The 57671-nt window shown below is 35.6% G+C and carries 47 protein-coding genes and 1 tRNA gene (1 of these 48 running past the window's edge); 7 read left to right on the top strand and 41 right to left on the bottom strand.

What is annotated here, in order from left to right; translation table 11 throughout:
* The 7 genes from DW114_RS13050 to DW114_RS13020 form a co-directional block, all read right to left on the bottom strand.
* Nucleotides 1-3327: the 5' portion of a discoidin domain-containing protein gene (locus DW114_RS13050; protein WP_117454201.1), read on the bottom strand. The gene continues 3003 nt to the left of window position 1, outside the view; only the first 3327 of its 6330 coding nucleotides appear in the window; its start codon is at nucleotides 3325-3327; its stop codon lies beyond the left edge, outside the window.
* Between the two features lie 501 nt (nucleotides 3328-3828).
* Nucleotides 3829-5289: a glutamate--tRNA ligase gene (gene gltX / locus DW114_RS13045; protein ID WP_117454200.1), complete on the bottom strand. Its 1461-nt coding sequence runs from the start codon at nucleotides 5287-5289 to the stop codon at nucleotides 3829-3831.
* A 145-nt stretch (nucleotides 5290-5434) separates the two neighbouring features.
* On the bottom strand, nucleotides 5435-7030 hold the full coding sequence (locus tag DW114_RS13040; RefSeq protein WP_117454199.1) for an ABC-F family ATP-binding cassette domain-containing protein: 1596 nt from the start codon (nucleotides 7028-7030) through the stop codon (nucleotides 5435-5437).
* Between the two features lie 126 nt (nucleotides 7031-7156).
* Complete coding sequence (locus tag DW114_RS13035) at nucleotides 7157-9049, bottom strand: HD-GYP domain-containing protein (protein WP_117454198.1); 1893 nt, start codon at nucleotides 9047-9049, stop codon at nucleotides 7157-7159.
* Nucleotides 9050-9203: 154 nt separating this feature from the next.
* A complete protein-coding gene (locus DW114_RS13030) occupies nucleotides 9204-9692 on the bottom strand; it encodes a 4Fe-4S binding protein (protein ID WP_117454197.1) in 489 nt (162 codons plus the stop codon).
* A gap of 5 nt (nucleotides 9693-9697) precedes the next feature.
* Nucleotides 9698-10348: a rubredoxin gene (locus DW114_RS22100; protein ID WP_117454196.1), complete on the bottom strand. Its 651-nt coding sequence runs from the start codon at nucleotides 10346-10348 to the stop codon at nucleotides 9698-9700.
* A 267-nt stretch (nucleotides 10349-10615) separates the two neighbouring features.
* Nucleotides 10616-10691 (bottom strand) — tRNA-Gln (locus DW114_RS13020).
* 159 nt (nucleotides 10692-10850) lie between these two features.
* On the opposite strand from DW114_RS13020, the gene DW114_RS13015 reads away from it, so the two are divergent.
* The gene (locus tag DW114_RS13015) at nucleotides 10851-14051 is read left to right on the top strand and encodes a DEAD/DEAH box helicase (protein ID WP_117454195.1); all 3201 of its coding nucleotides are present in this window, start codon (nucleotides 10851-10853) and stop codon (nucleotides 14049-14051) included.
* Nucleotides 14052-14083: 32 nt separating this feature from the next.
* Here the strand turns inward: DW114_RS13015 and DW114_RS13010 are convergent, their stop codons facing one another.
* The 16 genes from DW114_RS13010 to murI all read right to left on the bottom strand — a co-directional run bounded on the left by DW114_RS13010 (nucleotide 14084) and on the right by murI (nucleotide 29890).
* Nucleotides 14084-15427: a radical SAM protein gene (locus DW114_RS13010; protein ID WP_117454194.1), complete on the bottom strand. Its 1344-nt coding sequence runs from the start codon at nucleotides 15425-15427 to the stop codon at nucleotides 14084-14086.
* A 209-nt stretch (nucleotides 15428-15636) separates the two neighbouring features.
* The gene (locus DW114_RS13005; RefSeq protein WP_117454193.1) at nucleotides 15637-15948 is read right to left on the bottom strand and encodes a PTS lactose/cellobiose transporter subunit IIA; all 312 of its coding nucleotides are present in this window, start codon (nucleotides 15946-15948) and stop codon (nucleotides 15637-15639) included.
* Nucleotides 15949-15950: 2 nt separating this feature from the next.
* Complete coding sequence (locus tag DW114_RS13000) at nucleotides 15951-16253, bottom strand: PTS sugar transporter subunit IIB (RefSeq protein WP_117454192.1); 303 nt, start codon at nucleotides 16251-16253, stop codon at nucleotides 15951-15953.
* Between the two features lie 100 nt (nucleotides 16254-16353).
* Nucleotides 16354-16665, bottom strand: a complete 312-nt coding sequence (locus tag DW114_RS12995) for a PTS sugar transporter subunit IIB (RefSeq protein WP_117454191.1) — start codon at nucleotides 16663-16665, stop codon at nucleotides 16354-16356.
* Nucleotide 16666: 1 nt separating this feature from the next.
* On the bottom strand, nucleotides 16667-17941 hold the full coding sequence (locus tag DW114_RS12990; protein WP_117454190.1) for a DUF4038 domain-containing protein: 1275 nt from the start codon (nucleotides 17939-17941) through the stop codon (nucleotides 16667-16669).
* Between the two features lie 3 nt (nucleotides 17942-17944).
* Nucleotides 17945-19354, bottom strand: coding sequence for an L-fucose/L-arabinose isomerase family protein (locus DW114_RS12985; protein ID WP_199483611.1), 1410 nt, complete (start codon nucleotides 19352-19354; stop codon nucleotides 17945-17947).
* Entirely contained in the window at nucleotides 19345-20226 is an 882-nt protein-coding gene (locus tag DW114_RS12980) for an alpha/beta hydrolase (protein WP_117454188.1), read from the bottom strand. Before DW114_RS12980 ends, DW114_RS12985 begins: the two co-directional genes overlap by 10 nt.
* The gene (locus DW114_RS12975) at nucleotides 20223-21668 is read right to left on the bottom strand and encodes an FGGY-family carbohydrate kinase (RefSeq protein ID WP_117454187.1); all 1446 of its coding nucleotides are present in this window, start codon (nucleotides 21666-21668) and stop codon (nucleotides 20223-20225) included. The genes DW114_RS12980 and DW114_RS12975 overlap by 4 nt, the downstream gene beginning before the upstream one ends.
* Nucleotides 21665-22594, bottom strand: coding sequence for a transketolase family protein (locus DW114_RS12970; RefSeq protein ID WP_117454186.1), 930 nt, complete (start codon nucleotides 22592-22594; stop codon nucleotides 21665-21667). The genes DW114_RS12975 and DW114_RS12970 overlap by 4 nt, the downstream gene beginning before the upstream one ends.
* Nucleotides 22594-23409, bottom strand: a complete 816-nt coding sequence (locus DW114_RS12965) for a transketolase (RefSeq protein WP_117454185.1) — start codon at nucleotides 23407-23409, stop codon at nucleotides 22594-22596. Before DW114_RS12965 ends, DW114_RS12970 begins: the two co-directional genes overlap by 1 nt.
* 31 nt (nucleotides 23410-23440) lie before the next feature.
* Nucleotides 23441-24739, bottom strand: a complete 1299-nt coding sequence (locus DW114_RS12960; protein ID WP_117454184.1) for a PTS sugar transporter subunit IIC — start codon at nucleotides 24737-24739, stop codon at nucleotides 23441-23443.
* Nucleotides 24740-24977: 238 nt separating this feature from the next.
* Nucleotides 24978-25985 (bottom strand): LacI family DNA-binding transcriptional regulator, encoded by a 1008-nt coding sequence (locus tag DW114_RS12955; RefSeq protein WP_117454183.1) that lies wholly within the window; start codon nucleotides 25983-25985, stop codon nucleotides 24978-24980.
* Nucleotides 25986-26053: 68 nt separating this feature from the next.
* The gene (locus DW114_RS12950; protein ID WP_187426185.1) at nucleotides 26054-26779 is read right to left on the bottom strand and encodes an AAA family ATPase; all 726 of its coding nucleotides are present in this window, start codon (nucleotides 26777-26779) and stop codon (nucleotides 26054-26056) included.
* A gap of 2 nt (nucleotides 26780-26781) precedes the next feature.
* Nucleotides 26782-27522, bottom strand: coding sequence for an AAA family ATPase (locus DW114_RS12945; protein WP_117454181.1), 741 nt, complete (start codon nucleotides 27520-27522; stop codon nucleotides 26782-26784).
* A gap of 97 nt (nucleotides 27523-27619) precedes the next feature.
* On the bottom strand, nucleotides 27620-28996 hold the full coding sequence (locus DW114_RS12940; RefSeq protein WP_117454180.1) for an aminopeptidase: 1377 nt from the start codon (nucleotides 28994-28996) through the stop codon (nucleotides 27620-27622).
* 105 nt (nucleotides 28997-29101) lie between these two features.
* Nucleotides 29102-29890, bottom strand: coding sequence for a glutamate racemase (gene murI / locus DW114_RS12935; protein WP_117454179.1), 789 nt, complete (start codon nucleotides 29888-29890; stop codon nucleotides 29102-29104).
* Nucleotides 29891-30059: 169 nt separating this feature from the next.
* Here murI and DW114_RS12930 point away from each other — a divergent pair, with 169 nt between their 5' ends.
* Together DW114_RS12930 and DW114_RS12925 are read left to right on the top strand one after the other, a co-directional pair.
* Nucleotides 30060-31919 (top strand): [FeFe] hydrogenase, group A, encoded by a 1860-nt coding sequence (locus DW114_RS12930; protein WP_117454178.1) that lies wholly within the window; start codon nucleotides 30060-30062, stop codon nucleotides 31917-31919.
* A gap of 172 nt (nucleotides 31920-32091) precedes the next feature.
* Nucleotides 32092-32352, top strand: a complete 261-nt coding sequence (locus DW114_RS12925; protein WP_117454177.1) for a hypothetical protein — start codon at nucleotides 32092-32094, stop codon at nucleotides 32350-32352.
* Nucleotides 32353-32375: 23 nt separating this feature from the next.
* On the opposite strand, the gene DW114_RS12920 is transcribed toward DW114_RS12925, so the two are convergent.
* The 11 genes from DW114_RS12920 to DW114_RS12870 all read right to left on the bottom strand — a co-directional run bounded on the left by DW114_RS12920 (nucleotide 32376) and on the right by DW114_RS12870 (nucleotide 45111).
* Nucleotides 32376-34358 carry an ABC transporter permease gene (locus tag DW114_RS12920; RefSeq protein ID WP_117454176.1) on the bottom strand — a complete coding sequence of 661 codons (1983 nt, stop codon included), beginning with the start codon at nucleotides 34356-34358 and terminating at the stop codon, nucleotides 32376-32378.
* Nucleotides 34359-34492: 134 nt separating this feature from the next.
* On the bottom strand, nucleotides 34493-35410 hold the full coding sequence (locus DW114_RS12915; RefSeq protein ID WP_117454175.1) for an exopolyphosphatase: 918 nt from the start codon (nucleotides 35408-35410) through the stop codon (nucleotides 34493-34495).
* A 152-nt stretch (nucleotides 35411-35562) separates the two neighbouring features.
* Nucleotides 35563-35928 (bottom strand): hypothetical protein, encoded by a 366-nt coding sequence (locus DW114_RS12910; RefSeq protein WP_147322640.1) that lies wholly within the window; start codon nucleotides 35926-35928, stop codon nucleotides 35563-35565.
* 221 nt (nucleotides 35929-36149) lie between these two features.
* On the bottom strand, nucleotides 36150-37403 hold the full coding sequence (locus DW114_RS12905; RefSeq protein WP_117454173.1) for an alcohol dehydrogenase catalytic domain-containing protein: 1254 nt from the start codon (nucleotides 37401-37403) through the stop codon (nucleotides 36150-36152).
* Nucleotides 37404-38342 carry a 1-phosphofructokinase gene (gene pfkB, locus DW114_RS12900; protein ID WP_117454172.1) on the bottom strand — a complete coding sequence of 313 codons (939 nt, stop codon included), beginning with the start codon at nucleotides 38340-38342 and terminating at the stop codon, nucleotides 37404-37406.
* Complete coding sequence (locus tag DW114_RS12895; protein ID WP_117454171.1) at nucleotides 38342-39070, bottom strand: PTS sugar transporter subunit IIA; 729 nt, start codon at nucleotides 39068-39070, stop codon at nucleotides 38342-38344. The genes pfkB and DW114_RS12895 overlap by 1 nt, the downstream gene beginning before the upstream one ends.
* 10 nt (nucleotides 39071-39080) lie before the next feature.
* Nucleotides 39081-41129, bottom strand: a complete 2049-nt coding sequence (locus tag DW114_RS12890; RefSeq protein ID WP_117454170.1) for a BglG family transcription antiterminator — start codon at nucleotides 41127-41129, stop codon at nucleotides 39081-39083.
* 13 nt (nucleotides 41130-41142) lie between these two features.
* The gene (locus DW114_RS12885; RefSeq protein WP_117454169.1) at nucleotides 41143-42507 is read right to left on the bottom strand and encodes a PTS mannitol transporter subunit IICB; all 1365 of its coding nucleotides are present in this window, start codon (nucleotides 42505-42507) and stop codon (nucleotides 41143-41145) included.
* A gap of 228 nt (nucleotides 42508-42735) precedes the next feature.
* Nucleotides 42736-43158: a hypothetical protein gene (locus DW114_RS12880; protein ID WP_117454168.1), complete on the bottom strand. Its 423-nt coding sequence runs from the start codon at nucleotides 43156-43158 to the stop codon at nucleotides 42736-42738.
* Between the two features lie 77 nt (nucleotides 43159-43235).
* The gene (locus tag DW114_RS12875) at nucleotides 43236-44669 is read right to left on the bottom strand and encodes an MATE family efflux transporter (RefSeq protein ID WP_117454167.1); all 1434 of its coding nucleotides are present in this window, start codon (nucleotides 44667-44669) and stop codon (nucleotides 43236-43238) included.
* Nucleotides 44644-45111 (bottom strand): MarR family winged helix-turn-helix transcriptional regulator, encoded by a 468-nt coding sequence (locus DW114_RS12870; protein ID WP_117454166.1) that lies wholly within the window; start codon nucleotides 45109-45111, stop codon nucleotides 44644-44646. Before DW114_RS12870 ends, DW114_RS12875 begins: the two co-directional genes overlap by 26 nt.
* Before the next feature lie 230 nt (nucleotides 45112-45341).
* On the opposite strand from DW114_RS12870, the gene DW114_RS12865 reads away from it, so the two are divergent.
* Nucleotides 45342-45938, top strand: a complete 597-nt coding sequence (locus DW114_RS12865) for an HdeD family acid-resistance protein (protein WP_158552289.1) — start codon at nucleotides 45342-45344, stop codon at nucleotides 45936-45938.
* A gap of 30 nt (nucleotides 45939-45968) precedes the next feature.
* Here DW114_RS12865 and DW114_RS12860 read toward each other — a convergent pair whose 3' ends face one another.
* The 6 genes from DW114_RS12860 to DW114_RS12835 all read right to left on the bottom strand — a co-directional run bounded on the left by DW114_RS12860 (nucleotide 45969) and on the right by DW114_RS12835 (nucleotide 52754).
* Nucleotides 45969-47558 carry an amidohydrolase gene (locus DW114_RS12860; RefSeq protein ID WP_117454164.1) on the bottom strand — a complete coding sequence of 530 codons (1590 nt, stop codon included), beginning with the start codon at nucleotides 47556-47558 and terminating at the stop codon, nucleotides 45969-45971.
* Between the two features lie 64 nt (nucleotides 47559-47622).
* Nucleotides 47623-49164, bottom strand: coding sequence for an ATP-binding cassette domain-containing protein (locus DW114_RS12855; protein WP_117454163.1), 1542 nt, complete (start codon nucleotides 49162-49164; stop codon nucleotides 47623-47625).
* 207 nt (nucleotides 49165-49371) lie between these two features.
* Nucleotides 49372-50178, bottom strand: a complete 807-nt coding sequence (locus tag DW114_RS12850; protein ID WP_199483607.1) for a sensor histidine kinase — start codon at nucleotides 50176-50178, stop codon at nucleotides 49372-49374.
* A 90-nt stretch (nucleotides 50179-50268) separates the two neighbouring features.
* Nucleotides 50269-51096 carry an ABC transporter permease subunit gene (locus DW114_RS12845; protein ID WP_117454161.1) on the bottom strand — a complete coding sequence of 276 codons (828 nt, stop codon included), beginning with the start codon at nucleotides 51094-51096 and terminating at the stop codon, nucleotides 50269-50271.
* On the bottom strand, nucleotides 51089-52003 hold the full coding sequence (locus DW114_RS12840; RefSeq protein ID WP_117454160.1) for an ATP-binding cassette domain-containing protein: 915 nt from the start codon (nucleotides 52001-52003) through the stop codon (nucleotides 51089-51091). The genes DW114_RS12845 and DW114_RS12840 overlap by 8 nt, the downstream gene beginning before the upstream one ends.
* Nucleotides 52004-52091: 88 nt before the next feature.
* Nucleotides 52092-52754 (bottom strand): response regulator transcription factor, encoded by a 663-nt coding sequence (locus DW114_RS12835; protein ID WP_117454159.1) that lies wholly within the window; start codon nucleotides 52752-52754, stop codon nucleotides 52092-52094.
* A gap of 116 nt (nucleotides 52755-52870) precedes the next feature.
* Between DW114_RS12835 and DW114_RS12830 the strand changes: the two genes are divergently transcribed.
* Complete coding sequence (locus DW114_RS12830; protein WP_117454158.1) at nucleotides 52871-54385, top strand: FAD-dependent oxidoreductase; 1515 nt, start codon at nucleotides 52871-52873, stop codon at nucleotides 54383-54385.
* A gap of 92 nt (nucleotides 54386-54477) precedes the next feature.
* A complete protein-coding gene (locus tag DW114_RS12825) occupies nucleotides 54478-54936 on the top strand; it encodes a helix-turn-helix domain-containing protein (protein WP_117454157.1) in 459 nt (152 codons plus the stop codon).
* Between the two features lie 34 nt (nucleotides 54937-54970).
* Here DW114_RS12825 and DW114_RS21715 read toward each other — a convergent pair whose 3' ends face one another.
* Nucleotides 54971-56440 (bottom strand): RNA-guided endonuclease InsQ/TnpB family protein, encoded by a 1470-nt coding sequence (locus tag DW114_RS21715; RefSeq protein WP_233509420.1) that lies wholly within the window; start codon nucleotides 56438-56440, stop codon nucleotides 54971-54973.
* A gap of 166 nt (nucleotides 56441-56606) precedes the next feature.
* On the opposite strand from DW114_RS21715, the gene DW114_RS21195 reads away from it, so the two are divergent.
* On the top strand, nucleotides 56607-56891 hold the full coding sequence (locus DW114_RS21195; RefSeq protein ID WP_118667405.1) for a hypothetical protein: 285 nt from the start codon (nucleotides 56607-56609) through the stop codon (nucleotides 56889-56891).
* The last annotated feature ends 780 nt before the right edge of the window (nucleotides 56892-57671 follow it).

The raw sequence follows: 57671 nt of genomic DNA, 5'->3' as shown, positions 1-57671 counted from the left end.
GTTTTTACCATCAAGACTTGTATATACATCCATTTTTGTCACGGTGCCATTACTAGCATCATCACGTGGATAATATTCTACTTTATCTAACTGATAGCCTTTTCCATAATCAACAGTTAATGCTTGTCCAATAGAGTTTCCATCTGAATGGAAGCCTCCATCACCTGATTGGAAGAAATTATCAAATGCTAAATCTGGAGTATGAGATCCATAAATATCGCCTTCCCATGTAATATTTTCTGGTGTAGGTGTATCTTTCCATGGATCTTCTAATGATATAGATTCATATTCTTTACTCCATTCAGAATATCCCTTGATATTTCTTGAACGTACACGATAAGTATGTGTAGAATGATATGGTAAATCTTCATGAGTGAAAGTTGTATTATTTCCAATATTGTAAATAATACCATCTGCTTCTACATCATAACTTGTTGCATCTTCTACTTCATCCCATGTTAATGTAATGCTTGTTGGTGTCTTTGTTTCTTCTGCAGCCGTTAAGTTTGCAGGTGTACTCAGATCTTTATTTAAAGTTTCTTCACCTAAATCAGCATCATTTTTAAAGCCTTCGATCACCAATGTCTGTGCTTGTTCATTAACATTTGTCTTTGTAAATGATACATATAATTTTGGAGTTGTAATGATTGCTGTATCTTTAAATCCTTCATCATCTTTTGCATATTTGTTCAAATTTGGAGATTCATCATAGAACCATACAGCCTCATTGTTTTTTGCTGCTTTTTCAAATGCTTCATAAGAAGTTACTTCTTTTGCATTAATATCTGTAGAACCATTTATAGCAGTAACCTTAGAAGGTTTTTCAGATACATTTACAACAAATGTAGAATGTCTGTTTGCATCATATCCCTGATAGCCACCTTCAGATTTGTTTGCGGTCAATGTTGCTGTTGTACCTTTTACACTTGAAGTATAATGTGTCTTCACATTACTACCATAATCAACTGTTCCATCACTGTTCTGTGTCATAGAAATTCCATCGTCTTCAATTGCATCGTAAGAAGAATCTTGATAAGGATAGAATTCAACTATTCTTCTTGATTTATCCAGACCTTCTGTATTTGTCTTAGAAATTGCAGATGGATTGTTGTGATTTTCATACATTGGAATAATAGAACCATTCTTTACAAATAAAGGAAGTTTCCATAATGGTGCATCAAAGTTGTTAATAACCTGTCCACCACGATACTGTTCACCTGTAAAGTAGTCAATCCATGTATCAGCTGTAGATGGAAGATAGATATTATTTCTGATATCATTTCCCTGATCATCTGCATTTGTATCCTGATAAATAGGCGCAACTAAGAAATTATCTCCATACATATACTGATACTGTGTTGCTGTACCTAATGTATAAGCATTTTCTTCTTCTAAGAACATTGCACGGATCATTGGAAGTCCATCAACTGCTTTATGTGCTTCTGTATATAGATATGGCATTAACTGTGCCTTCAATTTCAAATACATACGGTTAATACCTGTATAAGGATCACCATTATAATATGGTTTTTTAGCTAGAGATCCCCAGCCATCCATATCTAACATAACAGATGTAAATGTTTTCCATTCATAATCTCTTGTAGAAGTAATTGAATCTCCAGAGAAGATACCATCCATATCACTTGCTACGTTAGGATTACCTGACAAACTCTGTCCAATATATGTAGGGATATGGAAACGAATATATTCCCATTGACCACCATACTGGTCACCAGTCCACATACTTGTATAACGCTGTGAACCAGCCCATCCATCTAATGAAACCAACATAGGACGTGTGTTTGTTTTTGCTAAGACATCATATCCAGTTTTCACTGAGTTTAAGGCCATAGAATAACCTTCGCCAACCCATGCTACGTCTGTCTTTAATGCTCTTACGCCTCCAGTGTTTACTTCTTTATTAAAATCACGTAAAGTCTGGAATCCCTGATACATTCCATCTAATTCAGAATCTTCTGGATTTAAAGCTGCCTGTGTCCATAGACCAACTTGGATACCATGTTGATTTGCAAAATCAGTAAAATCCTTTAAATTGTTCACATTCGCATCAACAGCCTGCGTAGCACGTGTCCAATCGTTATTTGCTTTTTCTTCATCTGTTCTTTCCTCGTGGTAACCATTTTGACCATAGCCACAGCCATAACCATCATTTGGCAAGAACCAGCCTAATGGCATATCATTTGCTTCATGGCCTTCAATAACAGCCTGTGCTGTAAATTTCTTTGTACTATCATCAATTACACCTTTAAAATTATCAATCAATGTTGATGGAGGTGTATTATTCAATGACTCTACTTTTGTACCTTCTGGTATAACATAATCATAGGACTGTCCTAATTCTTCATACCATTTTCCATCTTCCAGCTTCCATTCTTTTCCACCTTCTTGCCAACCATCACGATTGTAGCAATTTAGATGAGCTAAATAATAACCATATTCAGGTAATAATACTGGGTTACCAGTTACTTCATAATACTCATTTAAAATATTATTGGCAGTCGTAGAAATATCACTACTGTCACTTATAAAGTAATATGCATCAAATTCATTTTCATCATGACTTGTTGTGATATTCGCACTATCTGATTTAGCAAAATCATATTTACCTTCTTTAAAAGTATTACGTAATACACCATAACCTTTATTTGACCAGTAGAATGGATTTGGAGATGAAACTTGTCCATCCGTCCATCCACCTTCATTTTTTATATTAATTGATTTTCCTTTATGTGAAAAACGTCCGTTCTGAGTACCTCCACCATAGAAATATTCATCATCAGATGTTGCTAATGTCTGTGTCGTTGATCCTGAACCAATAGAAAGTGGCTTGCTTTCTTTGAATACAATTGTTCCATCTGTACGTTTTGCTGACATCATACCTGTAGTTTTATCAAATTCAATTATCGTATTACCTGCACTTAATTGAATGAATCCATTTTCATCGTTTAACGAAGCTTCAGGCTTAGAATAATCATCAGATTCATCAGATTTTGTCTGTATTGTTGCTTTATGAGATTTACTATTAGGTGTTGCATATTGTTCAAATTTACCACTTGGATCAACATTGAAACGGAAAATCCCATTCTCTAGAAATGTAACTCTTCCTTTATATCCATTTTGGTATGTAATTTCAACAATATTCTTTTCTACTTTTTTAACATCAATAATAGAACCTAGTTGTGTTTCTGCGTCTTCTGCTGCGTGTACCTGTACTAGCGGTGTTGCATATCCATAAATACCCGTTAAGGACATGACAGTCGCCAAAGATACTGGACCAATTTTCTTTAGAATCGCTTTATTTTTCATGTTCCCTCCAAAATTTCTTTATCTTTTTTCACAATTAAATCAAACAAAATTTTAGCTTTTCATCGCCTGCCTTTCTTATTAATTAATCATCGTTTGTGTGTCATAATGTATACTATTTTATATATACTAAAGAAAGTCTTAAACCCTTCTTTTTTCAGTATAAAGGCATAAAAAAAGACTGATTTTCATCTGAAATCAGCCGTCTCATATAGTATACTATTTTAAACACTTTTGATGATCTGCAAAAATCCTCATCACTATCAGAATATCCTTTTTCCTTTCTGACATATACATTTTAATGTGGATACGGTTACATGTAAACCCTTTCCGTTTGTATTTTTCATTTTTATTTTTACACTTTTTAGTATTATTGCTTTTTTCTGCAACATAATATATCGATTATTTGAAGATATCCTGATTTACCACAGTTATCCATCATATATAATCATTTTTTGTGTACAAAAAAACATCTTTCATCAATACGAAAGATGTTTTTTAAAATTAAGCTACTTCTTTTTCAAGTTTTTCAATACCGTAAGCAATACGTTTTAATGTTTCTTCTTTACCTAGGATATGTGCTATTTCGATTGCACCACCAGGTGTGAACTGTTTACCAGTAATGGCAGTACGTACTGGCCATAATACCTGACCATTCTTCATGCCTAAGGTTGCTGGAAGGGCTAATAAGATTTCATGAATCTTTTCTTCACTAGACCAATCCTGAAGCTCTTCTAATACTTTTGTGGCTTCTTTTAATGCTGTTAATGCGATTTCGTATGTTGTTTTCATCTTTTTGTGAATATACATTGCATTATCATATTCAGGAAGCTCATCTATAAAGTCGATTGCTTCTGGAATTGTTGTTAATACATCTGTACGAGGCTGTAAGATTTTCGCAACAGAACGCAAATCTACATTTTTATGTACACCTTCTTCGATATAAGGTTTTGCTGTTTCAAAGAATTCTTCCTCAGACATGGCACGTAAATACATACCATTCATCCATGTCAGTTTATCAATGTCAAAGATTGCTGGTGATTTACTGATACGTTTGATATCAAATACTTTGATTAGTTCCTCTAATGTATAGATTTCCTGTTCTGTTTCAGGTGACCATCCAAGTAATGCAATGTAGTTTAAGATTGCCTGTGGCAGATATCCTTTTTTCACAAGATCCTGGAAACTTGCATCTCCATTACGTTTACTTAATTTATGCTGTTCATCCTTCATAACAGGTGGAACGTGTACATAAGTAGGAATATCCCATCCATATGCCTGATAAATCAGGTTATATTTTGGTGTAGATGATAAGTATTCGTTACCACGTACAACATGTGTAATATTCATTTGGTGATCATCAATAATATTGGCGAAGTTATAAGTTGGATAGCCATCAGATTTTAATAATACAGATTCATCAAGAATGCTGTTATCTACTTCGATTCTTCCATAAACTTCATCATCAAAATAAGTTTCTCCACCATGTTTAATAGTCTGTCTTACAACATATTTTTCACCTTTTGCGATACGTTCTCTTGCTTCCTCTACACTGATGTGTTTACAAGGGTCATCGTATTTAAATGAAATACCTAAGCTTTCTGCTTCTTTTCTTTGTCTTTCAATTTCTTCTTCCCCACAGAAACAATAGTGGGCACCACCTAAATCAACCAATTCATCTGCGTATTTTTTATACATTGGCAAACGCTCAGATTGTACATATGGTCCAAAGTCACCACCAATGTCTGGTCCTTCATCGTGTGTTAATCCGACTTCTTTCATCGTATCATAAATAATATCTACAGCACCTTCTACCAAACGTTCCTGGTCAGTGTCTTCAATACGTAAAATGAAGTCGCCTCCCTCATGTTTTGCGATCAGATATTCAAACAGCGCTGTTCTTAAGTTTCCTATATGCATATAGCCTGTTGGACTAGGTGCAAATCTTGTTCTTACCTTTTTCATATCGTCATCCTTTCAATTTTGCATATCTATCATACCTTAAACCCTCTTGTTTCGCAAGGCAGAATGCGTTTTTTCGACGTATTTCAGCGTAAAAAAAGCAGGTTTTCCTCTATATTGTAAAAGGAAAAGCCCTGCTGATTTGCTTCTATTCTTCAATACCTAATTCACGCTCTAAATATTCATCATAGCTCATACGACGATCGATGATGCCATCTTCTGTAATTTCGATAATACGATTGGCAATTGTCTGGATAAACTGGTGGTCATGGGATGTAAAAATCATTTCTCCCTTAAAGCTTACCAGTCCATTATTCAAGGCCTGAATACTTTCCAAATCAAGATGATTGGTTGGATCATCCAACAGCAACAGGTTTGGTGCTTCCAGCATACTTTTCGATAACATACAGCGTGCACGTTCTCCTCCGGATAATACATTTACCGGCTTTAATGCTTCCTCTCCACTAAACAGCATTCTTCCAAGGAATCCTCTAATATATGCCATATCTTCAATATTCGTATACTGACTTAACCAGTCACAGATACTTTGCTCACCTTCAAAATATTCTGTATTATCATCCGGGATATAGGATGGTGTGATCGTCTGTCCGATTTCAATACTTCCTTCATCTGGTTTTACAACGCCTGCGATAATCTTCAACAACAATGATGTTTGTAAAGGATTTCCAATCAATGCGACTTTATCCCCTTTCATCATGGAAAAGCTGATGTTATGTAACAGCTCGTTGCCTTCTACACTTTTACCGATATTTTCTAAAAACAGAATAGATTTCCCTGATTCTCTTTCTGATTTAAAATCAATGAAGGGATATTTTCTGGTAGATGGCTGTAAATCATCCAATACGATCTTATCCAGAATCTTTTTACGTGATGTTGCCTGTTTACTCTTGGCAGCATTTGCTGAGAATCTTGCGATAAAGGCTTCCAGTTCTTTGATTTTATCTTCTTTCTTTTTATTCGCATCTTTTAACTGTTTACTTAATAACTGGCTAGATTCATACCAGAAGTCATAGTTTCCAGTAAAGATTTTGATTTTTCCATAATCCACATCAGCGATATGGGTACATACTTTATTCAAAAAATGACGGTCATGGGATACGACAATGACAGTACTTTCATAATTGATTAGAAAGTTTTCTAACCAAGCGACTGCTTTTAAATCTAAACCATTGGTCGGCTCATCTAATAATAATGTTGTTGGTTTTCCAAACAACGCCTGTGCCAATAATACTTTCACTTTCTGTGCAGGTGTAATATCCTTCATTAAGGATGTATGCAAATCTACTGGAATATCTAGTCCTGATAGTAACATAGCAGCATCACTTTCCGCATTCCAGCCATCCATATCCGCAAATGCTTCTTCCAATTCTCCGGCACGCTGTCCATCTTCCTCTGTAAATTCGCCTTCCTTTGTATATAAGGCTTCTTTTTCCTTCATGATTTGATACAGCTTTTCATTTCCCATCAATACAGTTTCCAATACGGGATATTCATCAAACTGAAAGTGGTCCTGTTTTAAGGTATACAGCGTATCATGTGGTCCCATGTATACATCTCCGGTATCCGGTGCCAGTTCGCCTGCCAGTACCTTTAAAAATGTGGATTTACCAGCACCATTGGCACCAATCAATCCATAGCAGTTTCCATCTGTGAATTTCAGATTTACATCTTTATATAATGTTCTAGCGCCAAAACGAACGCTTAGATTGTTTGTTCCTATCATTTTCTTTACCTCCAAAGTCACATGTTGCATTATAACATTTCATAGATAGAAATACAAACAACATTTGTAGAATACGAAAAAAACCGCTTTTTCCACACTTTTTTACATGGATCAAGCAGTTTTTCCTCACAATCCTTTGATGATATGATACATTTCTACATAAACTTGTTCGCGTTCTTCCTCCAATAGATTTTCTAATTGATGTTGGACATCTTCATGTTCCGATATGAAATCTACCAATACATCAGAATAGCTGGTTCCTTTTAACATCTGAAACTCTTTTAATACAGTTTGAAAGCTTTTAGGAGCCGCATACAAACGACCGAAGGTATCTGTGGCAGCATCTAAACTATCACATATCCTGATAAGATCAATTAATATACGCTGTGGGGATGCTGTATTATCAAATTCTTTTGGATATCCAAATGTTCCATCAAAACTTTTATGATGCCCAATAGCAATATCATGGTAGATGGATAAGGAGGGAATATCTGATAGTATAGTCGAGCTGCTGTTCGGATGGAATTTAATTGTTTCATATTCAATATCAATCAATCGACGATACTGCATATTAATCACCTGTGTACAAAGCAGTTTTCCTACATCATGTACAAGTGATGCTTTTGATACAAAGGAAAGCAGTTCTTCTTTATTTGTTTTCACTTCTTTAATTGTTGAAAAAAGCTTGGCATCTACTAATATATGAGGCTGTTTATCAATGATACACTGCATGATCAGATTTGCACTTCTTCCTACCATCAAGGAATGAATCGCTGTCTGCAGCTGACGAAAGACTGTTATATTCAATAATGATTTAAAGATATCATCTACATCATCCATATATTTCATCAATGGCACAATATAATGATAGATGGTCTGATTAATCTGCTGTGCCATCCCTTTACTGTATGGCTGTTTTAATAAATATTCAAGATAGTCATTCCAACATTGCATCGTGGATTTTACACTCTCTGGATCTTCTTCCCCAAGGGTTTGTAAAGCAAGTGAGAAAGCCTCCATGGTTTCCATCAGCTGTTTGATATCTAATTGCTCCTCTACCTGATGGCTTGCGTTCAGATTACGGATACCATCCATAAATATTTCCACAAGTTCTTCACTGGTATAATTAGTTTCAAAACGATGTGCCATATAAAAACATATCAGATTTTCAACCTGTCCATTGATATCAATATCTTCTTGTAGATATACCAATTCTTCTGCGATATTTTTCACAATTTCCATTTGATCTTTACGCAGAGTTTGTTTATGTAATCGAAAGGATATCTCCGCAAACCTGCGTTTGACGTTTAAAATCATATATGGAACAATTTGATTTAATGGCTGATTCATATCCGCTTCCTTCATGAACCGTTCCATCATTTCAATTGATTCTAAATAATCAGGATACAGTACCTGATCAAATACATCTTTAAAGTCATCACCAATGACCAGATTGGTATAACGTACATAATTTAAAATATCATATATCGATAATCCCATGCTTTTATCTTCTTCGCTCAGTTCATCATAATGTTTGATATATAGCGCTCTTAATTCTTTACAAAGGGATATACAGATATCATGAAAATGTGCTTCATCCAGATAGGTGTAACAATATAGTAAAACAGCCTTACACTTCATGATTGCGATTTCATCATTTTTTGTTTCATAATATGTCTGTAAAGACTGAGCAATCGCATAGATTGCTTCTACATCTTCCATTCTGGACCAGTAACGATAGATATACGCTAATAATGAATCTGCGACTTCCTCTGTCCAGTTTTCCGGCTGATTTACAAAATAATGAATATGTTGTTGTTTAAATTGATCATTTTTCAGATACAGCGCTCTGATTTCATTAGATTGTCGCTTAAAATCCTCAATCCATTCATCACAGCTTAAACTGGTATTCATGAGGGTATGTGTTTTATCATCAATTTCGATTATTTTTGTGAAATACACTTGAAAAGCATCAAACCAGGCTTCTCTTGTTGTAAATCCATGCTTAATTTCTTCCATATGCGCCCTCTTTTTTCTCTATCTTATATTTTAACATAGTTTACTTCAAAAGTGTAAAACTTATGATGATTATAAGACATTTGTATGCTTTTCCATATAAAATCACAGAGATGAAAAAAACACAAGACCTTTTATATCTTATGTTTTCTTTTGCCTAATCGTTGGGTTTGATTAGTTTCAATAATGTTTTGACCGCATCCATTGGAAAATCCGGATCTTTGATTTTCAAGAAAGATCCTAACATTGCATGTGTTTGATGGCTTTGTGGAAGCATATAGCCTGCTTCCCGATATAAATCTTCACTCATAAAACGATTAGATTTTTTTAAAGCCAAAGCAAACTGTTTTGTCATGGCATCATCACTAGTTTTCCACAGATAATCCAGGATGGCTTCCTGTTTAACTTTATGATTAATCAACGCATACAGGGCATCCACAACGTTTTGATCTTTCTTTTGTTGAGGTGCATATTTTTCTGGCACCATAGAAATCGCATGGGATGGGCAGGCATTTGCACAAAGGCCGCAACCGATACATTTCTCCCAGTCAATCTGTCCATTCTCTGTATCTGACGCTCCTGTCGGACAAACATATAAACATAAACAATCTTTTGTACATAGACGTATGGTTCTTACCGCAAACATATCATTCAGCTCCTTTCTACTTTCTGAAGCTTAAAACTTGGAACTTTACAAATCGGACAAATATCTGGAGGTGTATCCCCTATGTAAATGAATCCACAGATTTCACATACATACACACTGGTATTTTCCAGCATCGCTCCTTTTTCATTTTCATATCGCTCAATTAATGATGCTTGTAGACGTGTTACCTTTTCACTCCATGTTAAAACACGTTTTGCTCCACGATCATTTGCTTCTATTGCCATTTGATTTGCAATCGGATATAACGAATTCATATCTTCTTTCAAGAGTACCGATAACGCTGCCATATTGCCTGCAACAGCTGTTGCTTTACTTTCAAAATAAACAGAAAGTTCATGAAAAAGCTTTGCTTCTTCATTTAAACACTGCTTTTCACAGCCTTTTTCAAGATTTGAACAAAGGGCACTCAATGATAACACATCCCAATTTTCATAATCCATTGTCACCTCTTTGTTTACCTTTGTTGATTCGATTGTTTCTTCTTTAAGTTCAAATGCAGATTTTGGTGCACCACAGATAGGACATACCCAATCATCAGGCAAATCCTTCCATAACGTACCCGCAGCAATATTGCTTTGTGGACTTCCAGCAGCTTCATCATAAATATAGCCACATATTGTACAAATATATTTCATATGGAAATCCTCCTTTCATGTAAACGTTAACATTTACCTATCTTCAATATAACAGATTCCCATGTCCTTGTCACGTTATATTATTAATTATTTAATTCACAATATTTTAAATGCTTTTATATAGATTTTAATATATCATTTTATGCATTATACATCATTACTTTATTGAAAATAATGATGCACCATCTTCGGACATCCAAGTCCCCCCAGCCAAACGCATATACACAAAAAAACGAACTATATAATCATAGTTCGTAAGTTTTCATATGGCTGGGGTACTTGGATTCGAACCAAGGAAATGCCAGATTCAGAGTCTGGTGCCTTACCGCTTGGCTATACCCCAATTTCGGCAACACGTATATTCTACTTATTTTCACTATATTTGTCAATAGGAAATTTCAATTTTTTTATAATTTTGTCAAAACTTATTTTTCCTATGAAAAGTGCTTAAAGTAAACATAAAAATCTGATACAATACAAACAAATAGAAGGGTGGTATCCTATGTATATTAAAGAAAGCGAAATTCAAAGGATTTTTAATGATCGAAACTGGGCAGTCGCAAAAGCTTATCAGCGTAAAGATGTCATTGAACATTTAGATATCGAAGAGAATCAAATGCGTGAATGGTACGAAGTGAGTGCTGATGTAGAAGTGTTCACTTACAATAATCATGTAGAGCTTATTTTATCAAAAACAGGCGATATCATCTCCTTCTCATGTGAATGCCGTTATTGTGAAGATGAAGTGGCTTGTGGACATATTGGTGTCGTTTTATTATTTCTGCATGATCTGAAACCAACTGGTTATCCTTATCATTATGATGCCAGTATCAAACGTGAAGATGAATTAAAAAACTGGATGTTACAGCGCCAGCTGGAACAATCCAAGAGCTTCTTAAATGCCTATAAACGAATCAGCGACAGTGAATTTCAGGCAAATCTAATCGCAAATAAAATCCGTTTGATTGCCTATCTGAATCATGAATACCAAAGCCTTCATGTGACGTTCAAAGTTGGTAATGATAAATTTTATGTAGTAAAAAATATTCTTACCTTCTTAGAAGCAGTTGAACATCGCAGTCAAGTATATTATGGAAAAAGCTTAAGCTTTGTTCACCATCCCGATGCTTTTGATGATACGACAAAACAAATGATTAATTTCCTTATGAAATACCGTCAGGAACATATCAGTGAACTTGAATATGGTTATCTTGATAAACGCAGTATCACATTAGACAAGCGAAGTTTAGATGACTTCTATGATTTCTTTAGTGAAGAAGGAGCTTGTAGTATTGACTGTAATTTTGCATATGATGAAATTGAAACGATTCCCCTCCATATCCAAAAAGATAGTATTGGCTATGTCATTACCACATCATTAGATTTAGATACTCTCTATGAAGGAAAAGCTTATTGGTATTGTTTCAAGGATAAATGTTTATCCCGCTTCATAAAAGAAATCCATGATACCTGTACCTACCTTTTACAGCAGTTACACAAAGACAGGCAAATTGTAATTGCCCATCAGGATATGCATGAATTTTGTCAGTATGTTTATTCCCAGATAGAAGATTATGTAGAATTAAGCGGGGATCCTATTGATGAATTTATGGATGATGAACCAGATTTAAGCTGTTATATCGATATGGAAGATAATGGCGATATCAGTGTTCAAATCTATGCAATGAAAAACGGTTTAAAACAATCCATCTTTGATCAGGAGGGACATGCGGGTTTACGCATAGAACGTGCCATCATGTTAATAAAAAACTATGCGGATGTGATTGACTATGATGCAAAAACTGCATATATCGCCAATGACTCTCATCAAATCATGAGCTTTTTAAAGGATGGACTCGCTTATTTAGATAGTTTCTGTGATGTATTTGTCAGTGATGCCATCAAGCAGTTAAACAGTCCCAAACCAGTGAATTTCAAAGTTGGTGTACGAATGGAAAACAACCTGCTTCAGGTTGATGTAAAATCTGTGAATATTCCTCAGGATGAAATCTATGCTGTATTAAAAAGTTATCGCAAAAAGAAAAAATATCATCGTTTGAAAAATGGTGATTTGATTTATCTAGAACAGGAAAGCATTCAGGAAATAGATGATATGATGCAGGATTTGCATGTTAGTGCAACTGATTTTGCGAATGGTTCTATTCAATTACCTGTTTATCACAGCTTTGAAGTAGATGATTTAAGCAATAATATCCAACATGCGCAAATGAAACGCAGTAAAAACTTTGAAGATACACTACATCGCTTACGTCATATCAAACATGATTCTTTCAAATTACCGGATGGATATGAAAACATATTGCGAGATTATCAGGTGTTTGGATATCAATGGTTAAAAACCATGAGTGCTTATGGCTTTGGGGCGATCTTAGCTGATGACATGGGACTTGGAAAAACAGTACAGATGATCGCAGTATTAGAAGATGAAAAGCTACAGAATCCAGACAGCATTTCTTTAATTGTCACACCAGCTTCCCTAATCTTTAACTGGCAGGATGAAATCCATAAATTTTCCAACAACCTGCATTGTTTATGTATACATGGCAGCGTAGCACAACGTCAAAATAAAATCTTGTCTATGAGTGAATATGATGTCATAGTTACCAGCTATGATTATCTTAGAAGAGATCATGAATATTATGAAAAACATGTCTTTAACTATATCATTTTAGATGAAGCGCAATATATCAAAAATCATACAACTAAAAATGCCAGTGTGGTAAAAGCATTAAAAGGAAATCATCGTTTTGCGATGACAGGTACACCTATTGAAAACTCACTTGCGGAACTATGGAGTATTTTTGATTTCCTGATGCCGGGTTATCTATATAACTATAATTTCTTCCGTAAATTTTATGAGAAAGAAGTTGTAAAGTTCCAAAATAAAGAAGTGATTGCGAAATTAAAACGTATGGTAGAACCATTTATATTACGAAGATTGAAAAAAGATGTATTAAAAGAACTACCAGATAAAATTGAACGTGTACAATATCTGGAATTCAATGAAGAAGAAGAAAAACTGTATATGGCAAACCTTGTGCAAATCAATAAAGAGTTACAGGCAAAACTGCATGTGGAAGTTTTTGATAAGTTTCAGATTCTAGCAATGATGACACGGCTTCGTCAAATCTGTTGTGATCCAAGGCTGTTATATGAGAATATTGATACGGTTTCCAGCAAAATCGAAGGTTGTATGGAATTGATACAATCCGCAAAAGCTACGGATAAAAAAGTATTGGTTTTCTCCAGTTTTACCTCTTTATTAGAATTGCTGGAAAAGGAATTTTATAAAGAAGATATTTCTTATGTAAAACTAACTGGTGAAACAAGCAAGGAAAAACGACGGAAATATGTTCAAATATTCCAGGATAAACAAGTGGATGTCTTTTTAATATCCTTAAAGGCTGGTGGAACCGGACTAAATCTTACTTCTGCGGAAGTCGTGATTCATGTGGATCCATGGTGGAATATGTCTGCGCAAAATCAAGCAACAGATCGTGCATATCGTATTGGTCAAACAGAAAATGTACAAGTTTATAAAATGATTATGAAAAACAGTATTGAAGAAAAAATCCTGAAGCTGCAGGAAATGAAAAAAGATTTAAGTGATACCTTTACACAAGGTAGTGAAGGCAGTATCACTTCCATGAATCAGGAAGAAATTTTGTCATTATTTCAATAAAAACTGCGAATGATTTATTCGCAGTTTTTCATTTACTCTTGTTTATTATTCCACAACATATCTGCCACAGGTGCCCAGTTTGCGGCATAGTTTTTACACTTTCCACATAAATGATCTACTGGTTCTTCTGACAATAAATCTGTAGAATGAGCACCAGTCGCATGTACCATAGCCATTAATTTTTCTGGATTCTCCAACATTGGACATGGTCTTAAATGATTCTGGTTAAATGGCTGTCCCTTCTTATATGCCATGAATAATGGGGAACAAAGTGCTTCTAATAATGTTTTTTCTCTTATATTAGAATCCGAATAATGGATGAAAGCACATGGCTCTACATCGCCGTTTGGATTGATATGCAAATAGTTACGACCACCTGCAATACATCCGCCAACATATTCTCCATCGTTTTGAAAATCAATGGTAAATATTGGTTTATTCCCACGAAAATGCCGAATACTGTGATACATTTTTTCTCTTTGCGGTGGTGTACATAACAAATCTAATACTGCATCATTGCCAATTGGCATGTAATGGAAAAACCATGCGAATTTAGCCCCAAAATCAACCAGGGAATCTATAAATTCCTCACTACTGATAGAATTGACATTCATACTTGTGTAACAGCAGGATGCCCCAAAAGGCAGTCGTTTTGCCTTTAGGATATGCATTGCTTTTACAACCTTTTGATAAGTACCTTTTCCTCTTCGATGATCCGTTGCCGTTTCATCTCCCTCAATACTAATTGCGGGAATGAAATTTTTAACCTGCAGCATCTCATCCGCAAATGCTTCATCTATCAATGTTCCATTCGTAAATGCTAAAAATACACAATCCGGATGCCGTCTACATAGTTCAATTAAATCATGTTTTCTTACCATTGGTTCTCCACCGGTATATAAATACATATATACACCCAATTGTTTTCCCTGTGTAATGATATCGTCTAATTCTTCTAATGACAGACTTAACTGTTTTCCATATTCACTTGCCCAACAGCCAATACATTTTAAATTACATGCACTGGTAGGATCTAACAAGATCGCCCATGGAACATTACAGTGGTATTTCTTAACAACTTCCTGTTTTTGTTTATCACTGATAATGACAGAATTGATCACAAAGTTTTCAAACATCGTTTTTCTGACCTCTGTATCAATATCGGTATACAGACTCTTTACCAGTTTCACCCAGTTGTTATCAGGATCAGCAAGTGCTTTTCTTGCGGTCTTTAACTGCTTTGTAATGCTTCCCTCTGTATCAAAATGATCCAGCCAGTCCAAAATCTTAACCATATTTTTATCTGGGTCTTTCTCAACATACTGAATCATTTTCTTCACTGCCATCGCAGTTGCTTTATCTTTGATTGAGATCATATATATTACCTCCTTGCAAAAAGTGCACAGATATGACTTTCTCTCTATGATATAATCTTTGACAAATGGATTACACGTATATCATATTCTTATTATTTTGACTTTTAAACAAAGGATAATCAATATTTTATATATAATCTATACAATTATATCAAAATGTCTAAACTATAAAAAAAAGATAAGATTTATTCATCTTATCTCTTCTTTGTTTATTTTTTGATTTCTTTATACAAATCAACGAATTCTCTACTCAGAATACCAAATGCTTCCGCACTCATCAGCTGATCTTCTGCGTGAGTCAACAACAATGTCATCGTTGTCGCTTCTCCACTTGCTTCCTGCTGAATAAGTTTCCCATGGGCCGCATGTCCTTCTGTAAAGGATGCTTCTCCTTCTTTGATCAATTCTTCTGCTTTTTCAAAGTCACCAGCTTTTGCTGCCTGAATTGCTTCAATGTAAAGACTTCTTGCATTTCCTACTGTAGAAATGATTTGAAAACAAATTAATTCAATACCTTCCATAATTAATCTCCCAGTGTTTTCTTAACGGTAGCGATAACTTTCTTGCCGTCCATCATTCCATAAGCAGCCATGTCGATTGATTCTACAGGGATGTCAGGGAATTTTTCCTTAACGCTCTTTAATTGGAAACGAACCTGTGGTCCAAGTAAGATGATATCAGCACCTTTACCAGCTGTATCAACTTCGCCGATAGGGTATGCAGCAATATCTGTTTCGTAGTTGTCAGCAGCTGCAGCTTCCTGCATCTTCTTTACCAACATACTTGTAGACATACCAGCAGCACATACCAAAACAATTTTTCTCATTTTCTTTTACCTCTTTTCTTTAAGAACAATGTTATTTTACCACTTTTTTAGTATTCTTGTCTATTTACTTTTGTATTTTTCTAAAACTTTTGCAAGCGTTTTACTTTTTATCTTTATTTCCCAGGTAATTTTTTACAAATGCGATTACTGCCTGCCCATTTCCCTGCTTGAAATCCTGTGCATCTATACAGGAAACTTCTTTTTCAGGAAACAGACTCTTGATTTTTGAAAGGTTAAAGCGTACCTGTGGTGTCAGTAAAATGACATCCGCATCCTTTCCTGTTAAAGATGCCTCACTCAATGCACTGACCGAAATCGTATAATCCAGTTGCTCTTCTTCAATCTGTTGAAGCATACGCTTTTTCAACACATCCACAGATACGCCAAAACAACATAACAATAATATCTTCATATTATCCCTGTATGATTATCAGTGCATCTTCATCGAATGGATGCATTTCAATCACACTTTGTCCTTTCTCAATACATACCTCAGGAATCGTGATATTTTTATGCTTCATATCCAGGATATAAACTTCTTTATCCTGCAAATCTAAGTTGATACGAAGTGCAATATTGCTAGGTAAATAGATTAAGAAACATGCTTCATCTGTTGTTTTTGCGCAACGAATCTCTTCATTTTGTTTTGTAAGAAGCTCACATGGTATCAGTTCATTGATTTTTAAGCTATGCAGGATATGGGAAATAAAGCCATAATCCCATGCACCAGGAAACTGAATTGCTTCATTCCATGGTTTTGGTGTCGCAAATCCCTCTCCTGTACCAGTTCCAAATTTTGCACCAGTTTTATGCCAGGAATAGATCCCTGCCGCACCATACGTAATGCCAGCACAGGCACCGGATAAAATACTTTGCCATGCCGCTTTTCTTACATCGTATTGTGACCATCTACCATAAAGTCCTCCAGAGCTTCCCATCTGTTCGTAACATGGTTCACTGTTGAAAATCGGTTTTATTGGATATTCATGATAGAAGATCTGTGCCAGCTGATATGGCATTCCTTTATTTTCAGGCAATGCATTATGTCCGGATTGATACATATAAAAGTCCATCAGATCGATAAAGCATGCGGGAATCTTTGAAAAACGTCCTTTGATATGCATAGAGAACAGGCAATCTTTGGCTTTTTCCTTAAGTAATGTAAAAGCTTTATGATAATAAGAAATACATTGCTCACTTGGAAAATCACTATCTCCACTGATGATATACATTGGATGTAAATCAGAGAAGGTATCATGTACGATATCGATATAAGAATCAATGAAATCATACGGCATGGTATTGGCATCATTCATACGATTTGCCCATGTATCCGGAATATAATTACACCATAATACCACAAGTGCTAATTCAAATCCCTGTTGTTTCGCCTGTTCACACATTGCTCTTGCACGTGTAAAATACGCTTGATTCCATGTGGTAAACGCAAAAGTTTTTTTATCTTCTGTAGGTAAAGGATAGTAATGGTATGGTGTTTCACTAGCATCCCATTGTGGCAGGATATTGATTTGAATCGTATTAAAGCCCTGCTGTTTTCGACGTTTTAAATAATATGTCCATTCTTCATCACTAATATTTGTAAAAGCACTCCAGCAGGTATCTGCCAGATAAAAGAATGGTTTTCCGTCTTTTTCAAATGTTCGTTTGTTTTCACTGATTCTTAACATCGTTTATTCACCTCTTATGATTGACTTGATTCTTTCTTCACTTGAATCATATACATCTGCCTGTAAGCCATTCAGATACTTACAAGCTTCATATACCTGTGGCAATACATCTTCATGAATACCTACACAATGATGTACATATGGTCCACATACCAGTTTTTCTTCTAACTGTTTTAAATTTTCTACTTCAATCCACACATAGGTTCCCTGATTGAATGGTCCTTCAATACCTTTTGCATGACCCATCAACAGTTGATATTCCCCATTATCACCATCAAAGCGTAGGATACTCATATCTCCTCCAACAATCTCTCCATGTAATGCTCCTGGATGGGAATGATGGAACGCAAATGGTGAGCCAAAGGTTGGCTTTTCTTTCATCAGGGATGGTGCCCATGGCCCACAATGCTGTAACAGTTCTCCATTTTCATTGGTTGGATGTGGTACTGTCCAATCTGCGAAGAAGCTTTTTTTATTTGATAAACTTGCAGCATTTGCGATAATAGATGTAATTGCACCATGAATATCTGTTTCACAAGTGACAGGGAAACCTTCATCCGCTAATAATGCGTTGGCAACACATGGGAACAGCCCTAAATCATCCTGCATGGCATTCCAGCACTGTATCGCTGCTGCACGGCATCCATAGCGTTTTGCTAATGTTTCTATCGCAAGTTTTAAGGCAGCTGTATTGCGAACATCCTCCTTTTTCACTTCTACCTTCATGATATCATAAATATACTTTTCTAATGCATCAATATCTTCACTTCTTTGTTCCTTGATATGATTCATTTCCATCTTTACTTCTGCCAATGTGACTGGATGGATACGAATATCAAATTTTTCTAGCAGTTCCCCTTCATTGACCATCATGGTCCAAAAGCCTGCCGGACGTGTCGCAATTTGTAAGATGGTTGCCTGTTTTACCTGTTTAACAATATTAGCAGTAGCTAAAAAGCGCATGATACCATCAGAAAACTGTGAATCATCTATTCGACACATCGTCAAATATGTAAACCTGCGTTGAAATCTGCGTAAGATCTTTCCTGTCGCAAACAAGCCGCATTGAGAATCTCTTAAACGTGATCCATCCGCAAGTGGTGCCTCATCTCTTGGTCCCCATAACAGTATAGGAAGATTGAAACGACGTGCCACTTTTGCGACCAGATCTTCTGTCCCAAAGTTGCAATGTGGGAAAAACAATGCATCAATTTTTGCCTTCTGCATTTTATCCACAATTGCTTCTACATCCTGTTCATCAAACAACAGACCTTCTTCATTGATATCCTCAATATCAACATAGTCTATCTTCATTTCTGTTAGTTTATCTAAAATCATTTGTTTATAATGCAACGCATCTTCTTTACTGAAAATTTCACGTCTTGTGCAAATGACACCTAACTTTACATCCATTTCCATCCACCATCCTTATCTATATATGCCTGCATCCATTCTTCACATAAGTCAAACCAATGAATCACATGATCATTATGATGACTTGCTTTTCTTGCGGTTGTACGATCACACAAAGCTAATCCATGTTCTCCTTTTTCAAAGATATGCAATTCAAATGGCACATGATGTTCTCTAAGTTTCATTCCTAACATTAAAGAATTATTGACATCAACCAATACATCTTCATAAGTATGCCATACAAACATCGGCGGTGTATCTTCGCTCACAAAATTTAATAAATTATACTCATCAAGTTCTTTTTCTGTTGGTCGTTTTACCCCAAAGAATCGCTCATTGGCCGTATTTGGTTCTTTGATCAAAGAGCTTGCAAAGCCAAAATCATCTTCATCAAATACCTTTTCCACCATTGTTGCCGGATATCCCAGTATACAAAGATTTACCTTCAACTGCTCACTTGTTGTATGTAAAGCTTCACATAACCATGACTGGTTCCATTTTACTGCCAATGATAACGCCAAATGTCCACCTGCAGAGAAGCCACAAATAATGATCTGATCATGATCCACCAGCCATTCTTCACTATGTTCTCTTACGTATTTTACGCATGCTGCCGCCTCCACAAGAGCATTTTTTGGTACATTTTTTACCTGGTCATATACGGTATACCATAAAACTACCGCATGCATGCCAATACTGTTGAACTTTAAGGCAATCGGTTCTGCTTCACGATCTGAAGTAAACGCATAGCCACCCCCTGGACATACAATGACCAAAGGGCGTTTTTTTCCAACATTATATTCTTTTGAATTATGTAGCAAATATGTATCCATATATGCTGTATCATTGATTTTTATTCTTTCATTTATCATAGCGCACCTCTTTTATCCGCATCATATACCACAACATCTACTGCCTGTTTCCAGCCTTCGATGTATCGCATACGGGTTTCTTTATCCATCTTTGGATGATAAATTTGATCAATCTTTTGTAAGTCATCACAAGCATATCCCAGCTTCTGTAGTCCCAGCAGATAAACCCCAAAAGCTGAAAAAGCACTTTGTTTGTATGTGATGATATCTTTATCACATATATCCGCTAAAAACTGCATCAAAGCCGGATTTTTAGAAGCCCCACCATCCGCACTGATTCTAGTTGCGGATATATCCGCATTCTCTTCCAATGCACAAATCGCATCATAAATCTGATAAGCAATTGATTGCATTCCCGCTACAACGATATCTGTTTTGGTTGTATTTCTGGAAATACCTGAAATACATGCTTTCGCACGTGACATCCAATAAGGAATACCTAGTCCCACAAAAGCCGGTACTAGATAAACACCATGTGCATTCATAGATATATCATTTAACATTTGATCCTTCTCATATAAACCAAGATCATCTCGCAGCCAGTTTAATGTATCTGCACTGGCATTGATGATTGCTTCCCCAGCATACGCATCTTTCTTTGTCGTGTGATAAGCTAGTGCTCCAACAACACCGCCGTGATGTTCTGGTAATTGTTTTCCAAGATTCATCATCACACTGCTGCCAGTACCCATCGTCACTTTCACATCCCCCAGCTTAAAAGCCTGATGTGCATACAAAGCGCTTTGACTATCTCCAATCACACTTAATATTGGAATCACTCTGCCATCGATTTCCACACTTCCAAAATTGCCATCACTATAAACGATTTCTGGCAGAATACACTTAGGTATATCAAATATCTTTAACAATTCATCATCCCATTTTTTATCCTTTAAATGATAAAGCAATGTCCTGCTGGCATTGGTATGATCACAAACATGTTTCCCACATAGTTTATATAACAGCCAGCTGTCCATCGTGCCTGCCATAATCTTTTCTACTGGTGTATCCACATGATTTAATAACCATTTCAGCTTTGTCGCAGAAAAATATGGATCTATTTTTAATCCTGTCTTTTCTTCGACAATTGTTTCATATGCTTTCAATGATTCACAAATGGGTATTGTACGACGACATTGCCATACAATCGCATGGTATAGTGGCAAACCACTGTCCATATCCCAAATGACAGTGGTTTCCCTTTGATTCGTCAAACAGATTCCTAATACTTCATCCTCTTGATTAATCGTATGAAGTATCTGATGCAGGCAATCCATCATATTCTGATAGATTTCCATTGCATCATGCTCCACCCATCCATTTTCCGGATAGATCTGTTTATGTTTTTTTGCCGTTTCCTTTATGATATTTCCTTTCGTATCCATCAAAAACACTTTGGTGCTCGTAGTGCTTTGATCAATACTGATCACATAGGTTTTCATAACATTTCATTTGCGACTTTCACAACGTTTTCCACAGAAAGTCCATAGTAATCAAATAATTCCTGAGCAGTTCCTGATGTTGTGATTTCATCAGGGAATGCCAGCACACGCACCTTGATTGGATGATTTTGCGCAATACACTCACAAACCATAGCACCTAAGCCGCCATAGACACTGTGTTCTTCCATTGTGATGATGCCTTTTGTATTTTTTGCGGCATCTATGATAGCTTCTTCATCAAATGGTTTGATGGTATGCATATTGATCACACGTGCGTGAATGCCTTGTTTCTGCAACTCATCACTGGCATGACATGCAATCGATACCATATCCCCGCATGCCACAATCGCAAGATCATCTCCTTCACGCAAAGTAATCGCTTTTCCTATTTCATAATCAAAATTTTCATTTTCATGTACATCTTCTACCGGATTACGGCTTACACGAATATAGGTAGGATGTGTATCATTCTGTAAAGCAGTCATCATTTTACGTGTTTCATATTGATCCGCAGGTACAATGATCTGCATATTAGGAATTGCGGTCAATACCGCTAAATCCTGTAAAGAATGATGTGTCATACCCAATGCCCCATAACTAACACCAGCACTGATGCCAATCAATTTCACATTCGCATTAGAATAAGCAACATCTACTTTGACCTGTTCAATACTTCTCATTGTTAGAAAACTTGCCGGACTTGCCGCATAAGGCTTTTTCCCAGCACTTGCAAGTCCTGCACTGATGCCAACCAAATCTTGTTCCGCAATACCAACTTCTATTGTTCTTTCAGGATATGCCTTTGTGAAAGGTGTTAAGGAAGCACTTCCTCTGGAATCACTTACGACAACACAAATATCCTGATCATTTTTTGCTTCTTCTAATAAACACTCACAAATAACTGCACGATTCGCCATCTTTCCCATTAGACAGCACCTCCCAGCTCGCTCATCGCCTGATGATATTGTTCATCATTTAATACCCCATGATGCCATGCGACTTCATTTTCCATAAAAGAAACACCTTTACCTTTGATCGTATGCGCAAGAATCAGGGTTGGTTTTCCTTTGATTGTTTTCGCTTTATCAAAAGCATCTAAAATTTCATCATAATCATTTCCATTGATTTCAATAACTTCAAAGCCAAAACCAGTCCATTTCGCTTTGATATCTTTTAATGACATCACATCTTCTGTTGTTCCTGAAATCTGTAGACCATTTCGATCTAATATCGCAACCAGATTATCTAAATTGTAATGAGATGCAGCCATAGCAGCTTCCCAGATACTGCCTTCTGCCTGTTCTCCATCACCCATCATGACATACGTACGATAATCTTTATGATCCATCTTTGCGGCAATCGCCATACCAACACCAAGTGCCAATCCATGTCCCAATGCACCGGTATTCATTTCTACGCCATTGATTTTATTATTGGGATGTCCGATATATTTAGATCCCGCACAAGAGAACGTTTCCAGCTCTGATGCATCGAAGAATCCACGATTAGAAAGTGTCACAAACAATGCTTCAGCGATATGACCTTTACTTAAAATGAAACGATCACGATCATCTTTCTTTGGCTCTTTTGGATCAATATTCATCTCATGATTATATAAGACATTCAGGATGTCGATGCCAGATAAACTGCCACCGACATGTCCTGCTTTACTGCGATAACATACATCTACAATATGTTTACGTAATGTTACTGCGTTTTTTACCAGCTCTGTTTTATTCATATGTCAATCCTTTCCTTCACGTAATGAATGATTATTCTTCTGTACTAATTTCTCCCATTTCCTGTGCAACAGCTTGTTTATCTGAAATCTTGAAGAATGGATAATATATTGCAATACCAATCAATACCAGTACTACCTGTAATACAGCAATTTTCCATCCACCAGCAATGAAACCACCTACTACAACAGGCATACCAAATGGAACCTGAACACCACTTAATCTTGGACAGATACCTACAGCAATAGAAGCATATGCAACAATCACCTGAATCAAAGGTACTGTGATAAATGGAATTGCCATAATCGGATTTAAAATCAATGGATAACCAAATACAATTGGTTCATTAATTGTAAAGCATCCAGGTACAATTGCTAAATTTGCAAGTGCTTTATTTTTCTTACTTTTTGACATGATGAACATCAGGATAACAAGTGATAAGGTACCACCTGCACCACCAATACCAGCAAAGCAGCTATAGAAGGTTTTACCTAAAATATTTGGTAATTCAGAATTTGTAACACCAGCTGCTAAAGCATCCATATTTGCAGTATCCATTGGCAGATATAATGCAGTGATAAAGCTTTGTACAACCAAAGATCCATGTAAACCAAAGAACCATAAAATCATCTGGATAAATACGATAAATACCATAGACCACATACTGCTTGATAAATGTTCTAAAGGCATTGAGATTACAGAATAAATAAACTGTGCCATTGATCCATAAGAAGTAAAGCTGAATCCCCATGCAACTAACATGAATAAGATAGCAACCACGATGGCAGGTAACAACCCAGCAAATGAGTTAGCAATTACTGGTGGTACTCCAGCAGGCATTTTAATTGTCAGTTTTTTGCCTTCCATAAAGTAACAATATAGACGACAAGAAATTAAAGAAACAATCATTGCGGTAAACAAACCTTTTGCGCCAAGCATATTTGTATCTAAATAGCTTCCAGCTACACCATTTACTTCCGCAGATACCATTGGTGTAATCATAAAGAAACACAATACTGCTAAAACACCTGGAATCATTGGTTCTACTTTAAACTTTTCCGCAAGGCGATATGCAATCGCAAATGAAGAATATAATGCGATAATACTTGTTGTTAATGTAGAAGTAAGCATTAAGAAGCTTCTTAATCCAATATTCGTAATAAACTCTTTATAAGCGTCAATTGGTAATACTGCCAGCAATAAAGCAATTGACCCAATCATCAAAATTGGCAGTGTCCCCATTAAACCTGTTGAAATTGCTGATAGATATTTGTTTTGTTGAACTTTCATCGCAAAGCTCATTACTTTTTCCATCATTTGATCCTTTTTCATTTTTGAAATTTCCTCCTATTGTAATGAAGTTACATTGTGCGCGCCCTCTCATGTAACCCCTTCCTTACACTGATAGTATAATACAACAAAAACACAAAATCAATGCTTTTAGCTAAATTTATTTATTTATTTGCTAAATATTTACTAAATAAATATTTATATAAATTTTAGTTATTGTGCAAAAAAAAATCCCATCAGTTATTCACCAATGGAATTTCTTTATATCCTATGTAATATATTATGCTATCCGTTTTACACTTTCTCTTTCTACTAGCTTGGTACCAACTAATATTTGAAGCTTACTATGATCTTTTTCCGTTATTTTGGATACCAAGCGCTGAACTGCTTTACTGCCTAAGTTTATTTTATCTACCTGTACAGTTGTAAGTGGTGGGTCACAATAACCGCATAATGGAAGATCATCAAAACCTACAATGGATACATCTAAGCCAAACTCTTTAAAGGCTTTCATAGCACCTAGTGCTATATTATCATTTACCGCGAAATAAGCGGTTGGTAAAGGTTCTCCTTCTTGAAGAAAACTTTTCAAATATTCTTTCATATCCGCATATGCACCGTCAAGACTAGGTTCCACCAATGCTTCATTCTGTGGATAACATGCCAATTGATGATCACTCATCGCTTGTTCATATCCATGTTTACGTTCACGGAAATTATTAATTTGATAAGCTGAATTGATTAAGCCTATGTTTTTATGTCCATGTTTTATCAGATGAGATACTATTTCATATGTGCCATCGATATTGTTAATTGCCACAAAATCAAACTTCTGCGTTCTAAACACGGTATCCACAACCACAATAGGAATACTTAATGCTTCAAATGCCATTAAATCCTCATAATTCATTTCCGTACCTAATAATAAGATACCATCTACTAAATCTTGTTTTAAAACATCATCGATATCTACATTTTTATCTTCATCTACTGTAATATGAGAAACTAATAAATCAAAGCCTAAAGCACTGCTTTCTGTTTCGATTCCTCTGATTAATTCTGAGAAAAACGGTGTATCCCCAATGACATGTTTTGTTTTATTTAATACCACAAAGCGAAGGGCTTTATTATCTTTTATAGATTTTTTAAAATACCCCATTTCTCTTGCGACTTTCAATATCTGTTCACGCTTTTCATCACTGATGCCCTTACGATTGTTTAATGCATTTGATACAGAGCCATCAGATACGCCAGCTTTCACAGCAATATCATGTACTGTCACTTTCATACCATCGCCCACCTTTCAGCTAAATTATAACATACATTTTAGTTTTTATTTAGTAAAATTTACCATTTTCATTCATCTTCTTCTAAAATACGTTGTATCATTGCAGGATCATTCAGAAAACGATGATATAATGCAAAGTTCATTGTGTCACGATAACTTTTTTCATGGATTCCTTCTTCATCAAATTCATAGATTTTCGCATGTGGACATGCCAGTAAGATAGGAGAATGTGTCGCAATTATAAATTGAGAATTTTCTTGATTAGCCAAATCATAAATTTTTTTCAACAATGTAAACTGCCCAGTTGGCGATAATGCTGCTTCTGGTTCATCCAATATATATAATCCATTTCCCCAAAACCGGTTTAAAACAAGATTTAAAAAGCTTTCTCCATGAGATACACTATGTAAAGATTTTCCTCCATAATATTGATGGATTCCACCAATTTCATCAATCTTACTTGCCATATTATAAAAACTTTCCGCACGTAAGAAAAAGCCATCCTCTGCATGATGTATCCCACGGTTCATGCGTATATATTCATATAAATCAGAATGTGTATTTCTTGTGGAAAACTGTATATTTTTATTTCCACCTTCCGGATTAAATCCATATGCTGTCGCTATCGCTTCTATCAGAGTAGATTTACCTGAACCATTTTCCCCAGAGAAAAGTGTAATATCATGATCAAAATCCAAGTTCTGCATGTGCTTTAAACTTTCTATATTGAATGGATAGATATCTTCATTGGGAATATCTTTCCTCATAATTTGAACACTTTCAATATATCGCATAATTAGTCCTCCTTTGATACAATCCGTTCTACCATAGTAGCATCATTTAAAAAGCGATGATATAATGCATAGTTTGAGGTTTCCTGATATAACTTTTCCTCTATACCATCATCATTAAATTCATAAATGCATCCATAGGGATATGATAACAAGATTGGTGAATGCGTTGCAATGATGAATTGAGAATATCCGTTGATAGAAAGATCATGTATTCTTTTTAATAAGGTGAATTGGCCTGTTGGCGATAATGCTGCTTCTGGTTCATCCAAAAGATATAAACTGCTTTCTCCAAAGCGATAAATGATTAGATTTAAAAAGCTTTCACCATGGGATATTGTATGTAGAGATTTTCCACCATAACTTTCAATGATTTTTCTACCCATTATATTTTCAGGATCTGTATCTAAATCATCTATGCAACTAGAAAGATTATAAAAGCTTTCCGCTCGTAAAAAGAACCCGTCTTTAGCACGTGTAGTACCTTTTACTAATGTGATATCCTGCCAAAGTCCTGAGTGAGTTTCTAATGTGGAAAAATCAAAATTTCTAGTGCCGCCTTCTGGATTAAAGCCATATGCAATGGCAATTGCTTCTAAAAGGGTAGATTTTCCTGAGCCATTTTCTCCAGAAAAGAAGGTTACAGACTTTTTGAAATCTAATTGTGATAAGTCTTTGAAAGAAGGCAGATCATATGGATAGATATCAAGTAGATGTTTAAGTTTTACCTGTCTTAAATAGATCATCGTGTGTTCTCCTTTATAATTCTATATCATTATGATACCTATTCCTTATAAGAAAGTAAATGAAAAGAGGTCATCTTTTGACAACCTCTTTATCGTATTATGCTTTTTTCAAGAATGCTTTATAACCTTGTGTAGCTTCCCAGATATCAATCTTACTTGCTACTTCCCAAGGTGCATGCATGTTATGTAATGCGATACCACTATCGATAACTTCCATGTTATATTGAGCCAAAATGAAGGCGATAGTTCCTCCGCCTCCCTGGTCTACTTTACCAAGTTCAGCTGTTTGATATGTTACATTTTCACTATCCATAATGTTTCTTAATTCAGCCATGAATTCTGCGTTGGCATCATTACATCCACCTTTACCACGGCTTCCAGTATATTTCGCAAATACTAAACCATGTCCCATAAAGGCAGCGTTCTTTTCTTCATTAACACTTGCATAGTTTGGATCATATGCCGCAGATACATCACTAGATAACATTTTAGAGTTCTTTAAAGCTCTGCGTACATTTAATTCATTGTATTCCCCAGCACAGTTCATAACTTCTGCCACTGTATTTTCGAAGAATTTAGATTGTTGTCCTGTAGCACCAATGCTTCCAACTTCTTCTTTATCTACTAATAAGCAGATAGAAGTACGATCAACACTTTCTAATTCCATCTGTGCCATTAATGAAGTATAAGCACAGATACGATCATCGTGACCATATCCCAATATCATACTGCGATCTAAACCATAATCTCTTGCTTTACCAGCAGGTACAACTTCGATTTCAGCTGATACAAAATCATCTTCTTCAAAGTCATATTTTTCTTTCAACATTTTTAAGATGTTTGCTTTGACAGCATCTTTTTCTTCACCAGCTAAAGGCATGCTTCCAAATGTAACATTCAGATCTTCACCTTCAATTACATTGGTTGCTTTTTTCTGCATCTGATCACCAGCTAAGTGCACAAGTAAATCAGAAATACCAACTACAGGATCATTATCATCTTCACCAATTGACAAATTGATCACAGTACCATCTTTTTTCACTACAACACCATGTAATGCAAGTGGTAAAGTTACCCACTGATATTTTTTGATACCACCATAATAGTGTGTATCTAACATCGCAAATTCTTTATCTTCATATAAAGGATTTTGTTTTAAGTCAAGACGTGGACTATCAATATGTGCCCCTAAAATATTGAATCCATTTACCATTGGCTCTTTCCCAATCAAAAACAATGCCACACCTTTGCCCATATTATTTGCATAGACTTTATCTCCTGCTTTTAGTGTTTCATTGTTTTTAATTACATCCTCCAAATTGCGATAACCATAGCTTTCCGCAATACGGATACCTTCTGTTGTACATTCACGTTCTGTTTTACAGTCAGAAATATATTTCTTATAGCCTTCGCAATAAGCAAAGATTTCTTCTAACTGCTTCTCATCATACTTTTTCCAAGCATTTTCTCTCATTGAAATACCTCCATTCATACGCATTTATTATATATTTTTCGCAAAAGAAAGACAACTATAATCACTTTTTTCTTCCAAATTAAAGAAAAACAGGTCTGAAATCAACTATTTCAAATCCTGTTCTAATAATTTTTCTGATAATTCTAAGTAATAAGGCTCATTTGATGAATTATAAATTTCTACTTCTCCATCCATGTCATCTCGTTGTTCGCCTTTATCCTTTAATATCTTTTCCACATGTCTGGCAGTTCCCTCATTGCCATCTACTACAAGAATCTGTTCACCAACGATTTGTTTGATTTTTTCTTTATAGAATACAAAGTGTGTACAGCCAAGAACAATACTGTGAACGGTTTTGTTCATATATGGATCTAGATATTCATGTAATGTTTCATCCACAAGCACATCATCCTGTAATTTATTTTGTTCAACGATTTCAACCAATTTTGGAGTTGGCAGTTTAATAATTGTATTCTCGTTGCTGTATCTTGCCATGAGATCATGAAATTTCTTTTCTTTTAATGTGAAATGTGTTGCCATGACGATGATGGTATGATCTTTTTTTCCATCTGCCACGACCTTTAAAGCTGGTTCCATACCAATAATTGGTAACTCAGGATAAGCTTTCCTTAAATCATTCACACAAGCGCTGGTTGCCGTATTGCAGGCAATCACAACTGCCTTTACACCATGTTGAATGAAAAACTCCATAATTTCAAAACAGTGCTTGGTAATCTCTTCTTTGCTTTTCTCACCATAAGGTGCAAAAGCTGAATCTCCATAATAGATATAGTGTTCGTTTGGCATCTGATGTTTTAACTGTCTTAAGACACTGATTCCACCTAATCCTGAATCAAATACACCAATTGCTTTCTCGTTATTTGACAAAATCATCAACCTCCCAGAAGTTCCTTCATCATTATACCCTTTTTTTTGATTTCATGCATCATTTAAATATATTCCAATTGAAAGTTATAGTAATATTTTACAAATTAGATTGACAAATTATGGAATACCATGTAAACTAAAATTAAGAATTATTCTTAATTTAGGAGGAAAAATCATGAGTAAACATTTAGATGTTAATGTACGTGTGCCAATTGAAAAAGGCAATCCAGCAATACTTCGCTATGATAGTTTATGTATTAAATGTGGACAGTGCAGAGATGTTTGTCAAAAGCAGATCAGTGTTGGGCAGCACTATGATTTGTTAAAGACAAATGATACTGCCATTTGTATCCATTGTGGTCAATGTGCGAATGTATGTCCAACACATGCCATAAAAGAGCGTCAGGATTTTATGCAGGCAAAGGATGCCATGCGACAAGGTAAAAAGACTGTATTTATCACTTCTCCAAGTGTTCGTGTCGCAATAGGTGAAGAATTTGGCATGGAGCCTGGAAGCTATGTAGAAGAAAAAATGGTTGCGGCTTTACGTGCATTAGGCGCTGACTATGTATTTGATACAACCTTTGCGGCTGACTTAACCATTATGGAAGAAGCCAGTGAGTTAATTGATCGTATCCAAAACAACAAGCCTTTGCCTCAATTCACAAGCTGTTGTCCTGCATGGGTAAAATTTGTGGAAACATATTATCCATCTTACATTCCAAATATTTCAACCAGCAAATCTCCAATCAGTATGTTTGCGCCAACCATTAAAACTTATTTTGCGAAAAAAGAAGGCCTTGATCCAAGAGATATTTATATTGTGGCTATCACGCCTTGTACTGCTAAAAAATTTGAAATTCTGCGTGAAGAATTCCATGATGCCAGCGATTATCATGAAATGGAAGCTTTCCAAGATTGTGATCTTGTAGTCACAACCCGTGAATTAGGAAACTGGCTGAAAGCAGAGAATATCGTATTTGATGAGTTAGAAGATAGTAACTATGATACATTAATGCCAAGAGGTAGTGGTGCCGGTATCATCTTTGGAAACACTGGTGGTGTTATGGAAGCTGCATTACGTAGTGCATATTACTTTATCACAGGCAATGAACCAGGCGATGATTTATTAAAACTGGAAGTTGTTCGTGGTATGAATGGTGTAAAAGAAGCCTCTTTAGAAATCAATGGCATCCCATTACGTGTTGCTGTAGTACATGGTACAGATAATGCAAGAGCATTTATTGATCATATGGAAACAAGTGGCACTCATTATGACTTTGTGGAAGTTATGACATGTCGTGGTGGATGTATTGGCGGTGGTGGACAACCGCTTCATCCTGGTGAAGATATGGATGTTATACGTGAAAAACGAATTCAGGCACTATATGATAAAGATGCTTCCATCACTTTAAGAAACTCTCATGATAATCCACAAATCAAACAAATCTATGAAGAATTCTTTGACGCTCCATTAAGCCCTCTTGCGGAAAAACTGTTACATACAAGTTATCATGAACGTAAAGATCTAAATGAAAATCCAGATGTTTATCGTAGGGATTATCAGAAAGTATCTAAAGAAACGAATGAAACATCTAACGCTTCAGGTGTTCGTTATAAATGCAGTATCTGTGGCTATATTTATGAAGGCGATATCACAAAGGAACCTGATACATATACCTGTCCGGTTTGTTTTGTGCCAAAAGCTATGTTTGAAAAGATGGAAGATACTGTAGAAGAAGTAAAAGAGACATCTACTGGTGTTCGTTATAAATGCAGTATCTGTGGTTATATCTATGAAGGTGATATCACAAAGGAACCTGATACATATACCTGTCCGGTTTGCTTTGTACCAAAAGCAATGTTTGAAAAAATGGAAGATACTGTAGAAGAAGTAAAAGAAACATCTACTGGTGTTCGTTATAAATGTAGTATCTGCGGTTATATCTATGAAGGCGACATCACAAAGGAACCTGATACATATACCTGCCCTGTTTGTTTCGTGCCAAAAGCTATGTTTGAAAAAATGGAATAATATAGAAAAGAATAGAAATCTAGAAAAAGATTCCTATTCTTTTTTTGGATATACCTATCAAAATCTGTACAATATGAACAGTTTTTTATCTCAATTTCTACTTTTTCCCAAAAAGCTAGAACTATTCGCTATCTTATCGTATGATTGTTAGTGCAAAAGAAAGGATGGTTCCATGCTGGTATTGCTGTACATTATGTTATTTATGCTATATGCTTTATGTTTGTTTACTCTCCAGCTATGCTTTACTGGTGTAAATATTGGATTAACAATGACAATTTCTCTTATTTGTACATTTATCACTTATCTTGTTATTCGTCATTACATTTACACTCCGGTAAAATCCGAATCAAAAAGCTATCATACTGAACAAAAAGCATTATTTCATATCCTTCGTTATGATAATGACGAGGAAGAAAGAATACTGACACATTAAGGAAAAGCAAATCGCTTTTCCTTTTATTTTCTTCTTAATGTAGTTTTATATCCATGATAGGTAACGATGAAATATATACCATAAATTGCCACAATGATTGCGCCTGTCATAAGATTAGATTTCCACATACTGCTGACGCCAAACATATAGCCAAATGCGCCTGATACTGCTGGTACACCAATGAAAGAGTGAATAATCGCTAGCCCCATTGGTAATAAGAAATAGATTCCAATCTGTAGTAAAACAGAGCGATTCATCATTTTCTCCGGTGTTCCTATTTTCCTTAAAATCTCATAATTTGCACGAGAGTCCTCTGCTTCACTTAACTGCTGCAACGCTAATATTGCCGCACTGGAAATCATAAATACAATACCTAAATATAATCCGATATAAGTAAATAACATACCGATTCCCATGACATTATCTTCTACTTCTTTTTGAGAAGTACCTGAAAAACGATAGTGTTCAATCTTATGTTCATCAGCATAGGTATACATATTTTTCTCGATTTTTTCTATATATGGTTGTAGTTTCGCATCATCTACTTCAATATTCCAGTAACGAACCTGTGAAGTCTGGCCTGCCAGCACCTGATCTGGCACAACCATTGTGACTATGACATCCGGTGAAAAATTAGTTCCTAAAATTGTAATATCTTCTTTTTTATTTGAAATCTTCAAATCATGTCCAAACAACTGATAATCTATATGTTTATCCCCTGCTTCATTTAGATAGGATAATATTTCATCAAACCCACTAATGAAGAATCCTTCATTATCTTTTAACATCATCGTTTCTTTTCCCTGTGAACGCATGGCTTCGTTATAATCACTTAGAGAAATATATTCAACTTTTGCATCTCGATACATTTTATCTTTTGCGTCACGGCTGTCAATATATGGCAGAATATCATTTATTGTATGTTCATCTTTATATATTGTGACTGTATTATAGTAATCCACATCTGATAGTATCAACAAATTCTTCATATCTTCTTCAGATATTGGTTCATTCTGATGGTAAGTAAAAGGATAGGCACTTGCCTGCTCATATACTTTTGTAATGGAAGCATTTAAGGATAACCCACATGATAATGCGCCAATACTCAATAACAGCATCAAACATACAACACCCATAGAAATACTAGTCGTATTTATTTTCGCATTGATCTGACGTAATACATAGATATTTAGTTTTTTATAATAAACCTTTTTGCTGAGTTTCATGAACTGTAGCAGGAAACCAGACAATGATACGAAGAATAGAATCGTACCAATGGAGCCTAACAGCATAATCTGAGCCAGACTCAACGCAAAACTTTCTAATGAATAGGTTGTTAACCAATAAGCAATACCTAAACAAATCAAAGAAATAATTAACAGAATCACTGCGACAAATGGATTATTGATTCTGATTTTTTCTACTTTCTTCTTTGCCTGCAATAAATCAATCAATTTAACCTTTGCGATAACTCTTGTATTCAACAACATCAAAATAAAGAAAATTGCGGAGAAGGATAGAATCGTTGCCAACATTGCGCCAAAAGAGAAGATGATATGATAATCCACTGTGATTCCAAAACCTTTTGCGGTAACGATACCAAGAATCTGAGAACATCCAATTCCTAATATCAATCCAGTAATCAAAGATAATGATCCAACAAATAACGTTTCATATATCAGTATTTTAGAGATATCTCTTTTCTCCATTCCCAGCATCATATAAATTCCAAATTCTTTTTTTCTTCTGCGAATCAGAAAGTTATTTGCATATAGAATCAAAAATGCTAAAACAAATACCACAAAGAATGATAACATATTCATAAACAATCCAACCATCTGTAAGGACATAGCCTGTGATTCACTTAATTCCATAATATTTTTCTGTGAAGAAAAGGAATTAAAGGTATAAAACAAACATACTGAGAACATCAGTGTTAAAAAATAGATAAAGTAATCTTTATAGCTTTTCTTTACATTTTCAAAAGCCAGTTTTGATAATTTCATAAACGCTCACACCTCATTTCACACCATTATTATAATAAAGGTGTCATCCTTCTTCCATGGATGTTACTTACAATCACCTTTCAAATTTGTAAGATAAGAAAAACCGGCTGTCATTTGCGACTTCCGGTTGCTTCTTATTTGTTCATTTCTTTCATTTCTTCTAATAAGATTGGTAATTTTTCTTCCATTACCTCATCAGAGAACTGGCAGGTACCAACCACATGGTGACCGCCGCCGCCATATTTCAACATCAATTCTCCCACATCAATCTTACATGTACGATTCAGCACACTGTAGCCAACAGCGACACTGCATCCTTTGCCACCCTTTCCATTTACTATCCAGGCAGATATATTTGCTTCTGGATATAAACTGTAAATCAAAAATCTATTCCCAGAATAAATTGTTTCTAAACCACGCATATCAGAAATGATAATCTTATTTTCTACACGGGAGTGTGCCTTTACCATTTCAATAAATTTATCATTTTGTTCCCAATATAATTCAATACGTTCTTTTGTATCTGGCATTGCCAGTATTTCATCAATATTGTAGGTGCTGCACCAGTCAATCATTTTTTCCATTAACTGATAGTTACTGATGGTAAAGTTACGGAAACGTCCCAAGCCAGTCCTTGGATCCATTAAAAAGCCTAATAAAATCCATCCTGTTGGATGTAAGACTTCATCAATTGTAAGATTTGCACTATCCACTTTATCTACTGCCCATAATAAATCATCATATTGTGGAAATCTTTCTTTTCCACCATAATAATCATAGACAATATGTGCACAACTAGGACTTTGTCTACTCTCCCCTATATATTTTCCTTTATATGCGTTTCTTTCATCTTCACTGGAATGGTGATCAAACCAAAGGCCACAGCCTTCCACAAACGGAACATTCGCCAAACAATCATCTTCACTGACTTCCACTAAGCCATCCTGCAAGTCTTTGGGATGCACGAACTTCCAATGATCAATAATGCCAGCTTCCTTCAAAAAAACAGCACATGCCAAACCATCAAAATCTGATCTTGTAAGTAATCTCATGGTTCTCCTCCTTTGATATATATCATAAGTGTATCACACTTTGTAGTTCAAAGCAATGTGTCCGCTTACATTCCGATGATAATAAGATTAAAAAGGCATCATTTACTGCCATTTCATAATGAAAAGGCCATCATTTGATGGCCCCAACTTCATTAAGCTTGATACATTTGTGTCCAAAGATCAATCAACTTCTGGTTGGTTGTTTCTTTTTCCTTCACAATATTCATGACAGCTGTGATACGTTGTTCTACCAATTCTTTATCCATATCTGTTGGTATTTTTTCAATCGTATCCAATGCCATTTTAAAGTAATCCTGATTCTTTAACATTAATTCTATTTCTTTTAACATTTCTTCTTTTGTCATCTGTTCCATATAGGGTTCCTTTCCAGAAGCACTTCCCATACAAATTGTACATTCATTTATATAGGATGCTCTGCCTTTTTTCACAAGTCCCTTTGCACGTCTTTCATATGTATCATGCAAATAGTTACCTTGTACATCTATTACCTTTATCATAAGTTCATCCTTTGTATCGCTGTTTGTTTTGATGGGTGCCATCCCCTGATACATGTTAAGCATACGCTATTTACTTTGATTATACAAGTATTATTTAATCATTTACACAAACAAAGAATTTAAAAACTTTTTTTGCAGTCTATTTATACTTTAAGTATAAATATGGATACTTATATATCAAAAAAGAATGCGAATCAACACATTCTTTCTTGTTTTATCTTCTATTGTCCAAAGTGTTCCAATAACATCTTTTCTGCTTTGGCACTCCATAAGCCTTTGTTGTTTTTACATACTTCATCTAGTTCTTTGAAGAATGGATCATTTTCACCAAGTTTGCCAAAATCCTCAATAGCAGTCATTGGCATGTTGATGTGGGTATAGACAAGTTTCTTTCCACCAGGTACATCTGGCAGGTTCTTGGTTGTTTCCACTACTGAATCTAGTCCTCCAACATGTGTAATCATGACAGCGGATTGAATTAATCCTTTGGCATCTTTTTCAATCGCTTCTTTCATATCATCAATGGTTCCTCCTGTTGAACCGATGATTTTACTTCTTGAATAATGGCAGTCGTATAAATTGACCATCGCAGAGAATTTCATATCGGTTGGTCCAGCGAATAGATTCATACATCCATCATATGCCATAATCTGATTTCCCATTTCACATACACCACGATTTGGGATATATACAAAGACATCATCATAACCTTTGCCATCTGTCAATGCCATTAATTCTTGAACCTGATCTTCCATATTTGCCGTATTGACATAGATTAATTCTATGCCATGTTTTGCGGCATCTGCTTCTGATATCACTTCTCTTGCACGATGAATTCTATCATCATTGATTTCTGTGACAACGATACGTTTTGGCTTGTTTTCAAATGTTAAGCCAAAGCTTACGGCACCAAGGCCCATAGGTCCACATCCTCCAAGGATAATGATATTTCCACCTTCTTTGGTTCCCATCACATGCTGATAAGTACCTGGAATCGTATGATAGTTAGTATGATATCCACCAATGACACAGCTAACTGGTTCAGCTACAGAGCTGGCGAAATAGCTGTCGCCTTCAAATGTCCATAAACATCCTGCTTCAATGATATCATTTGGGAAAATACAGTATTGTGTATCTCCTCCACACCACTTGTAAGAATAGCCTGGGCTTTCCATCTGGCCTGGAATAGCTGGCTGTTGGGCAAATTTTTGTCCTGGCTGGAATTTGTCTTGCCATTTTTTACCTACCTGAACGATATCTCCCGCAAATTCATGTCCAATAATAATAGGATGATCATAAACATCATTTGGTACACGTTTGTGATTAGCTCCCTGTTTTACTGTTTTCCATGTGGACATACAAATACTATCAGATACAACTTTTACTAGTATTTCATCATCTTTGATTTCTGGTAATTCAAATTCATCTAAACGAATATCATCAACGCCATATAAGCGTACTGCTTTTGTTTTCATTTAATTTTCCTCCAATGTTGTTAATACAACTTTATTTTTTAATTCCTTCACAACCTCCATAGATGCCGGTTGTGTTCCCTTGGTCATCACAGCGCCTGCACTTGCGGCTACCGCAAAGCGAATCATTTCTTCTAAAGAATAGCCTTGTTCGATGGCATACGTGATACCTGCGACCATTGCATCTCCTGCACCTACGCTAGAATGTGCTTCTACTTTTAATGCCTCTGCCAAAATAACCTGATCCTGGGTAATAAAGATAGCTCCCTGTTTTCCCATGGATACGACAACATACTTCGTATCTTCATTTAACAGTGTCTTTGCCAAAGAGATGATTTCTTTATTATCTACATCCTGTGATACACCAAAGTAAGTAGCTAATTCATATTTATTAGGTTTGATTACAAGTGGTTTTGCCTGAATCCCTTTCGCAAATAATTCTCCGTCTGCATCAAAAACAACACGACTTCCGGATTTTTTGATTTCATTAATCAATTCATAATAGATGTTAGTATCTACACCTTTACTGACATTTCCAGATAATACGACAATACTATCATTTTTACATAATTCACAGATTTTTTGTTTTAACTGTTCTACTTCCACTTCTCCAATAAGCGGTCCTGCTTCATTTAATTCTGTTAACTCCATATCCTTATCCAATACTTTTAAATTGGTACGTGTCATGCCTTCTACCCATACGAAATTTGTATTGATATGCAAATCTTTCAAGGTATGATCAATATATTCACCAGCAGAGCCAGCTAAAAATCCAGTACATAAAGTTTCTCCGCCAAATGCTTTGATTGTTTTTGATACATTGACACCTTTTCCACCTGCATCCTGCATCACATTGCTTAATCGGTTTAATCCGCCAACTTTTAGTTCTTCTACTTCTGCTGTTTTATCAATGGCAGGATTAAAGGTAACGGTAATGATCATTATGCTTCCTCCTTCGTTAAGATATCATAGATGGTATCGACATCTCCTGCGACAACTTGTTCAACAGTTTCCATTTCTCCAAGTTTACTTGCGATATTGGCAAGAATGCTCATATGATCATCGTTTTTAGCAGCAATACCAATCACGATTCTTGCGTTTCCCTGTGCCCATGGAATGCCATCAGGATAAATCATTACAGCGATACCAGTTTTCTTTACACAGTCCTTTACTTCATATTCTCCATGAGGAATAGCGATATCATTTCCAATATAAGTTGTTAGGCTATGATCACGATTTAACATTCCCTGAATGTATCCTTCTTCAATATATCCGGCAGATAATAATAAATTTCCCATTTGCATGATGGCATCATCACTGTTTTTAGCATGACAATTTAGACGAATGTTCTGTTTTTCCAGAATTTCATTTTTTTCTTTTTTCTTCTTAAATAACATAATTTCCTTCACGATCCTTTCGTAAGCTTTCTGATCCATAAAACTTTCCACACCATAGTACACAGCGTTTGGAAATGCTTGTTCGATTTGGTGTTTAAAATTGATATGTGAAACAAGAATATCTACATCATCAGGTACTGCCGCAATGGAACAGTTTTTCACTTTATCATGACAGCCTGCTTTTTTTAAACGTTTCTGTAATAAACCGGCACCTAATGCGCTGCTTCCCATTCCAGCATCACATACAAAGTATATTTTTAAGTTTTCCTGCATGATGCACCTCCTATTCTTCTATACATTCTTTCACATACTGTTCTTCTATCATCTGCAGGTGTTTTACGATATCTTCCCGATTTCCTTTTTGCATATATGTTAGAAATACATCATCTTCGATAATAGAACGGTTGATATAGCTGCATAATTCCTGTTCGATTTCACTAGCATCTTTTCGCATCAGCATCACCTGTACAAAACAGATATTAGGATAATGTTGAAAATGCTGTTTGGGATATAAGCACATCATCATGGGCTTCTTTATATCTGGCACAAGTGCGTGTAATAAGATAAAGTGAAAGTCCTCCATAATGACGGAACCCATTTGTTCACGTTTCATTAACGCTGTATACACACTTTCTGATTCCCTGCAGTGTGATGAAACAAAGTGAATCATATCATTGATCTTTAATGTATCATCAATGGTATATGTTTGAAATTCTTCTAAAATATCTACAGCCAAATGACTTGCTTCTTTGATACGATAAAGCAGATTGCTTTGTTTATTTAATGGTTTTATCCCTTCTTTTTCCCATAAGGGATGCAGCTTCATCAATAACTGGTGTAAATCTTCATCATTTAGAAGTGGTGTTACCATTAAGACTTCTGTATCATCAAGCTGTAAATCAAAGGTAGAAATCAAGAGCTCCATATCTTCATAGTGATGACGTGTAATATCTTCCATGGATAAAGTTTTTAATTTGATACCTTCTGGTATCGCTTTGGATATTCTGGCAGATAATAGTGCACTGACCCCAATGCCACTGGCACATACAACGCCGCACATGACTTCACGTTTCTTTAATTTTTTCTGTTGATTTCGTTCAATACTTGCGCCTACATGCATGGTGATAAAGGCAATTTCATCATCACTGACCTTGCAGTCATAGCATTTTTCTATATATTGACATGCTTGTTTTGTTTGTTCATAAAGGTCATGATACATTGTGGAAATGGTTTCCTTTAAAGGATTATAGATTGGTAAATTGTTTTTTAATCGTATAATGGTAGGCTCCAAGTGCGTCAATAAACCATTCATGAATTCTTCATCTGATAACAGAATGACACGTTTTGCTTCATCGAAGCTTTTCAACATTTCATATACCTGTTGTTTTAAGGTCGTCGCATGTGCTTTATCTTCTGGTCTAGTAATTTTTGCGCCTTTGATATGCAAGGCAATAAATGCGATTTCTACATCTGGGATATCAATATCAAATTCTATTTCCAGATAATATGCCATTTTTCTGGCCTGCTGGAAAGCCGGGTCCATGTGAACCATGGAAAGCACTTCATTGCTTTCTTCAATCGCCTCATGTTTTTGAATGCGGTCAATGGCAATGACCAGATGGATGATCAATCCTATATATCCTACACTGGCATAGCGATCAAGTGACAGTTCATGTTGATAAGTTTCAAATACATGTAATACTCTAGTTAAGATATCCTGATCTAACAGCTTTAAGATACTTTGTGAGCCGGTATCTATAAAAATCTGATGCAATAAACTAGATGAATCTAAGAAATTGATACGTTGTAATTGTTCATTTTGAACAATGCTCTGATTTACAATAGAAGTGATTGCCCTTCTGAAATTTTCTTCTTTTCCAATAAGCTGTACACCAAAGCCAGGCTTACGCAGTAAGGATAAATCATATGTTTGAAGCCATGGTTCAATCGCATCCAGATCATTGGATATAGTCGCTTCACTGACCTGAAACATACCCGCATAATGTATGAGCTTTTCTAAATCTTCACTATGCAGCAGTTCAAAAATCAACATGTTTCTTCGTTCTGTTTTATCCAGATAAGCAATTCCCTGTACTTTCAATTCTTTTAAGAGGAAAGCTTTGTTTTCTTCTTTTCCTTCGATACACAATCCGGCTTTTGTTTTCGTTAACTGCAAATCATATGCTTTTAAATCCTGATCGATATCTTTAATTTCACGAAAGATGGTTCTGGTGCTTGTCTTGCATATATTTGCTAAGGTGTCCACGCTGACATACGCATCCATCTCAAGACAGTATTCTAATATCTTTTTTAATCTGGGTGAGTATATCATCGCGTGTTCCTCCTTATTGATTCTTTAATTTTTCTACGATATCATCGTATTCTTTACCACCCATAAAGTTGGTGATAGGGAAAATCGTTGCATTTGGACAATGATCTTTTGCACGTTCCACAAGAGATTGGTGGGTAACAATGACTTCTGTATCCATCGGTACATCATCAATCGCAAAGTGTTTGACATCGACATTGATACCATTTGCTTTTAACTTCTTGGTTAATGTTGTTGCGCCCATGGCAGAGCTACCCATACCAGCATCACATGCAAATACGATTTTTGATACGCTGATGGTTTTGGCTTTGCCTTTGGCTTCACTTTTCATATTAGATACTGCCGCAGATGCTTCTTCTAAATCCATGTCATCACCTTTATTGCTGAATTTTAAGATGACCATAGAAATTAAGAAGGATACCACAGCTGCCACAATCACACTTAAGATAACGCCTAGATAGCTGTCTTTTGCACACATGCCAAGGATGGCGATAATACTTCCTGGTGATGCTGCAGATACAAGTCCTGAGCCCATGATACTGTTCACAAAGACACCAGACATTCCACCAGCAATAACAGCAAGTAGTGTTAATGGGTTCATTAATACGTATGGGAAATAGATTTCATGGATTTCACCAAGGAAGTGAATGATGACAGCTCCTGGCGCAGAGCTTTTTGCACTGCCTTTGCCAAAGATGCAATATGCCAATAATAATCCTAAACCAGGTCCTGGATTAGCTTCAATCAAGAAGAAGATAGATTTTCCAGCTTCTGCGACCTGATCCATGCCAAGTGGTGTAAATACACCATGATTAATGGCATTATTCAAGAACAATACCTTCGCAGGTTCTACCAGAATAGATGTTAATGGCAATAAGCCATGACCTACCAGATAATTGACACAAGTGACCATGACATCTTTGATGCCAACACATACTGGTTCAATCGCAAGACATCCAAAGATGGCTAATAATGCACCAAGTATTCCTGCGGAGAAGTTGTTGATCAACATTTCAAATCCTGCAGGTATATGTCCTTCTAAAACACTGTCTATTTTTTTAATCAGATAACCGCCAAGTGGACCCATAATCATCGCACCAATAAACATTGGATCTTCTGTACCTGCCATAACCCCCATAGCCGCAGCAGCACCGACGATTCCTCCTCTTGTATCATAAATCATTTTACCACCTGAATAAGCAATCAGCGTTGGTAACAGGAATCTTTGCATTGGTCCTACGATTCCCGCAAGTGTTTCATTTGGCAGCCAGCCATCTGCGATAAACAATGCCGTTATGATACCCCACGCAATGAACACGGCAATGTTTGGCATGACCATTCCACTAAGGAAACGGCCAAACTTTTGAACTGATTCTTTCATAAATTCCCTTCTTTCTGTAAGTGTTTACCTCTTTACACTTTCAGTATAATTTCCACTTGGCAAAAAAACAATCAAATGAAATTCAGCTTTGTCACCACGTTTTTTGACAGAATTAAACAGCCTTAGTTTATGGGCTTTTTCTTACTTTTATTATAACTTTTATCACTGACGAATGTAAATGAAAGAACGAAAAAAAAGCGATTTCATATGCAAACCGCTTCTCACATTTTATTTACTATTTAAGGCACAGGCATACGCATAGATACTATCTTCCGCACCATTTTGATATCGTTTAACAGCTCGTTGTATTGGCCAGATGATCGTTCCATCAAGCAACCTGATACTTGCGTTGACTTCTCCCATAGGATCCTTATCATCACAAATCCATTCTCCACCATATGTTGAAATGATCACTTCTCCAATATAGGCGCCAATGGCAAATAATCGATTGCCTCGCTGTTCACTCAGTAATCCATTTGGACCACATTGTTCATCAAAAAAACGGTCAATTTCTTTTAAGCTTTCTAATGTTGTATCCACAGGATATCCCGATGAACAAAGCGCTAATATGATCCAGTCTTTTGCCTTGATAATATCCATTTTTAATGCCGATTCCTGCTTTTCTTTTACTTTCTTTTTAAATAGTCCCATACATTGCCTCCTGATTTCTAATCTATAGTATACCATATAAAAAGACCATTGTACGTATACAATGATCAATTTTACTGTTATGCTGTTTTTACTTCATCGTCAAAGACGCCTAATTCATCCCCTGCTTCATTCGCAATTTGTACATCCAGTTTCTTCATTTCATGATGAATAAAGAAGAATACAATGATTGCACTGGAGATATCCGCAACAGGACCTGCGTATAAGATACCATCTAATCCAAAAGACATTGGAAGTATGATAATTAATGGAATTAAAAGTAATAGCTGACGAAGGGAAGATAAAATACTTGCCTTCATTGGCTGTCCAGTTGCCTGGAAATAAGATGTACTGGTAATCTGGAATCCGGCAGTAAATACACCTAAATCATAAATACGCATCGCTTTAATGGCGAAATTTGTAAAGTTTTCATCCGCACTTCCAAACAACATTAAGATAATATGAGGAATCAACATAAACATCGCCCATCCCAAAGCTGTTACACCAGTGGCAACATTACTTGCGATACGATACGTCTTTTTGATACGTTTTGGCTGATTTGCCCCTTTATTAAAGCCTAAAATAGGCTGGGCACCAATACCGATTCCAATACATATAGAAATAATAATCATAGAAACCTTCATAACGATTCCCATCGCAGATAATGCAACATCTCCGGTTACACTTGTCTGATCTCCATAATATACAAGAGAGTTATTTAATACAATTTGAAGAATCGTGGAAGATAACTGTGTAATACAACTGGAAATACCAAGGGAAAATGCAGCTTTGATAATGATACCATTTGGCTTCATATGATCAAAACGTAAACGCATATTTCCTTTCTTCATGAAATAATATACTAAAATAATGGTTGCGATAATCTGTGATGTAATGGTTGCGATTGCGGCACCTTTTACTCCCCAGTGGAACACAAAAATATAGACAGGGTCAAGCACACAGTTTAATAATGCGCCTGTGACCATACTCATCATTGCAATATTTGGACTTCCATCCGTTCTCGCCATATTACTTAATCCAATACCTAATAAGTTAAATACCGTACCAATTAAAATGATGCCTGCATAATCTCTTGCATATCCCATATTCTTTGGTGTAGCGCCAAAAATGGTTAAAATTGGATCAAGGAATACCAGACCGATAACAGTTAACACAATTCCTATAACAACCAGCAATATAAAAACATTCCCCAATGTATTTTCTGCTTCATCATCCTTTTTTTCACCAAGCTTGATGGCAGCATAAGCGCTTCCTCCAGCACCTAGCATGGTTCCTACCGCAAGGATAATCGTAACGATAGGAAAAGCAACGGTTGTTGCGGCATTTCCTAAATAACCAACACCCTGTCCGATAAATATCTGGTCAACGATATTATATACCGCATTTACCAACATGGATATGACGGAAGGAATTGCAAATTTCATTAATAATCTACCAATTGGCTGATAACCCAATGGATTTTTCGTTCTAGCTTTTTTCTCTACTGCTTCCATAACCTACCCTCTTTCTTTTACCTTTCGCATGAGCTTTTGCATTTTGAGCGATTCTCTGCATACCTTTTTCGATTTCATCTGCTTCTTCTTTACTCATACCCTCTGTGATGATTCCACGCCAGTCGGCAATCACCTGATCAATGATGGGCATCAGCGATTCACCCTTCTGTGTCACATATAAACGAATGATACGCTTATCATTTTCATCTGCTTTTCTTATGATATAGTTTTCCTGTTCCAGTTTTTTAACTGCTCTAGCGGTAGTGCCTTTATCATAAAAACCTTTCTCCGCAAGTTCTTGTTGGGATATCCCTGGATGTTTATGAATTCGCATAAGAAAAAACTGCTGTCCACTGCCGATGTGGTACGGTGCCAGCTGTTCATCATAATATATTTGTGATATTCGATATAAGATAGAAGCATATTTATTGATTCCAGGCATATGCCTATCACCTCTTTGATTTCGTTGCGCCTGCAACCGTTATATTATAGCCCAATCTTCAGGCATTCGCAAGAAAGGGGTTAAAATTTTTTACATTCAATTTTAAAAAGCTGTTGAAATCTCTTACAACCCTGGGTATTCCCCATGTTTTAGACAGTCCCCAAGCTTTGTATATCGCAATAACTTTTATGCGTATTATAATGAAAGCAGATAAAGAAAGTGGGATGTTTATGAAAATCTATTTTGATATGGACAGTTTTGATTATCCACAGGAATTACGAAATAACTGGAACAAACGTCTTCGTTCTATGCGTATCATTGCATTGTTGTTGTCAATACTGATGATGATTCTTGGTGTGGTATGTTTTCTGTATCCAGTAAAAACCATGGGCGTGTTGGAAAAGAGTGCTGCTTTTCTGATTCTGGTTGCTGGCGTTTATGAAATTATCAATTACTTCAAAACTCCAGTATACTTTCGTCAGGCATTTGAATTGTTCACTGGTATCTGTAATATCCTTCTGGGATGCTTATTGTTGTTTTCTCCAGCATCACTTGGCTTATCCACCTTCAGCTGGTTATTTGCGATGATTTCATTCATCACAGGTATTGGTCTATTACATTTTTCTAGTCAACTTCGATTTTTTGGTATCATTGGCACAAGCTGGATGGTTGTAGATGGTATATTGGCAATTCTTCTTGCGCTACTGTTGATTATGATGCCTATGGCTGGTCCTTTGATGATTAGTTACTTACTGGCATGTTACTTATGTATCGGTGGTATCATTCTCCTCATTGAAACTATCAATTTAAAAGATCTTAAAATATAAGAGAAAAGCTTCAGGAGTTCCCCTGAAGCTTTATTTTGCCCGATAGATTATGTTTCCTTCTTTTATCGTACACAATACTTTAATATCCGCCAGATCCTTTGTATTTACAGTAAGAGGATTATGATCAAGGATCACAAAATCTGCCAGTTTTCCTTCTTCTATACTGCCTTTGCGAGCTTCTTCAAAGTACTGATACGCACCATATATAGTATTTGCTTTCAATGCATCCCAAACACTCACAGCCTGCTCTTTCCCAATAGATATACCCGTTCTGGTTTTACGATTCACTGCGCACCAGATACTCTTCATGATATCGCATGGTACCACAGGACTGTCCTGATGAAAGGTATAAGGAAGTCCTTCCTCTACAGCTGTTTTCACAGGGGATATCTGACATGCACGCTCATATCCAAAGTTTTCTATATGAATATCTCCCCAATACCATGTATGTGCCACAAAGAAAGATGGCATCATACCGATCGCTTTCATGCGTTTTAATTCCTCTTTTCGTACCAGTTGTGCATGAATCATGACTGCACGTATATCCTTTGCCTTTGGATATTTCTCCATGACCTTTTCAAACTGATCCACATATTGTTTAGCAGCTGCATCTCCATTACAATGTGCAATGATTTGATGATGTTGTTTCACACTTGTTTCTATATACTGATATAATTGATCATCCTGTAATGCGGGATATCCACATTGATGATCGCCTTTATATGGTGTTAACATCCATGCCGTTTTTCCCTGAGGGGAACCATCCAGAAAGACTTTGTATCCCCCTAATTTGAAGTGATGATGATAATCTTCAAAATATGGCCGACAACTTTCTTCTAAATCACCAGCTTTTGCTAGATCCAGATATCCAATTATATCCTGATGAAAAATCCCCTGATCTGCGGCTGCCTTTAATAGCGCAAATAATTCTCTTGTGACCATGCCATCCTGAATGGTGGTAATGCCATAACTTGCATAAATATCCTGTGCCTGTTTCATTAAATCAAATAACTGAGAAATATCGGGCATTGGCACACGCTTTTGAAAAGTCAAAAAAGCATTTTCTTCCATATAGCCACTAAACTTGTCTTTTGCATCTCTACCATAACGCCCACCCTGTGGATCAATCATATCCTCTTTGATATCTAACAGCTTCAAAGCTTTAGAATTCGCAACACCCATGTGAGAAGAAATATGTGTGATATAGATAGGAGTATCCTGACTGATTTCATCCAGCACATAGCGATCAGGATGTTTCTTTTCTTTCAAAAAGTTATGATCATATCCTGTACCAATCAACCATTCATTTTCCTTTAAACCATGTTTTTCTTGAAAAATCTTCATGAGCTTTACGATATCCGCAAAACTTTTAGCATTTGCTAAATCACATAAACGAAGGGAATTCGCTACAGAAACAAAGTGACTGTGCCCATCAATAAAACCTGGCAGCATGCATGTTCCCTGTAAATCAATCACCCTGCTGTCTTTTCTTTGATATGTAAATGCTTTTTGCTTATCTCCCACAAAAACAATCTTGCCATTTTCCTCAACAACAGCCTCTGCGCTGTCCTGACCTTCCTTCATGGTAAGAATATCTCCATTTATATATATGACATTCATAGTCTTCCTCCTTGGATCAGGTATACCCTGTTCTTATGATGCCAGATTTTGACGTTTTTATGAATCACTTGATTTCTTTGATTTGAATATGTTTCTCTTGTATACAATATTGACGATGAAAGACTTCCTGTATAAGCTTTCGATCATGAGATACTGCAATGATACATCCATCAAATGTAGATAAAATCCTTCGAATGGTTGGATTGGTAAGCGGTGAAAGATTTCGTGTAGGCTCATCCAATAATAAAACATTGCTTTTCTTTTTGATTGCCTGAATGAGATAAAGCTTTGCCTTTTGTCCTTCACTCAACTCATGAACACAGTGCTCCATTTCATCTCTGGTAAATTTCATCCTGCCTAATAATTCACGAACCATTGTGATTTCTTCCCAATCGCCTTCTTCTGATAAAAAGGATACTGGTGTATCATCTGGATGGAATAAATCAGCATAATTTTGGGGCATATAGCACAAGCGTATATCCTGACGACTTTGTAGTAATTGATAAATCTGTTTCATCAACACACTTTTTCCACAGCCGTTATTACCCGTTATCACGATTTTATCTTTTCCATAGATTTGTAAAGGCACATCATAAATCAGTACCTTATTTTCTATCTGAATATCTTTGATCATCGTATCTAATATGACTTTTGTGGCTGGCAGCCCACATGGTGGAAAATAAACATCAATCGCTTCTTCCACACTATCCACATGCGAATAGCTTTCTGTATCAAAACGACGTTCTAATGCTTTGATATTTTTCATTTTCTTTTTCAGCAGTCTTGCCTGTCCAGGATTTCTTACCGTATCATTTAATGCGTCATGAACAGCATTCATCTGATCATTCAGCCTGATTTTCTTTTTCATATATTCCTGTTTTTCTTTATGCGCTATCTGAAGCTCTTTTTCTCGTTTCTGATAACGTTCTTCTACATATGTCGAATATTTTCCACGATAAATATTTGCTTTTGCTTTTGTTTTCTTATTCAGCTGTTCTAGATGAATCAATACGTCTGCACATTCTTCTAATAATGTTTCATCATGTGAGATAAACATCACTGGTATTGTTAATGACTTAATAAACTGCTCCAGCCATTTTAATGTTTCCATATCTAAATCATTCGTTGGTTCATCCAGCAATAATAAATCCATTGGTTCATGCATCAGCTTCAACAATTGAAGCTTTACCTTTTCTCCACCGCTTAATGATCCTACACACTGATTTCTTTGTATAAAATCCCCAGGGAGAAACAAACGCTGACACATTTTTTCATATGCTAATAATTCATTATACTGGTGTGGTTCAATTTCATCTTCCACATCCTTTTTCAACAGATATTCATAAAGCTGTACATCCTTCCATTTGGGATGTATGTGTTGTTCAAAATATGCGATATTTTGAAAATCTGTTACAATGTCACCTTCGATAACCGTATAGTCTTCTATTAATATTTTATCTTTGATTGCTTTTAAAAGCGTTGATTTCCCATTCCCTTCTTCACCGATAATTCCTACTTTATCGTTATTTCCCAGGGAATAATTAAAATTTTCAATTAATATATGATTTTTTAAATCCTTAATGGTTAAATTTTTTATTTGCAGCATAAGATGCACCTCCTGTTAGAGGCTATCGATAACAATGACATTGGATACAACGAAAAAAACAGCTATGATATTTTCGTGATCTGTTGAATAATCATTGGTTATCTATACATCTTATCACTCCTCACTCTAATGAGTAGTTTAACAAAACTCACTTCATTTGTCTACCATTTTTGGAATAAAATCACATAGAAAAGACATAACACACGGTTATGTCCTATCATGGAATAGTAGATGAATATATAAAATATCCTTTTTATAATTTGCATATATTTCCCCATGCATTTGTTCACATAAGCTTTTCGCTATAGATAAACCAAGCCCTGTGGACTTCATCCCATTTTCTACTGTATAAAAACGGTCAAACAACTTGCCTACCGTTGTCTCATCAAGTGCTGGCGCATGATTGGAAAAAATCATTTCTCCAGTATTAAGTAACACTATTTTAAAATCTCCAGTGCTGTATTTGATCACATTGCTCACGATATTATTTAAGATACGAGAAAGCGCATTTTGATTGATATGCACTTTGATTTCCTGTTCACAAAACACAATTTCCGGTGTAATATGACATCCCTTCAAAGATACATAATTGGCAGATAAACATTCCTCAATCGCCCGTTTTAATTCCACTACTTCAAAACTTTCTTTCGCTTCACTTAGAAAAACAGAATAATGAAACAATTCTTCTGTTAACTGCTTCAATGCATCCATGCGTCCTTTTATGATATGGATATAACGTGCTGCATCCTCAGACTTATCCTCTTTCTCTAATAAATCCAAATATCCATATACCGCAGTTAATGGTGTACGAAGATCATGAGAGATATTTGTAACAGCATCTTTTAATTCTAAATCGCCCTGTTGATAGCGCTGGCGTAATTCACGTAAATGAACCAGCTCCACATTTAAACAAACAGCCAGTTCCTCTATTTTTTTATCATGGGAAGATATCGAAATTAAAGTATTGGTATCATGATGAAGCTTATCCATGACGCCTGTTTGTATCTCTTTCATTGATTGACGCATCCAATGGATTTTATAGCACAATAACAAAATTATGATGATACATAGCAATAATAGATATATCATGATACCACCTCGTTTCTATTTTAAATCTTTTTGTTTAAACAGATATATACCAATTCCACTAGTAATGATACAAATCATGCCAGAATATATCATCAACACAACTGGTTTTTCTATCTGCATAGAAGCACACTGAACCACCTGATCACCAGGTAAAAAATCATTTAAGAACGCATATACATCACGTTTTGCACCTTCTAGATAATTAGGATTCAATTCTTCTTTTTCTTCCATTTCTCCATCTTGTAAAACATTATAAGCAGGATACATTTTTGGTTCTTCTAAACGGGCGTTGATATATATTCCAATCATGATCAAAATAAACACACTCATCATACATACAATCGAAGATATTGCTTTACTTGAACTAATCATGGACACCGCTGTATAGATACAGGTGAATGCCAGACAAAGTATATAAGCCAGACAAACAATCTGTAAAACATAGGAAACATCTGATTTAAAAAAGCCTAGCAAAGGTATTCCTACACATAAATAAACTATTAAGAATATGGTACAAAGCAAAAACATCACAATCGCATTGGTTATCAGATTCGACAGATAAATATCTAATCGCTTATGTCCAATCATGATTTTATTGCGAATAGTGCCATCACTGTATTCTCTTCCCACAAATAAGCTACAAAAAATTGCCAGTAAGATGGGCACAAATATTGCATATACACTAAATCCACCTTCTAAATAAGTGATATATCCTGTATGCTTCATTCCAACATATCGTATGATGGGATATATAACTGCGACAACGATCATATAGATGACACAGCCCCAAAAACATGTGTTTTTTCTAAGACGCAGGAAATTTGCGGACAACAGTTTATTCATGTCGGCCACCTCCCACCAGATTAATATAATAATTTTCTAGACTTTCATCATGTTCATTGATTCTATCGATGATACAGCCTTCCTCCAAAAGCTTTAATGTTAATTCTGTGACATTAATTTTTCCATAAATATCTGCTTCTTTTGTGGATAATATTTTATAGTCCATACGCATATCATCCAGAATACGGGAAAGAATCGCTGTATCTGATACCTGTATACGTACACATTTTCTACAGGCAGCTTCCAAATCTTTTGCACTGATTTCCTTTACAATCATTCCATGATCTATAAAGCCATAATGTGTAGCAAGTCTGGATAATTCATCAAGAATATGACTGGATATCAAAATTGTGATTTGATATTCTTTATTTAATTTTAAAATCAATTCTCTGATTTCAATGATACCCTCCGGATCAAGACCATTCACTGGCTCATCTAAAACTAGAAAGTCTGGGTTGCCCGCAAGTGCAATCGCAATGCCCAGTCGTTGACGCATGCCTAAAGAAAAATTTTTCGCTTTCTTTTTTTCTGTCTGATCTAATCCTACCAGATGAAGCAGCTTGTTTATGCCATCATCTGATGGCAAACCTAAGATGCGATATTGTTCCTTTAGATTATCCCTTGCACTCATATCTAAATATATGGAGGGTGTTTCCACAACTGCGCCAATTCTTTTTCGTACATCATGAATTTTCGCATCATCATGTGCTACGCCATATAAAGAAAAACTTCCCTTGGTTGGTTTTTGTAAACCACATAATAAACGAATCAACGTTGTTTTTCCTGCTCCATTCTTTCCCACAAACCCATAAATAGAACCCTTTGGGACATGCATATTCAAATGATTTAACGCATCAAAATGCTTATAGGTTTTCTCTAATGCATTGGTTGTAAATATATATTCCATTTCTTATACCTCCTTGTTTTCACAGCCTTATTATATAAATAAAAGGTTAAGGAAGCAGTTAAGAAAAACGTTAAGAAATCGTAAAGAATCAGTTTTCTTTCATTTTAAATCCAATTCCCCATACTGCCTCTATATATTCTTGATCACTTACACTCCGTAATTTCCTGCGCAAATTGCTGATGTGTACTTTCAAAGAACTTTCTACACAATCCAAAGTATCCATACGAATTTCATCTAATATATTTGATTTCGTATATACCTGGGATGGATTCTGCATTAACAATTTTAAAATGGCATATTCTGTTTTCGTAAGCTTGATTTCCTGTTTAAGTTCATATACTTTGTGTGTCTGTAAATCTAGTGTAATATCATGAAAATGAAGAATATGAGATGTTGGAGATTTTATCTTTCTTAGCTGTACAGTGATTCTTGCAAGTAATTCTGCCATATCAAATGGCTTTGTGATATAATCATTTGCACCTTGTAGTAATAGATTTACTTTATCAGATGTATCCACTTTAGCACTCACAACAATGACCGGAATCGAAGCCATCTTTGGCAGGATTTCCTCCCCATTTAAACCTGGCAGCATTAGATCCAATAATATCAAATCAGGATGCTGTTTAGATAAATAAAGAAGTGCTTCCGTACCAGAATATGCTCTTGCGACATCATATCCTTCCCTCACTAAAGTTTCCTCTATTACATTTCCAATATGTATATCATCATCAATGACTAAAATCTGCTTCACAGAATACCACCTCGTTATTCATTACATAAAGTATATCGGTTTCATTATGATAATTCAACTATATTATCTATTATAAAATCTGTGAAAAAGGCCATACTGTGAGCAGAGGTGATTTCATGAAAGAATCCTATTGGATCAAACACACAAAATGTGATAAACATTATCCTAAAGTCGAACAAGATTTATATACCAATATTGCGATTGTTGGTGCTGGATTAACCGGCCTTACAACTGCTTATTACACCAGTAAAGCTACATCAGAAATCATGATTTTTGAATCTGATCAAATTGGTTATGGAGCGAGCGGAAGAAATACTGGCAAAATAACGTTCCAACATGGACTGTTATACCATACATTAATTGAAAAGTATGATCGTATCTTTGCGAAACGCTATTATAAAGCACAACATGATGCGATGATTTCCATTGACGCAATAATTAAGGAGCATCATATTGATTGTGAATATCAGAAAAGCGATGCCATTGTTTATACCAATGATGCCGCAAAAGTTGCGGATATCCAAGATGAATACCAAGCATATCTTGATTTAGATATCCCTTGTGAATACGTTCGCTGTAAAGATGAACCAACTTATATGGAAGCTGGTCTTTTAATCAAAGATCAAGCGAAATTCAATCCATATGCATACTGTTTAGGATTAAGCGATATATTGGATGAACAACAGATACAGATATATGAGCATAGTGCTTTAAGAGATATGAAGCAAAAGGATGATGGTTATGAATTATCTATTAATGGATGTATTGTTCATGCCAACAAAGTTGTATTCACATGTCAATTTCCTTTTATTGATCACATGCATTTATACTTTGCCCGTATGCGCCCGATTCAGGAATCATTATGTGCCGCAAAAATCACACAGAAACAGTCAAATCTAATGATCATTAATGCAGAAAAGCCAATGCATAGTGCCAATATTTTTGAAGAAAATATCGTCATGGCTGGTAATCAGCATAAATCAGGTCAAGGTACATCGCAACAACATGAGGACTTTGAAAAAAGCTTATATGCACTATATCCAATACACGAAATCAGTGAAGAATGGTCAAATGAAGATTACTTTACTTTTGATTATTTGCCATTAATTGGAAAGCTGGATAAGCACAATGCGGATTTATTATTTGCTAGTGGTTATAATGCATGGGGCAATACCACCAGCAATATGGCTGCCAAAATACTGAGTGCTTATTTATTAGATCAATATAGTAATTATGCAATGTTAACATCTCCACAACGTACTTCATTCTTTTCTTTGCCTTTCTTAAAAGAGAATATGAATACCGCTGTTCATTTTATAAAAAGCAAACTTCAAAAGGGAGAATTTGATTATCCTTTGAAAAAAGAAGCAAAGCAAATGGAGATTGATGGGCATTTATATGGTGTATATCGTGATGAACAGGATGAATTATTTATTGTGGATATTACTTGCCCACATATGGGATGTATCTGTAGTTTTAATCATGTGGATAAAACCTGGGATTGTCCATGTCATGGGTCACGCTTTTCCTACACAGGTGAGGTCATTAAAGGACCTGCAGGATATCATTTACATGCCATTGGCGATGATTTAAATACTGTAGATCCTCATGTCACAAAAAATCGAAACTAAATTTTCTTAAGCAGCAGGGCTCTCATTTAACGAGAGTCCTGTTTTATTGACTTTATGTATCAATTGCCTTACCATGTACTTGGAGGGGTATTATGGAAAACTTTGGCATTATTATAAAAAGAAATCGAGAAGAAAAAGGGTGGACACAAAAAGAACTTGCGCAAAAACTTCATGTTTCAGATAAAGCTATATCTCGTTATGAAACTGGTAAAGGATATCCTGACATCACCATGCTGCCTGCCATCGCGAGAATATTAGAACTAAATTATAATGAATTATTAGATGGTAATGAATATATTATCAAACGTAAAAAGAAACGCTTATTTATACTGAAAATAATAATTTTATCGCTTGTGTTTATTTGCCTGCTGTTCGTAATTTCAAATATGGCTACACCACACGATAGGAAATATACAATAAAAGAACAATTGATTCAAGCTGATGAATTATCAATAAATTATCTATCGCTAAAATTTTATTCTAGTCTAGGTGAACTACTCCCAGCTATAGAGCAGGGAGCTTCTGGCTTATCCATTATTTGTACAAGCTAGAATTTTTCGTATCTGTATCTGATCGTGTTTACAATTAGATACACATGACTGGTACGTTCACTGTACCTCTATACCATCGCTCTTTGAGTTTTGGCTTACATGGATATACTTTTCTTATGATATTGCTTGCGCCATTGATATCTGCATTTATCAAGATACCTTCTTTACTTCTGTACAAGCCTCGTTTTATTCGTTTCCCACTAAATGTATATTCCTTTTCTTCTTCGCCATAACAAGGTATTTGATCCTCGTCTATACTACTGGCTTTGGATGTATAGCTTTCTTCTGTTATCATTACTTTGATGCCGGCTGCTTCTGCTTTATACTTGATCATTTTGATGAATTTCTGAAATGGCATCTGCACAAAATTCTGATTGTTCTTCTTGCCTAGATTGATGTTCTGTTTCCAATCCTTATTGTTGCCGATCACGATGACTTCAACGTTTTCTTCCATACATGTATCAACGATCTTTCTTAATTTCTTATGCATGAAATCATCCATTTGATTGTTGCGTCTTCTTGTTTCACGTTTCATCCTTTTCGTTCTGATATGAGTTTCTTGTTTCTTGCCTTTTAAGTGCTCAGATTGTAAATGCGCCATGACTTTATTGTATCTTTGATTTACCGACTTTGCTTTCCTTCCTTTTACGATGACTGGCTGATGCCCTGTAGTGAAAGCAATACTTGCCAAGTTGTTGACACCGATATCGATACCAGCGATCCTTTCTGTTGTTTCTACATCTACAGTATCTTCTACAGCTTTGATCTCATATACGATCTCCATAACGATATGATCTTCTTCTGGCACCAAACGTATTTGTTTAAAGTCCTTATCCATCATATCTAATTTTCCGATATAGAATCTATCACTTGGAAATCCATGCTTCTTCACTATTTTAGGGAATTGGACATAACCACCTTTCTTATCTTTTCTGATATCACAAGATAGATTGGTAAAAGTCGCAGTTTTATAACCATTTTTGTCTGCATAATTTGGGATATGTGGTGCAGCTTTTAAGCTTGTTGGATCGTTACGATATTTCTTTAGAATTTTGAAAAAGCTATCCCAGTCACGCATCAACATCCTCAATACCTGTTGAGCTACATGAGAGTGCAATGCACGATAGTCAACTTGATTCATTACTTTGAACAGACCATCCAAAAGCTCATAGGAAACGAATCTGTTTTCTTCATTGATTTTTGAGAACATTTTACCTGGCTTTTTCTTCTTCTGTTTTGTTTTCTTATCATACAATCGTATTTCATTTAATTGATCAATGACACCATTGAGATCGTTGATCACATTCGCTTCATTAAGAAATCTATCCTGTGGAGATTTGATAGCACCACTATAAGCATTACGGATATAGAACATCCCAATATTATAGAGGTTTTTCGCAAGATGAGTCACAAGTAGAAATGGTTCATAAAACGTATGAGTAGGCTTTATAATACAGCGAAAGACACGGTAATTCTTATCATCAGGTTCTTTTTCTTTAACCATGTAAGCACCTCTTTTCTATTTTGTAATTAAGTTAATGATAGCACAGAAAGAGAGGAAATGCTTACAAAGATTATGTGGAATATTGTGATAGAAAAAATAGAGACAAGAAGAAAGAAAAGACAAGAAATTTTCATATTGCTGCATTCACGCCCAAAGGGTGCACAGCGTGTATTCCAACTTACTTGTCGCCGTTGAAGTCGGAGTCTTCTGCCTGTTTTTGGATAAAAGTAATGATAGATACTATCTAATTATTTGTAGTAATACGAATGATATCACCCAGATGTCTTTAAAAGATCATATCATACAGCTTGAAGGTGAAAAAGCCTTATATTTGACACCATACATTCATATCATAGAGATTCCAAAAAAATATGCCGATAATACTTTCTATTACAATGGAAATACGATAGATCCACTGAATTTTACAACAATTCTATATCCAGAAAGATAAGAAAAATCAACCGCTATGAGATATTTAAAAGGTTGCTTTTTCTTATAATATTCCTTAAAGAATTTAAGGGATGGAGTGCCACTTACACTCCATCCCTTTTACATAAGCTAGCATCTTTTGATGCCACCTAATACTAGCATTCTTATTATAGCTTGATGTCTTTCACCATTCAACTATAAATTCATATTTTTTGTTGTTTACTTTATATAATATTTATGCTTATTAATTTTTTATAAGTTATTTTAACTTTTTTATAGAAAATTTAGGATTTTCATACCTTTTTTACGTATATGTATAATTGAGGAGGTTAAGTATATGGTACTTGAATTACAACGTGCCAGAACTTTAGGAAGGAAGGTCATGTGTATAATGGATTATTTGGTTATGTTATACTTATTGCTTAATATGACGTATGTCTTATTAGTAACTGTATACACAATCATTTCTTCAATACACGAGAACAAAAAGCAATAGCTTTCCTCTTGTAGAAGAATGTTTTGGGGGAACACCCCAGTAAGGTGTACATAATGGGTGAGTGGCGTTGCTTTGAAGTTTCTGCCTTTGCCTAATACTGGTACTCCTTAAAGAATTTAAGGGATGGAGTGACTACAACGCTCCATCCCTTTTACATAAGCTAGCATCTTTCGATGCAACCTAATACTGGCATCCTTATTATAACTTGATGTCATTCATTATTCAACTATAAATTCATATTTTTTTGTTAATTTTATGATTCGAATATGATAATGTCTTAATGAAACCAAATTGATTTTGTCTTTA

This window comes from Absiella sp. AM09-50, from assembly GCF_003433845.1.
Taxonomy (GTDB): domain Bacteria; phylum Bacillota_I; class Bacilli_A; order Erysipelotrichales; family Erysipelotrichaceae; genus Hoskinsella; species Hoskinsella hominis.
The sequence above is the reverse complement of the archived record's forward strand: the minus strand, read 5'-3'. Positions and strand labels throughout refer to the sequence as shown.

Excerpts from the sequence above, each read along its gene's own strand:
- gltX (WP_117454200.1), bottom strand. The coding sequence starts at position 5,289 with ATGAAAAAGGTAAGAACAAGATTTGCACCTAGTCCAACAGGCTATATG.
- DW114_RS13040 (WP_117454199.1), bottom strand. The coding sequence starts at position 7,030 with ATGATAGGAACAAACAATCTAAGCGTTCGTTTTGGCGCTAGAACATTA.
- DW114_RS13035 (WP_117454198.1), bottom strand. The coding sequence starts at position 9,049 with ATGGAAGAAATTAAGCATGGATTTACAACAAGAGAAGCCTGGTTTGAT.
- DW114_RS13030 (WP_117454197.1), bottom strand. The coding sequence starts at position 9,692 with ATGTTTGCGGTAAGAACCATACGTCTATGTACAAAAGATTGTTTATGT.
- DW114_RS22100 (WP_117454196.1), bottom strand. The coding sequence starts at position 10,348 with ATGAAATATATTTGTACAATATGTGGCTATATTTATGATGAAGCTGCT.
- DW114_RS13015 (WP_117454195.1), top strand. The coding sequence starts at position 10,851 with ATGTATATTAAAGAAAGCGAAATTCAAAGGATTTTTAATGATCGAAAC.
- DW114_RS13010 (WP_117454194.1), bottom strand. The coding sequence starts at position 15,427 with ATGATCTCAATCAAAGATAAAGCAACTGCGATGGCAGTGAAGAAAATG.
- DW114_RS13005 (WP_117454193.1), bottom strand. The coding sequence starts at position 15,948 with ATGGAAGGTATTGAATTAATTTGTTTTCAAATCATTTCTACAGTAGGA.
- DW114_RS13000 (WP_117454192.1), bottom strand. The coding sequence starts at position 16,253 with ATGAGAAAAATTGTTTTGGTATGTGCTGCTGGTATGTCTACAAGTATG.
- DW114_RS12995 (WP_117454191.1), bottom strand. The coding sequence starts at position 16,665 with ATGAAGATATTATTGTTATGTTGTTTTGGCGTATCTGTGGATGTGTTG.
- DW114_RS12990 (WP_117454190.1), bottom strand. The coding sequence starts at position 17,941 with ATGTTAAGAATCAGTGAAAACAAACGAACATTTGAAAAAGACGGAAAA.
- DW114_RS12985 (WP_199483611.1), bottom strand. The coding sequence starts at position 19,354 with ATGGATGTAAAGTTAGGTGTCATTTGCACAAGACGTGAAATTTTCAGT.
- DW114_RS12980 (WP_117454188.1), bottom strand. The coding sequence starts at position 20,226 with ATGATAAATGAAAGAATAAAAATCAATGATACAGCATATATGGATACA.
- DW114_RS12975 (WP_117454187.1), bottom strand. The coding sequence starts at position 21,668 with ATGAAAACCTATGTGATCAGTATTGATCAAAGCACTACGAGCACCAAA.
- DW114_RS12970 (WP_117454186.1), bottom strand. The coding sequence starts at position 22,594 with ATGGGAAAGATGGCGAATCGTGCAGTTATTTGTGAGTGTTTATTAGAA.
- DW114_RS12965 (WP_117454185.1), bottom strand. The coding sequence starts at position 23,409 with ATGAATAAAACAGAGCTGGTAAAAAACGCAGTAACATTACGTAAACAT.
- DW114_RS12960 (WP_117454184.1), bottom strand. The coding sequence starts at position 24,739 with ATGAAAAAGGATCAAATGATGGAAAAAGTAATGAGCTTTGCGATGAAA.
- DW114_RS12955 (WP_117454183.1), bottom strand. The coding sequence starts at position 25,985 with ATGAAAGTGACAGTACATGATATTGCTGTGAAAGCTGGCGTATCTGAT.
- DW114_RS12950 (WP_187426185.1), bottom strand. The coding sequence starts at position 26,779 with ATGCGATATATTGAAAGTGTTCAAATTATGAGGAAAGATATTCCCAAT.
- DW114_RS12945 (WP_117454181.1), bottom strand. The coding sequence starts at position 27,522 with ATGATCTATTTAAGACAGGTAAAACTTAAACATCTACTTGATATCTAT.
- DW114_RS12940 (WP_117454180.1), bottom strand. The coding sequence starts at position 28,996 with ATGAGAGAAAATGCTTGGAAAAAGTATGATGAGAAGCAGTTAGAAGAA.
- murI (WP_117454179.1), bottom strand. The coding sequence starts at position 29,890 with ATGATTTTGTCAAATAACGAGAAAGCAATTGGTGTATTTGATTCAGGA.
- DW114_RS12930 (WP_117454178.1), top strand. The coding sequence starts at position 30,060 with ATGAGTAAACATTTAGATGTTAATGTACGTGTGCCAATTGAAAAAGGC.
- DW114_RS12925 (WP_117454177.1), top strand. The coding sequence starts at position 32,092 with ATGCTGGTATTGCTGTACATTATGTTATTTATGCTATATGCTTTATGT.
- DW114_RS12920 (WP_117454176.1), bottom strand. The coding sequence starts at position 34,358 with ATGAAATTATCAAAACTGGCTTTTGAAAATGTAAAGAAAAGCTATAAA.
- DW114_RS12915 (WP_117454175.1), bottom strand. The coding sequence starts at position 35,410 with ATGAGATTACTTACAAGATCAGATTTTGATGGTTTGGCATGTGCTGTT.
- DW114_RS12910 (WP_147322640.1), bottom strand. The coding sequence starts at position 35,928 with ATGATAAAGGTAATAGATGTACAAGGTAACTATTTGCATGATACATAT.
- DW114_RS12905 (WP_117454173.1), bottom strand. The coding sequence starts at position 37,403 with ATGAAAACAAAAGCAGTACGCTTATATGGCGTTGATGATATTCGTTTA.
- pfkB (WP_117454172.1), bottom strand. The coding sequence starts at position 38,342 with ATGATCATTACCGTTACCTTTAATCCTGCCATTGATAAAACAGCAGAA.
- DW114_RS12895 (WP_117454171.1), bottom strand. The coding sequence starts at position 39,070 with ATGCAGGAAAACTTAAAAATATACTTTGTATGTGATGCTGGAATGGGA.
- DW114_RS12890 (WP_117454170.1), bottom strand. The coding sequence starts at position 41,129 with ATGATATACTCACCCAGATTAAAAAAGATATTAGAATACTGTCTTGAG.
- DW114_RS12885 (WP_117454169.1), bottom strand. The coding sequence starts at position 42,507 with ATGAAAGAATCAGTTCAAAAGTTTGGCCGTTTCCTTAGTGGAATGGTC.
- DW114_RS12880 (WP_117454168.1), bottom strand. The coding sequence starts at position 43,158 with ATGGGACTATTTAAAAAGAAAGTAAAAGAAAAGCAGGAATCGGCATTA.
- DW114_RS12875 (WP_117454167.1), bottom strand. The coding sequence starts at position 44,669 with ATGGAAGCAGTAGAGAAAAAAGCTAGAACGAAAAATCCATTGGGTTAT.
- DW114_RS12870 (WP_117454166.1), bottom strand. The coding sequence starts at position 45,111 with ATGCCTGGAATCAATAAATATGCTTCTATCTTATATCGAATATCACAA.
- DW114_RS12865 (WP_158552289.1), top strand. The coding sequence starts at position 45,342 with ATGAAAATCTATTTTGATATGGACAGTTTTGATTATCCACAGGAATTA.
- DW114_RS12860 (WP_117454164.1), bottom strand. The coding sequence starts at position 47,558 with ATGAATGTCATATATATAAATGGAGATATTCTTACCATGAAGGAAGGT.
- DW114_RS12855 (WP_117454163.1), bottom strand. The coding sequence starts at position 49,164 with ATGCTGCAAATAAAAAATTTAACCATTAAGGATTTAAAAAATCATATA.
- DW114_RS12850 (WP_199483607.1), bottom strand. The coding sequence starts at position 50,178 with ATGAAAGAGATACAAACAGGCGTCATGGATAAGCTTCATCATGATACC.
- DW114_RS12845 (WP_117454161.1), bottom strand. The coding sequence starts at position 51,096 with ATGAATAAACTGTTGTCCGCAAATTTCCTGCGTCTTAGAAAAAACACA.
- DW114_RS12840 (WP_117454160.1), bottom strand. The coding sequence starts at position 52,003 with ATGGAATATATATTTACAACCAATGCATTAGAGAAAACCTATAAGCAT.
- DW114_RS12830 (WP_117454158.1), top strand. The coding sequence starts at position 52,871 with ATGAAAGAATCCTATTGGATCAAACACACAAAATGTGATAAACATTAT.
- DW114_RS12825 (WP_117454157.1), top strand. The coding sequence starts at position 54,478 with ATGGAAAACTTTGGCATTATTATAAAAAGAAATCGAGAAGAAAAAGGG.
- DW114_RS21715 (WP_233509420.1), bottom strand. The coding sequence starts at position 56,440 with ATGGTTAAAGAAAAAGAACCTGATGATAAGAATTACCGTGTCTTTCGC.